Genomic DNA, 54,774 nt, shown 5'->3' on the forward strand with positions numbered 1-54,774 from the left:
TCGATCTCTCCCCACGCCCGGTGACCTACATCGATCACCTTGGCACACGAGGAGAGACCGACACGAGATAGATCAAAAAACACCAGCTACCTAGAACGGCACCGGCGAACGTGGCCCGAACTGCATTTCTGGGAAACGATCACACTCCGGCCGGGAAGCGATCTTTCGTCGCTCCCTGTCGTTCCAGGTCAGCCATACTCGTGAACGCCCCACCCGATTCGCATTCAACGGCGGTGTCCATCAGGGCGCCGCCGTTTTTGCGCCGGGCATTTCGGTGCTATGGTGTCGATCATCGATGTCGGATACGGGATGAGAGAGGGAGGTGAGGTTTGATGACCGCGGTGAAGACCGCTGCCCTGCGCAGCGCCCGGACAATCCTCACGTCCCGGGCCCCGGTCTGACCCACTTCTGCCCTCCTGTCATGAGCCGCCCGGCTCACGGGGTGGGTGACGCCTGAGTCCTGCCGGGGTCCCTTCCCGCAAGGTGTCTCACGTTGAAATCTTCCTTCACGGATTCCTCCGTTCCCGCCGGCCTGTCCCGGTACGGCTGGACGCCGGCACTCGACGGCGTCTTCGCCGGCCACCGCACGGCCGGCCTGGTACCCGCCCGGATCATGCGCGTGCATCGAGGCTCGTGTGACGCGATCACCGAGCACGGCCCCGTCCGGGCCGCCATTCCGGCGCCGCATGACGCCGACCCCCTGGCCGCGCCGTGCACCGGCGACTGGGCGGCGCTGCGCCCCGGCCGGGACCCCGAACTGGTGGCGCTGCTCCCGCGGCGCAGCGCGATCGTGCGCTCTTCGGCGTCACGTACCTCTCACGGGCAGGTGCTGGCCGCCAACGTCGACACCGTCGTCGTCGCGCTCTCCCTGGCCGCCCCGCTGAACGCCGCACGGCTGGAGCGCTTCCTCGCCCTGGCCTGGAGCAGCGGCGCGCAGCCGCTGATCGCCCTGACCAAGGCCGATCTGGTGGCCGACGCCATGGCCGCGCACGACGAGGTCGGCGCGCTCGCACCCGGCGTCGGTATCGTGGTCACCAGCGCGGCCGACGGCCACAACGTCGACGTGCTGACCGCGCTGCTGGGCGACGGCACCACGGTCCTGCTCGGGCCCTCCGGGGCGGGCAAGTCCACGCTCGGCAACGCCCTGCTGGGCGAGGAACTGCTGGCCACCGGCACGGTACGGGAACAGGACGGCAAGGGCCGGCACACCACCGTCCGCCGCGAACTGGTCCCGCTGCCCGGCGGCGGCGTGCTCATCGACACTCCGGGCCTGCGCGCGATCAGTCTCCATGACGCCGCCGACGGCCTGGAGCAGGTCTTCGCCGAGATCGAACGGCTCGCGGAGAGCTGCCGCTTCGGCGACTGCGCCCACGAGAGCGAGCCCGGCTGCGCGGTACAGGCCGCCATCCAGGCAGGTGACCTGGTCGAGCGCCGCCTGGCCAGCTACCGCAAACTCCAGCGCGAGACCGCCTGGCAGGCCTCACGCACCGACGCCCGGCTGCGCGACGAGCGCGTCGGCCGGCAGAAATCCATCAGCAGCCATCTCCGCGCCACCTACAAGTTCCGGGACCGGCAGCTGTGAACGCGCCCAGCCGCCCGAGCCCCGACCCCTCCCCGATGACCGCAGAAAAGGACTCCATCATGACCACTGCTTGGATCACCCGTCCCGAGACCGACGCCGACCGCGACCAGATCCGGGAGGTCAACCTCGCCGCCTTCCCCACCGCGCACGAGGCCGACCTGGTCGAGGCGCTGCGCTCCGACCCTGCGGCCTGGCTGCCCGGCCTGTCGTGGATCGCGCAGCAGCCCGACGGCGGCGCCATCGACGGGTTCGCGCTGCTCACGCGCTGCCACGTCGACGGCTCCCCCGCCCTCGCCCTGGGCCCGTGCGCCGTACGGCCCGAGCAGCAGGGTCGCGGCGCCGGTTCGGCGGCCATCCGCGCCGCCCTTGACGCCGCCCGGCAGCAGGGCGAGAACCTGGTCCTCGTGCTCGGCCACGCCGAGTACTACCCGCGCTTCGGCTTCGCCCCGGCCTCGCGCCTGGCCATCCGGCCACCCTTCGACGTCGAGGACAAGTACATGATGGCGCTCGTCTTCGACCCCTCCCGGCCCGTGCCGTCCGGCACCATCCGTTACGCGGACGCGTTCGGAGTCTGATCCCATACGGCGGTGTCCTCCGGGGCACCGCCGTTTCCGCCTGGGGAAGTCAGGGGGCTCAGAGGGTGAAGTCGAAGGTGTAGGAGTGGCCGCCGTCGGGGCCGATGATGATGTTCATCTCGCCCCTGAGCCCCCGCAACTCCCCGGTGGCCGAGTCGGGGACGACCGTGACGGTCAGCGACTGCTGCCCGCGGTCGCTGACCGCGTTGTGCTGCACGACGAAGGCCCCCGAGCGGCCGTCCAGGGTGCCCTCGATGCGCTCCATGGCCACGTACGCGCGCGAGTCCTCGACCTCCGTCGAGGCGACCAGCAGATACACGACACTGGTGCCGGTCAGGTCTCCGTGGAAGGTCTTGGACATGGTCACGAGCCCGAACGAGACGCCGTCGCGCTCCTCGAAGGGCGGCTTGGCGTCCCAGCCGGCGGTGTCGAAGGTTCCCTTGGCAAACATGTGCACCATCATGCCGGGCATACCTGTCGATTCCGGTCAGGTACCGGTGAGCCGCTCCACCACCGGGGCGAACTCGTCGAGATACTGGGCGTTCACCGACACGTAGGAGACGCCCAGCCTGTCCCTGCGCTTGCGGAGCGTGTCGGCCATCTCGTCGACCGTGCCCGTCAGGACCCCGGTGCCGTCCGCCGGGACGGACAGCCAGGAGGGCGGCTCCGCGCCGGCGGCCGCGAGGTTCATGCTGAGCTCCAGGTCGTGGAAGCGGTCGCCGGCCAGCTCGTACAGCTCGTCCAGCTTCGCCGCCACCTGGTCCTCCGTGTAGTGCGGCGGCACGCCCAGCGCCACCGTGCCGGCCTTCTGGGCGGCCAGCCTGAGCAGCCTGGTCCCGGACGCGGCGACCAGCACGCGCACGTCCTTGACGGCGTCGATGGTCCGGGAGAGCCGTTCGATGCGCTGGCTCGGTGTGCCGAACGTGACGCCGAGCGCCGCGGCGTCCCGCTCCGCGTCCGGGCGCCCGGCGCCCAGGCCCAGCTCGAAGCGGCCGCCGGTCAGCGTGTGCAGGGTGGCGGTCTCCCACGCCACGATCTCGGGCGTGCGGTTGGCGGCGCTCAGCACGAACGTGCCGACGCGCAGGGTCGTGGTGGCCGCCGCGGCGACGGCGGCGGCGATGAAGGGCGACAGCGTGCCGAGCGTGTCGGGCACCAGCAGCGTCGAGTAGCCGAGGCGCTCCGCCCGGCGGGCCAGTCCGGTCCACGCGTCGGCGTCAGTGGCGTGTCCGGCGACCGCGCCGAACCTGAACGGGTGATCGGTCATGCCACCAACGATCGCCGAAGCGCAGGCCAGGCACATCGTCCGCCGGGCCGGTGACGCGCTACATCCCGGGGCGCAAGCCCGCGCGGGAGGCTACTCCCCCAGCAGTATCCGCGTGAAGTCGTTGGCGAACTTGCCGTCGGGGTCGAGCCGCCGTGCGAGGGAGCGGAAGCGGTCGGGGCACTCGGGCCAGCGGGTGAACAGCTTGCCCCAGTGCGGTCTGGGCCCGAACGGCGCCAGCGTCTCCTCCACCAGCTCCAGCACCGGCAGCACCCCGGCGACGTCCTTCACCCAGGTGAAGTGGATGCCCACGCTGTCGCGGCCGTGGAACGGGCTGAGCCACAGGTCGTCGGCCGCGATCGAGCGCACTTCGGAGATGTGCAGGACGGGCCGGATCCGGTCGCCGATCGCGTACAGCTCGCGCAGCGCCTTGACCGCGTGCTCCCTGGGCAGGATGAGCTCCGACTGCAGCTCGTTGCCCGCGCCGCTCGGCTCGGCGTCGTGCCGGAAGTGCGGCAGCCGCTCGTACCACGGACCGGGCACGCCGAGCTGGACCGTGCAGCTCTCGGCCGGCATGCCGGGCAGGGGGTGGCGGGGGCCGTCGGCGGCGGTGGTGCCGTACCAGTCGGGGCTGGTCAGCTCCTCCGTGCGCTTGAGCCAGACGCGGGTGTCGCGCCAGTCGGTGAAGAGGCTGACGCTGTAGCCGCCGGCCATGATCGCGTCGAAGTCGGCGAGCGCGTCCACGGTCAGGCCCTCGCGTACGTACTGGCGCACCTCGAAGGCCGGCACCAGGTCGAGGGTCACCGACGTGACGATGCCGAGCGCGCCGAGCGCCACCACCGCGCCGGGGAAGTCGGCGTCGCCGCGGGAGAGCGTCAGCAGCGTGCCGTCGGCGGTGACGAGGTCGAGCGACGACACGGCGGCGGCCAGGCTGGGCACGGCGTCGCCGGAGCCGTGCGTGCCGGTCGCGACCGAGCCCGCCACGGAGATGTGCGGCAGCGAGGCCATGTTCGCCAGCGCGAACCCGGCCTGGTGCACCAGCGGCGCGAGCCGCGCGTACGTCATGCGCGCGGGCACCCGCACCTTGGCCGCCGCGCTGTCGATCTCCACCGCGTCCGGCATCCGGTCGAGCACCACGAGGTCGCCGGTGGTGTCCGCGACGTCGTTGAACGAGTGGCCGCTCCCCAGCGCCCGCACGCGGGAACTGGCCGCGACGAGCCGCTGGAGCTCGTCGAGCGAGGCCGGATGATGCACAGCTTGCGCCCGAAATGCGGTGTTTCCCGCCCAGTTGGTCAGCGTCACGGCCATACCTTCCCACAGCCCGCCTTGTCAGCCCCGGCCGGGTGCCGTTAGTTTCGAGTGCCGCTGACGGAGGTGTGCCGTGCTCTACTTGTCCGAGGCCATCGGGCTTGTCACGCTTGTGCTCTGGCTCTACTGCCTCTTCGACGTCATCACCACGCCCGACGTGCTCTGCAGAAACCTGCCGAAGCTCGCCTGGGTGCTCATCGTGCTGCTCTTCCCGCTGATCGGCTCCATCGCCTGGCTCGTGGCGGGGCGCCCGGCGCGGTCGCAGGCGGTCACGCAGCCGAGCGCGTTCCCCGAGTACGACCGTCCCGGCCGCTTCGCCGCCACCAACCCCGATGACGACGAGGAGTTCCTGCGCCGCTGCCGCGAGCGTGCCGAGGAGCAGCGCAGGAACGCCCCGAAGAAACCCTCCGACGACGACTAGAAGCCCTGGGCCAGGCGGTAGTACGCCTGGTTCCAGCGCAGCTCCTTGGCGAAGCGCTCGGTCGTCGTGTCGGCGTCGATGATCACCAGCTCCACGCCGAGCATGTCGGCCAGGTCGGTCAGCTCCTCGCGGCCGACGACCGTGGACAGCACCGTGTGGTGCGGCGCGCCCGCCGTGAGCCACGACTCGGTGGACGTGCGGAAGTTGGGGCGGGGAGTCCAGACCGCGCGGGCGACCGGCAGCTTGGGCAGCGGCTGGGGCGGCGCCACGAGGTCGATCTCGTTGGCCACCAGCCGGAACCTGTCGCCCATGTCGGCCAGGCCCACGACGATGCCGGGCCCCGGCTCGGCGTCGAACACGAGCCGGACCGGGTCCTCCCTGCCGCCGATGCCCAGCGGGTGGATCTCGCACGACGGCGTGCCGGAGGCGATCGAGGGGCAGACCTCCAGCATGTGCGCGCCGAGGATGAGCTCCTGGCCGGGCGTCAGGTCGTAGGTGTAGTCCTCCATGAACGACGTGCCGCCCGGCGCCCCCTTGTCAGACATGGCCTTCAGGGTGCGCAGCAGCACCGAGGTCTTCCAGTCGCCCTCGCCGCCGAAGCCGTACCCGTCGGCCATGAGCCGCTGCACGGCCAGGCCGGGAAGCTGGCGCAGGCCGCCGAGGTCCTCGAAGTTCGTGGTGAACGCCCTGAAGCCGCCCGCCTCGAGGAAGCCGCGCAGGCCCAGCTCGATCCTGGCGGCGTAACGCAGCGACTCGTTGCGCTCGCCGAGCAGCTCGGGCGCGACGGTGTACTGCTCCGCGTACTCCTTGACCAGCGCCGTCACGTCCGCGTCGGACGCCGCGTCCACGGCCTCGACCAGGTCGTTGACGCCGTAGGTGTTCACCGAGACGCCGAAGCGCAGCTGGGCCTCGACCTTGTCGCCCTCGGTGACCGCCACGTCGCGCATGTTGTCGCCGAAGCGGGCCAGCTTCAGCGTGCGGACCTCAGCCAGGCCCTTGGCCGCGTGCACCCAGGACTGGATGCGCTCGCCCACCGACGGGTCGCTGACGTGCCCGGCCACGGTCTTGCGCGGCACGCCCAGGCGGGTCTGCACGAACCCGAACTCGCGGTCGCCGTGCGCGGCCTGGTTGAGGTTCATGAAGTCCATGTCGATGGTGCTCCACGGGAGCTCCACGTTGGCCTGCGTGTGCAGGTGCAGCAGCGGCTTGCGCAGCGCGTCGAGCCCCGCGATCCACATCTTGGCCGGGGAGAACGTGTGCATCCACGCGATCACGCCGGCGCACTCGTCGTCGGCGTTGGCCTCCAGCATGACCCGCCTGATCGCCGCGGCGTCGGTGAGCACGGGCTTCCAGTCCACGGGCACGGGAAGCTGCTCGGCGATCCGCTGGGACTGCTCGGCCACCTGGCGCAACGTGTCCTCGCCGTACAGCCCCTGGCTGCCGGTCAGAAACCAGATCTTCAACGCGGGCTCCTCTGTCCGTAGACGTTCTGATAGCGGTCGTACAGGCGGTCGATGTCGTCCTGCGGGATGGGCAGCGGCTGGCCGAGCTGCCTGGCCATGTGGACGGTACGGGCCACGTCCTCGCACATCACGGCGGCCTTCACCGCGGCCTTGGCATCCTTGCCGATGCTGAACACGCCGTGGTTCTGCATGAGGACGGCCTTGGACCGGTGGCCCTTGAGCGTCTCGACGATGCCCTGGCCGATCGAGTCGTCGCCGATCAGCGCGAACGGGCCGACCGGGATCTCGCCGCCGAACTCGTCGGCCATCGCGGTCAGCACGCAGGGGATGGCCTCGCCCCGGGCGGCCCACGCCGAGGCGTAGGTGGAGTGGGTGTGCACGACGCCGCCGACGTCGGGCATGTTGCGGTAGACGTACGCGTGCGCGGCGGTGTCGCTGGACGGCGAGTGCTCACCCTCCACGAGGTTGCCGTCGAGGTCGCACACGACCATGTTCTCCGGCGTCAGCTCGTCGTAGGAGACCCCGGACGGCTTGATCACGAACAGGTCCTCGCCGGGGATCCGGCCCGAGACGTTTCCGGCCGTCCAGACCACCAGGTTGTAGCGCACGAGCTCGGCGTGCAGATCGGCGACGATCTTCCTGATGGTCATGCCTGGGCCTCGTTCCTGATCGCGCGGAGGGTGTGCAGCATCTTTCCGTCTCCGAAGAAGTCGTGGAGCCCGCGGTACTCGGCGTAGAGGCGGTCGTAGGCGTCCGCCCTGGCCTCGTCGGGCACGTACGCGGCCTCGGTGCGCTTGCCCATGGCCGCGGCGGCCTCCTCGATGCCCGGGTAGGCGCCGGCGGCGACGGCCGCGTGGATGGCCGAGCCGAGCGCGGGCCCCTGGTCGGAGCCGATGACCGACAGCGGGCGGCGCAGCACGTCGGCGTACACCTGCATGAGGAAGCGGTTCTTCAGCAGGCCGCCGGCGACCACGAACTCCTCGACCGGCACGCCCGACTTCTCGAACGTCTCCACGATCATGCGGGCGCCGAACGCCGTGGACTCGATGAGCGCCCGGTAGACGTCCTCGGGCTTGGTGGCCAGGGTCTGGCCGATGATCACCCCGGAGAGGTTGTGGTCCACGAGCACCGAGCGGTTGCCGCCGAACCAGTCGAGCGCGACCAGCCCGTGCTCGCCGACGGCCTGCTTCTCGGCCAGCGCGGTGAGGCGTTCGTGGTCCAGGTCGCCGCCGAAGTTGTCCACGAACCAGGCGAAGATGTCGCCGACCGCCGACTGGCCGGCCTCGTAGCCCCACAGGCCCGGGACGATGCCGTCGCGTACGACGCCGCACATGCCGGGCACCTCGGCGAGCCGGTCGCTGGGCATGATGTGGCAGGTGGAGGTGCCCATGATGGCCACCATCTGGCCGGGCCTGACGGCGTCGGCGGCGGCCGCGGTGACGTGGGCGTCCACGTTGCCGACCGCCACGGCGGCGCCCTCGGGGATGCCGGTCCACTCGGCCGCCTGCGCGGTCAGGCGTCCGGCGAGGCCGCCGAGCGGGGCCAGCGTCGTGCCGTTGACCTGCTCGCCGACCTGTCCGGTTGCGAGCTTGCCCACGAAGCCGGCGAAACCGGGGTTGAGCTCGGCGAGGTACTCCTCCGACGGGTAGCCGCCGTCCTGGAATATCCCCTTGTAGCCGACAGTGCAGATGTTGCGGCTCTCCACGCCGGTGAGCTGCCAGATGATCCAGTCGGCGGCCTCGATCCAGCGCTCGGCCCTGGCGTACACCTCGGGGGCCTCCTCCAGGACCTGCAGGCCCTTGGCGAACTCCCACTCCGAGGAGATCTTGCCGCCGTAGCGCGGCAGCCAGCTCTCGCCCCGGCGCGCGGCCAGCTCGTTGATCCGGTCCGCGTGCGGCTGCGCGGCGTGGTGCTTCCACAGCTTCGGCCAGGCGTGCGGCTCGTCCGGGGTCTGGAAGCACAGCGGCGTGCCGTCGGCCGTGGTGGGCAGCACGGTGCAGGCGGTGAAGTCGGTGCCGACGCCGATGACCTCTTCGGGTGCGACACCGGCGGCGGCGATCGCCTGGGGCACGGCGATCTTCAGCACGTCGATCCAGTCCTGCGGCGACTGCAGCGCCCAGTCCGGCCCCAGCCTCTTGCCGGAGCCGGGCAGGCTGTGCTCGATCACGCGGTGGGCGTACTCATGGACGGCGCTGCCCAGCTCGGCGCCGTCGCTGACGCGGACGACGACGGCACGCCCTGAGAGCGTGCCGAAGTCCACTCCGACCACGTAACTGTTAGCGTTCACATTTTACTCCCGGGGGTTATTTCCATGCCAATCATCGCCTACCGAACCGGCGCCGTGCTCGACCGTACGACGAAGCTGGGCGGCACGACCAGGCGCTCGAACGCGGTCGGCCCCACGTCGATCTGCCGCAGCAGCACCTCGATGCAGTGCCGGCCCACCACGTCGAAGTCCTGCCTGACCGTGGTGAGCGGCGGCGAGAAGAACTCCGACTCTGGGATGTCGTCGAAGCCCACCACGCTGATCTGGTCGGGGACCCGCACGCCCGCCTCGCTGAGCGCCCGCAGCACGCCGAGCGCCATCTGGTCGTTGCCCGCGAACACGGCCGTGACGCCCTCCATCGCGGCCAGGCTCTTGCCCGCCTCGTAGCCGGCGCGGGGGCTCCAGTCGCCGGCCAGCGGCTCGGGCACCGGCCGGCCCGCCTCTCTCAGGGCGGCGCGCCAGCCCTCCATCCGGCCCTCGGTCTCCAGCCAGTCGGGCGGGCCGCTGACGTGCCACACGGTCTCGTGGCCCAGCTCCAGCAGGTGGCGGGTGGCGAGCCTGGCGCCCTGGACCTGGTCGATGCAGACCACCGACACGTCGGCGGCGTGCGTGCCCTCGACCGCCACCGCCGGCATGCCGGGCGGCAGGTTCTCCAGGGCCCGCCCGGCCGAGCGCTGCGGCGCGACCACCACGACCCCGTCCACGCCCTGCTCGGCGAGGTAGTCGATGGCGTCGCGCACGCTCGCCGCGTCGATCGACTTCAGGCTGACGATGCTGACGAAATAGCCCGCGGTCCTGGCCGCCTGCTCGATGCCGTAGATCGTGCTGGCCGGGCCGTACAGGGTGGTGTCGAAGCTCACCACGCCGAGCGTCCGCGACCGCTTGGTGACCAGGGCACGGGCGACCAGGTTGCGTCGGTAACCCAGCCGGGTGATCGCCTCCTCCACCCGGGCCCGGGTGTCGGGCCGGACGTTCGGGTGGTCGTTGAGCACCCGGGAGACCGTCTGGTGCGACACGCCCGCCTCCTTGGCCACGTCGGCCATGACCGGCAGGCGGCGCTTGGGGGTCGTCACGGTCTCTCCTTTCGCTGGGCTCAGGGGATCTTACTAACGCGAGGCACCCGCCCTACGCTTTGTCCACACATCGAACGCGACGGCCGCCAGGAGGACGGCGCCCTTGACGAGCATGACCCGCTCGCTGGGCGAGCCGATCAGGGACATGCCGTTGTTGATGACCGCCATGATCAGGCCGCCGGTGATCGCGCCGACCACCTTGCCGACGCCGCCCTGCACGGCCGCGCCGCCGATGAAGGCCGCCGCGATGGCGTCCAGCTCGAAGCTGTCGCCCGCGGTGGGACCCGCCTGGTTGAGCCGCCCGGCGAAGATGATGCCGGCGATGGCCGACAGCACGCCCATGTTGACGAAGATCCAGAAGACCACCGACTTGACCTTCACGCCGGACATGACCGCCGCCTGAAGGTTGCCGCCGATGGCGTAGATCTGCCGGCCGAAGACCGTGCGGTTGGCCATCAGCGAGTACCCCAGCACGAGCACCGCCAGCAGCACCAGAACCCACGGGAGGTTCTTGAAGCGGGCGAGCTGCACGACCAGGAAGAGGATCAGCGCGGCCCCGGCAGCCAGCTTCAGCACGAACAGCGCCATCGGCTCCACCGCCTGGCCGTAGCCGCGGCGGGCGTTGCGGGTGCGCCACTGGCTGGCCGCCATGCCGGCGATGGCGACGATGCCGATCAGCAGGCTGAACAGGTCGGCGCCGCCGAGCGGGCCGAGGCCGATGTTGCCGAGGTAGCCGTTGGTGAAGCCGTTGGCCAGCGTGCGGACCTGGTCGGGGAACGGGCCGATGCCCTGGTTGCCCAGCACGGTCAGGGTCAGCGCCCTGAACAGCAGCATGCCCGCCAGCGTCACGATGAACGCCGGGATGCCGAAGTACGCGATCCAGTATCCCTGCCAGGCCCCGATGAGCGCCCCGGCCACCAGCGTGACCAGCAGGGCCAGCGGCCACGGCCAGCCCATGTTCACCATGAGCACGGCGGCCAATGCTCCCGTGACCGCCACCACCGAGCCGACCGACAGGTCGATGTGCCCGGCGATGATGATCAGGATCATGCCGATCGCGAGGATCAGGACGTAGGAGTTCTGGACGATGATGTTGGAGATGTTCTGCGGCTGGAGCATCGCGCCGTCGGTCAGCACCGAGAACAGCACGACGATCAGCGCGAAGGCGATGTAGATGCCGCTGGATCGCAGGTTGAGCGACACTCCGCCGAGCGACACCCTGCCCGGCTGCCGTGGCGCTCCTCCGTCGCCCTTGGCGCCGACCTCCACGTCGGTGGGCGTGATGCTACTCATTTTTCCTGTCCCTTGGTCATCAAGTACATGAGGTGCTCCTGGGTGGCCTCCTGGCGCGGCACCTCGCCGGTGATGCGGCCCTCGGAGAGGGTGTAGATGCGGTCGCACAGGCCCAGCAGCTCGGGCAGCTCGGACGAGATCACGAGCACGGCCCTGCCCTGGTCGGCCAGGCGGTTGATGATCGTGTAGATCTCGTACTTGGCGCCGACGTCGATGCCCCTGGTGGGCTCGTCGAGGATGAGCACGTCAGGCTCGGTCAGGATCCACTTGGAGAGCACGACCTTCTGCTGGTTGCCGCCGCTCAGCTTGCCGACGACGCTGTTGACGCTGGGCGCCTTGATGTTCATGCTCTTGTGGAACTGCTCGGCGACCCGGTACTCCTCGTTCTCGTTGACCCAGCCGCGCTTGGACAGCCCGGTGAGCCCGGCCGCCGAGACGTTGCGCTTGATGTCCTCGATGAGGTTGAGTCCGTACCTCTTGCGGTCCTCGGTGGCGTAGGCGATGCCGTGCCCGATCGCGTCCTGCACGTTGCGGATCTCGATCGGCTTGCCGTCCTTGAAGATCTTGCCCGAGATGTGCACCCCGTACGTGCGCCCGAAGACGCTCATCGCCAGTTCGGTGCGCCCGGCGCCCATCAGCCCCGCGAGGCCGACGATCTCGCCCCGGCGCAGCGTCAGCGCGGCGCCGTCGACGACCTTCCTGCCGGGCTGGCTGGGACTGTAGACCGTCCAGTCCTCGATGCGCAGCACCTCCTCGCCGATCGTCGGCTCGTGCGGCGGGAAGCGGTTGTCGAGCGCGCGGCCGACCATGCCCGAGATGATGCGGTCCTCGGTGACCTGGCCGGAGGCCATCTCCAGCGTCTCGATCGTCTGCCCGTCGCGGATGATCGTGACGGCGTCGGCGATGGAGATGACCTCGTTCAGCTTGTGGGAGATGATCACGCAGGTGATGCCCTCGTCCCGCAGGCCGCGAAGGAGGTCGAGCAGATGGGCCGAGTCGTCGTCGTTGAGCGCGGCGGTCGGCTCGTCGAGGATGAGCAGCTTCACCTCTTTGGAGAGCGCCTTGGCGATCTCGACGAGCTGCTGCTTGCCCACGCCGATGTCGGAGATCGGGGTCGTCGGGTTCTCACGCAGGCCGACCCGCTTCATCAGCTCGCCGGCCTCGTAGTTGGTGCGGTTCCAGTCGATGAAGCCGCGCTTGGCTCGCTCGTTGCCGAGGAAGATGTTCTCCGCGATCGACAGCTGCGGGCTGAGGGCCAGCTCCTGGTGGATGATGACGATTCCGGCGTGCTCGCTGTCGCGGATGCCGCCGAACTCGACCGTCTTCCCCTCGAAAGTGATCTCGCCCTCGTACTCGCCGTGCGGGTAGACCCCGGAGAGCACCTTCATCAACGTCGACTTGCCTGCGCCGTTCTCGCCGCAGATGGCGTGGATCTCGCCCCGCCGGACGGAGAGGTTGACGTTCTGCAGCGCCTTGACGCCGGGGAACGTCTTGGTGATCCCGCTCATCCGCAAGATGTGCTCGGTCATGATGCCCCTCGCTCAGGGAAAGCCCGGGGACCTCGCGGTCCCCGGGCTCAGGCCCTTACTTGAGCTGGTCCTCGGTGTAGTAGTTACCGCCGATGATGATTTCCTTGTAGTTGCTCTTGTCCACGATCACCGGGTCGAGCAGGTACGACGGGACGACCTTGTTGCCGTTGTCGTAGTCCTTCTCGTTGTTCACCTCGGGCTTCTGGCCCTTGAGCACGGAGTCGGCCATCTTCACGGTCTGCTCGGCGAGCTTGCGGGTGTCCTTGAAGATGGTGGAGTACTGCTCGTCGGCGATGATCGACTTGACCGACTGGAGCTCGGCGTCCTGGCCGGTCACGATCGGGTACGGCTTGCTGTAGCCGGAGCTCTTCAGCGCCGACAGGATGCCGATGGACAGGCCGTCGTACGGGGAGAGCACGCCGTCGACCTTCTTGCCGCCGGTGTAGGTCTTGGTGAGGATGTCCTCCATGCGCTTCTGCGCCGTGGCCGGGTCCCACCGCAGGATGGCGGCCTGCTTGAAGTCGGTCTGGCCGCTCGCGACCTTCAGGGTGCCGTCGTCGATCTTCGGCTTGAGCACCGACATGGCGCCGTTCCAGAAGAACGTGGCGTTGTTGTCGTCGGGCGAGCCGCCGAACAGCTCGACGTTGAACGGGCCCTTCTTGCCGTCCTCGACGCCGAGGCCCTTGAGCAGCGAGGTCGCCTGCTGCACGCCGACCTTGAAGTTGTCGAACGTGGCGTAGTAGTCGACGTTCGGGCTGTTGCGGATGAGGCGGTCATAGGCGATGACCGGGATCTTGTTGTCGGCGGCCTGCTGCAGCTGCGAGGTGATCGCGGTGCCGTCGATCGAGGCGATGATCAGGAGCTTGGCGCCCTTGGTGATCTGGTTCTCGATCTGGTTGGCCTGAGTGGGGATGTCGTTCTCGGCGTACTGGAGGTCGACCTTGTAGCCCAGCTTCTCCAGCTGCTGCTTGACGTTGTCGCCGTCGTGGATCCAGCGCTCCGACGACTTCGTCGGCATCGTGACGCCGATCAGGGCGCCGGCGTTACCGGCGGCGGCCGAGGCGGAGGCCTGAACGTCCACGGTCTTCGTGCTCGAGCCGCAGGCCGTCATCGTCGCGGCGAGCGCGATGACGGACACCACGCCCCCGATTCGTCCCAATCTCATGTCATCTCCTTGCGATGGGGGTCGCGGCAGCGCTGGACGCGGGGCTGCCGATAGAGCGAGAGATTCAGTCACAGAGCGTGACGAATCAGAACAACATTCTCATTCGCTTTCCGCTGATTGTTATCGCTAACAACGACGATGTCAACGGCCGGGCATAACCTACCGGAAACTTTCGGGTAACTTTCCCGCAGGTCAGCGGCGGGATCGGGCGGAGAACAGGCGCTGCAGCAAGATGAAGACGAAGAGCAACATTCCAATGAAAATCTTCGTCCACCAGGACGACAGGGTGCCCTCGAAACTGATGATCGTCTGGATCAGGCCCAGCACGAGCACGCCCAGCATGGTGCCGAACAGGAAGCCGCTACCGCCGGTGAGCAGCGTACCGCCGATGACCACTGCCGCGATCGCGTCCAGCTCCATGCCCACGGCGTGCAGCCCGTAGCCGGAGAGCATGTAGAACGACAGCAGCACGCCGCCGAGGGCCGAGCAGAACCCGCTGATCGTGTAGACCGCGATCTTCGTCCGTCCCACGGGCAGCCCCATCAGCAGCGCCGACTGCTCGCTTCCGCCCGTGGCGTACACCGCGCGACCGAGCCGGGTGTAGTGCAGCACGTACGCGGCCACCAGCACGACCACCACGGCGACGATCACGCTCGGTGAGATCCACATGTCGGCGAACAGGTCGATCCTTGCCTGCGCGAACGCCGTGAACGTGGGGTCCTCGATCGGGATCGAGTCCGTGCCGATCGTGTAACACAGCCCTCTGGCCAGAAACATGCCCGCCAGCGTCACGATGAACGGCTGGATGTCGAAGGCGTGCACGATGTAGCCCATCACCAGCCCCAGCCCCGCCCCGATGACCAGCACCAGCGGGATCACCAGGTACGGCGGCCACCCCGGCCCCTGCATGAGGCTGGCCGAGATCATCGTGGACAGCGCCACCACGGACCCCACCGACAGGTCGATGCCCCCGGTCAGGATCACGAACGTCATCCCGACCGCCACCACCAGCAGGAAGGCGTTGTCGATGAAGACGTTGAGTATCACCTGGCCGCTGGCGAACCCCTCGTAGCGGATCCCCCCTGCCACGAACATGGCCAGGAACAGAAACCCGGTCACCAGGACCGGCAGGTACTTGGCGGGCACGCTCGCCCGCCCGATCGTCAGCGTCGTCATGTGGTGACTCGCACCTTCTCCTCGGCCACACGACTGGGGGGTGCGGCACGGCCACGTCTGCGGAACGCCTTCTCGCGGAAGGACGGGGACTGGATGAGGCAGACCGCCGTCACGACCAGCGCCTTGAACAGCAGCGTGGTCTCCGGCGGAACGCCGATCGAGTAGATCGTGGTGGTCAGGGTCTGGATGATCAGCGCGCCCAGCACGGTGCCGCCGAGCGAGAAGCGGCCGCCGGACAACGACGTGCCGCCGATCACGACGGCCAGGATGGCGTCCAGCTCGATCCACAGACCGGCGTTGTTGCCGTCGGCGCTTGAGACGTTCGAGCTGATCATCAGCCCGGCCACGCCCGCGCACAGGGCGGCGAAGGCGTACACCATGATGATGATCCCGCGCGCCCTGATGCCCGCGAGCCTGCTGGCCTCGGCGTTGCCGCCGACCGACTCGATCAGCATGCCCAGCGCCAGCCGCCGGGTGAGGAACGCGGTGATGGCCAGCACACCGATCACGATGAGGATGCCGAACGGCACGGTCAGCCAGTAGCCGCCGCCGATCAGCTTGTACGCGGGGCTGTTGACGGTGATGATCTGGCCGTCGGTGATGAGCTGGGCCAGGCCGCGCCCGGCCACCATGAGGATCAGCGTGGCGATGATCGGCTGGATGCCGACGCTCGCGACCAGGAACCCGTTCCAGGCCCCGAGCACCAGGCAGAGCCCGAGGGCCGTCGCCACGGCGGTGAACACGCTCGCGTCCTGGCTGATCTGCAGGCAGGCCAGCGCTCCCGAGATCGCCACCACCGAGCCGACCGACAGGTCGATCCCGCCGGTGGCGATGACCAGCGTCATCCCCAGCGACACCAGGATCAGCGGCGCGCCGAAGCGCAGGATGTCGATCAGGCTGCCGTACAGGTGGCCCTCTCTGACCTGGATCGAGAAGAAGCTCGGCGTGAAGAGCACGTTCAGCGCCAGCAGCAGTACGAGGACCACCGCCGGCCACAGCAGCCGCCTCATGAGGTCCGGCCTCCGCTCGCGATCGTTTCCATGAGCACGTCCGTCGTCAGCTCGTCGTCGTTGGGCAGCTCGGCCACCAGCCGCCGGTCGCGCAGCACCTCGACCTTGTGGCTGAGCCGCAGCACCTCCTCCAGCTCGGCCGAGATGAACAGCACCGCCATGCCGCCGCCGGACAGCTCAGCGACCAGGCGCTGGATCTCGGTCTTCGCGCCGACGTCGATGCCCCGGGTGGGCTCGTCCAGGATGAGCAGACGGGGCTCGAGGATGAGCCACCTGGCCAGCACGACCTTCTGCTGGTTGCCGCCGCTGAGGTTCCGTACGAGGTGCTCGGGGTTGGGCGGGCTGATCTTCAGCGCCTTGATGTACCTGCCGACCAGCTCCTCCTGCTGCTCGCGCGGCACCGGCCTGGTCCATCCCCTGGTGGCCTGGATGGCGAGGATGATGTTCTCGCGCACGGTGAGGTCGGGGATGAGCCCGTCGGCCTTGCGGTTCTCGGAGCAGAACGCGATCTTGTGGCTCATGGCCGCGCGCGGCGTGCGCAACGACGCCGGCGACCCGCCGATCGCGATCTCACCCGTGCCCGCGTGGTCCGCGCCGAACAGCAGCCTCGCGATCTCCGTACGGCCGGAGCCGAGCAGCCCCGCCAGACCCACGACCTCGCCCTCGTGGATGGTGAGCGTGAACGGCTCGATGGCGCCCGGCCTGCCCAGCTCGCGCGCCTCGACCAGCGGCCGGTCGAAGACCTTGGCCTCGCCGTGCAGCCGCTCCAGCGCGGCCAGCTCCTGGCCGATCATCTTGGCGACCAGCTCGACCTGCGGGAGCTGACTGGTGAGGTACTCGCCGACGAGCCGCCCGTTCCTGAGGATCGTCATGCGGTCAGATATCTCGTAGATCTGGTCGAGGAAGTGTGAGACGAAGAGGATGGCGATGCCCTCCTCCTTCAGCCTCCTCATCACCCTGAAGAGCTGCTCGACCTCGTCCGCGTCCAGGCTGGACGTGGGCTCGTCCAGGATCAGCACCCTCGCCTCGATGTCGATCGCCCGCGCGATGGCCACCATCTGCTGGATGGCCAGCGAGTACGTCGACAGCGGCGCCGACACGTCCAGGCTCAGCTCCAGCCGGGCCAGCAGCTCGCCGGCCCTGGCCCGCATCCGCTTCCAGTCGATGCGGCCTCTGCGGCGGGGCTCGCGGCCGATGAAGATGTTCTCGGCCACCGAGAGGTTCGTGCAGAGGTTGACCTCCTGGTAGACCGTGCTGATGCCGGCCTGCTGCGCCTCCAGCGGGCTGCCGAACGCCACGGGGGCGCCGCCCAGCTCGATGGTGCCCGCGTCGGCGGGGTGGACGCCGGTGAGCACCTTGATCAGGGTGGACTTGCCCGCGCCGTTCTCTCCCATGAGCGCGTGCACCTCCCCGGGCAGCAGTCTCAGGTCGACGCCGTCCAGGGCCTTCACGCCAGGGAACTGCTTGCCGATCCCGCTCATCGTCAGGACCGGCGCGGGTGCGGCCATTTCGCGCCTTTCTCTGTTGGGTGGGTTCCGCGCCCCGCACTCCGGCCGGTGAGGGCATCGCCCTTCCAAGGCCCCGGCCGAAGTGCGGGGGGCGACCCGGCCGGCGGATCAGTACTGACGGGAGGGCAGGGCCTGCTTGGCCTGCTCCTGCGTGAACGTGGTCTCCTCGGTCACCACGCGGGCAGGCACCTGCTCACCCTTGACGACCTTCTTGGCGAGGTCCATGAGCTGCGGGCCGAGCAGCGGCGAGCACTCGACGATGAAGCTGATCTTCCCGTCGGCCAGCGCCTGCATGCCGTCCTTGACCGCGTCCACGGTGATGATCTTGATGTCCTTGCCGGGCACCTTGCCCGCACCCTCGATGGCCTCGATCGCGCCCAGCCCCATGTCGTCGTTGTGCGCGTAGAGCACGTCGATGTCCGGGTTGGACTTCAGGAAGGCCTCCATGACCTCCTTGCCCTTGGCCCTGGTGAAGTCGCCGGTCTGCGAAGCGATGATCTTGAACTTCGGATCCGCCCCGATGACCTCCTGGAACCCGGACTTGCGGTCGTTGGCCGGCGCGGAGCCCGTCGTGCCCTGCAGCTCGACGATGTTCACCGGGTCCTTGCTGTCCTTGTACTCGTCGACCAGCCACTGGCCGGCCTTCTTGCCCTCCTCCACGAAGTCGGAGCCGAGGAAGGTCTTGTACAGGGAGGTGTCCTTGGAGTCGACGGCGCGGTCGGTCAGGATGACCGGGATCTTCGCGTTCTTGGCCTCCTTGAGCACGGTGTCCCAGCCCGACTCCACCACCGGCGAGAAGGCGATGATGTCCACCTTCTGCTGGATGTAGGAGCGGATGGCCTTGATCTGGTTCTCCTGCTTCTGCTGGGCGTCGGAGAACTTGAGCGTGATGCCCGCGCTCTTGGCCGAGTCCTGCACCGACTTGGTGTTCGCGGTCCGCCACCCGCTCTCCGCGCCGACCTGGGAGAAGCCCATGGTGATCGAGCCGCCGCCACCGCCGTCGCCACCGCTGCCGCCGCTGCCGCCGCATGCGCTCACCGACATCGCCGTGAGCCCGGCGAGCACCAGCGCCGAGATCCTCTTCAACACGTTGGGGGGTTCCCTTCTCATGTGAGCGCTAACATCACAAGAGCTACGCCAGCGCTTTTTTGCCTTCCTGTATTGCTTCCTGTACGGCTTGCGCCCCCGACCGCGCCGTGCCGAACGCTTCGAGAGCCCGCGTAACGGGGTCGCTCTGCCGACTGTGAACGCTAACAACGTGTTGCGTCAAGAGCTCCCGAGATTACGGTCGGGTCACACGGATCCGTGCCGACGGGGCGGACCCAGGCCGAGCCCGCCCCGCTTTCTCACTGGACGACGCGGTAGTGGGTGGTCACCCGGCCCTCATCGTCGAGGACGTGGAACGCGACCGACGGCGGCAGGTCGAAGTCCACGCAGTTGTCGAACGACGTGCCACCCTCCCACGGCAGCTTCAGCGTGGACACGACGCCCGGGGCGGCCAGCAGCGGACGCCCGGCGAAGGTGGTGGCGGCGGGCGTGTGGGCGTGGCCGACCAGCACGGCGGGCACGTTCGGGTGCCGCCCGAGCAGCTCGGCCAGCGGCTCGGGCGCGTGCAACCGGATCGAGTCCGCGGGCGGGCTGTGCAGGACGGCGGGCGGGTGGTGGAAGGCCACGAACACCGGCAGGTCCGCGCCGCCGAGCACGCTCTCCAGCCAGGCGAGCGTCCCGTCGTCCAGGTGGCCCGCGTCCTCGCCCGGGATGGAGGAGTCGCACATGGCGTAAACGGCCCCGGAGGTGCGGAGCACCTGGTTGATCGGCCCGTCGTCGTCCGGCCGCTGCTCGCCGAGCAGGACGCGGCGGAACTGCTCCCGTACGTCGTGGTTGCCGGGACCGACCAGGACCGGGTGGCGCGAGGTGAGCAGCTTGCGCGCCTCCTCGTACTCCTCGGCGAGCCCGTGGTCGGCGATGTCGCCGGTGACCAGCACGGCGTCGAGGTCGTAAGGGAGCGCGTCGAGGTAGCGCATGACGGAGGTGGCGCGCCCGATGCTCTGGGGTGTCGCGCCGATGTGGATGTCGCTCAGGTGAGCGATCACGATCATGTGAGGTGGTCCTTCCCTGTTCTGCCAGCTCACCCACCGTAGGCCGAGATACCGGACCAAACGTAAGATCCGGTCCTGTGCGGAAAAGTTGGGCCGGTTCCGGGGTGGACCTGCATCTCGAGGTCTCCGCCGCGGGCGGGCGGCGGCGCGGGCTGGAGGAGGCGCTGCGGCAGGCGGTCAGGGACGGGCGGCTGCCGCGCGGCACGCGGCTGCCCTCGACGCGAGTGCTGGCGGCCGAGCTCGGACTCTCGCGCGGCACGGTGAGCGCGGCGTACGACCAGCTCGTCGCCGAGGGTTACCTGATCACCCGGCCGGGCTCCGCCACCGAGGTCGCCGGCGTGACGCCGAGCGCGGCGACGCTTCCGCGGTCGTCCGGGCCCTCCCCGGCGCCGCTGCACGATCTGCGGCCCGGGCAGCCCGACGTGTCGGCCTTCCCCGCGCGCGCCTGGTTGCGGGCCACCCGGCACGTGCTCTCCACCGCGCCCGCCGAGGTCTTCGGCCCGTGCGACCCGCGCGGCCGGATCGAGCTGCGGGCGGCCCTGGCCGGCTATCTCGGCAGGACGCGCGGGGTGATCACCACGCCGGACCTGATCGTCGTCACGACGGGGTTCGTCCAGGCGCTCAACCTGCTCGCCCGCGTGATCGACGGGCCTTTCGCCATGGAGGAGCCGGGGCACGACTTCTACCGCGAGGTGGTGCGCCGGGCCGGGCGCGACACCGTGCCACTGCCCGTGGACGAGCTCGGCGCGCAGGTGGACACGCTCACCCCGGCCACCGCGGCCGCGATCGTCACGCCCGCGCACCAGTACCCCATGGGCGTGCCCCTGCACCCGGCCCGCCGCCGGGCGCTGCGCGAGTGGGGCGGGGTGGTCGTCGAGGACGACTACGACGGGGAGTTCCGCTACGATCGGCAGCCGGTGGGCGCCTTCCAGGGCACCGCGCCCGAGCACGTCGTGTACGTCGGCACCACCTCCGAGTCCCTCTCCCCCGCGCTCCGCCTGGCCTGGATGGCGGTGCCGTCCTCGCTGATCGGCCCGGTGACCGAGGCCAAGCTGTACGCCGACGCCCACACCGAGGTGCTCGGCCAGCTCGTCCTGGCCAGGATGATCGAGACCCACGACTACGACCGCCACATCCGCGCCGCCCGCCTGCGCTACCGCCGCCGCCGCGAGCTCCTGCGCGCCCGGCTCGGCCCGGGCCCGGACCAGCCGCTCCCCGGTGTCACCCTGCCCGGGGTGGCCGCGGGGTTGCGTGCCCTGCTCCTGCTCCCCGAGGGCGGCCCCACGGAGGAGGAGCTCCTCGCCGCGTGCGAGCAGCGCGGCATCGCGCTGCGCGGCGCCTCCCCGCTCTGGCGGGGCGCCGGCCGCGAGGGCCTGCTCATCGGGTACGCCGCCCCGCCGGAACGCGCCTACCCCCACGCCCTGGAAGCCCTGGTGCAGACGCTCGCCGGAACTGGGAGGCCGCGCCGGCCGTTGTCAAGGTGAGAGAAGGAGGGACATGGGCTGGCATTACCGAAAGACCATCAAAGTCGGACCGTTCCGGATCAACCTATCGCGACACGGCGTCAGTCACAGTTTCGGCAACCGGCGCTTCCACGTCACCACCACTCCCGACGGCCGCCGTCACGTCTCCGTACGCCTGCCCGGCGGCTTCCACGTCGGCAAGTCGTTCGGCGGCCGGCACTATCCGAGGCACTAGGCCGGTCACTGACCGTCTGACATAGCGCGGGCCGGACGGCGAGAGCCTCCGGCCCGCGCCTTTTCCTGGTCGCGGTAGCGCTCGACGAGCTCGGACCCGATCCTGGCCAGCTGGGACCGCACCTCATCCGGCTCCACGACCTCGACCCGCGAGCCCCACCCGGCCAGCTGCTCGGCGATCGTCAACGCCATCGGCGCCGCCACCCGCACCCTGACCCGCCCGTCCCGCTCGGTCTCCACGACCTCGCAGTGGCGGCCGAAGTGCGAGCGCAGCACCGGCAGGAACCGCTCGGCGATGAGCACGGTCGCGGTGACCAACGAGCGCCGCCGCTCCATCTCGTCCACGACCTTCCCCCACGCCTGCGACAGCTCGAACCCCTCCGGCCGTTCGAAGGTCAGCTCCGTCACGGCTGCCCCGGCGATCCGGTCCACCCGGAACGTGCGCTGCCCGGCCTCCGTGCCGGCCACCAGGTACCAGACGTCGTCCTTGTCCACCAGGCCCCAGGGATCGACCAGGCGGTGGGTGCGTTCGCGGGAGCGGCCCTCGTACACGAGCCTGACCTTGCGGCGCCGTACGGTGGCGCTCTGCAGGACCTCCACCAGCTCGGGGCGGTCACGATCGCGCTCACCCCAGGGGGCGGGGTCGACCACCACGGCGTCCGCGGCGGCCTCGGCGTCGGCCCTGAACGTCTGGGGCAGGGCGCGCAGCAGCTTGCGCAGCGCGGACTTGACCTCGGGCGCGGCGGACGCGGCCGGCCCCGCCAGCAGGAACAGCGCCTGGGCCTCGTTCGCGGTGAGGCCGCTGAGGTCGGTCCTGGCGCCGCCCAGCAGCGACCAGCCGCCCCCGCGCCCGGCCTGCGGATAGACCGGGATGCCGGCGGCGGACAGCGCTTCGAGGTCGCGGCGCGCGGTGGCCACGGACACTTCCAGCTCCGTGGCCAGCTCGGCCGCGGTCACCCGGCCACGGGCCTGCATGAGCAGCAGGACGGCGACAAGTCGATCGGCTCGCATGGTCAGAAATTCTCCCCGGAAAAGTGCTCATTTGATGAGCACTTTGGCAGGAAGAATCAATGACATCACCGGCAAGAAAGGACCAGACAGATGCTCCGCGGATTCGCCACCCTCAACTTCTACGCAGCCGACCTCGAGGCGGCCAAGGCCTGGTACACCGAGCTGCTCGGGCTCGAGCCGTACTACCAGGTCCCGGGCGGCTACATCGAGTGGCGCCTCGGCGACTACCAGCACGAGCTGGGCATCATCGACAGCCGCTACGCCCCGGCGGGCGCCACGGAGCGGCCCGGGGGCGCGATCATGCACTGGCACGTGGACGACGTCGAGGCCGCTTTCGAGCGCCTGCTCGCCATGGGCGCCAAGGAGTACGAGCCGATCACGAAGCGGGGCGAGGGGTTCGTCACCGCGTCCGTGACCGATCCGTTCGGCAACGTCCTCGGCATCATGTACAACCAGCACTACCTGGACATGCTCGGGAAGTGACAGTCTGCGATCCTGGACCTGTGTCCAGGCCGCACATCCTGCTCACCGCCCCGCCCCGCGCGGGCAAGACCACCGTCATCCGCCGCCTCGCCTCGCTGCTCGGGGCGGCGGGGGTGCCGGTGCGCGGGTTCCTCAGCGACGAGGTACGCGAGCACGGGCACCGGGTGGGTTTCGTGGTGGCGGAGTTCGGCGGGGACCAGGCGGTGATGGCGCACGTCTCCTGGGCGTCGGGGCCCAGGATCGGGCGGTACGCCGTCAACGTGCCCGAGTTCGAGCGCGTCGCGCTGCCGGCCCTGGACCGGGCGCTGGCCGCGCGCGGCGCGGTAGCGCTCGTCGACGAGATCGGCCCCATGGAGCTGCTGTCGCCCGCGTTCCTGCCGCGCTGCGCGGCGCTCTTCAAGGCCGACCTCGCGGTCGTGGCCACGGTCCACCAGCGCACCCGGCCCTCGCTGAAGGACTTCGCCGGGGCAGAGCTGATCACAGTGACGCCGGAGAACCGCGACTCACTCCCGGAAACCCTCAGCCGCCTGCTGGCTCAGGGATTGTGAACCCTCGTCCCGAAGGCGGACAGCCCCTGCTCGTGGTGCTCGATCAGGCCCATCCGCCGGTAGAAGGCGTGGTTGGCGGGCCCTTCAGTCGTGGATTCGTGGTCGGTGGTCAGCACGAAGTACCGGCAATGCGCGTACCGCTCCATCAGGTGCTCCATGAGCCGCCGCCCGATCCCCTGGCCGTGGTGCTCCTTGTCGACCAGCACCTCCTGCACGTAGCAGACGATCTCGTCATCGGACACCGTGCGCGCCAGGCCGAGCAGCTGCCCTGCCTCGTCCCTGGCGGCGATGACCAGGTGCGAGTTCGCCAGGCTCCGGCGCACCTTGGCGATGTCCTGCGTCCAGGGCTTCCAGCCCACAGAGTCGTACAGCCGGTAAAGCTCGGCCTCGTCGAACGTGGTCTCCTGAGAGATGATCACCAATTATGGGACTCCTCGGCATAGGTTGCTGCAATTGAGCTTATTGGGCCACGGGATTCGGGGGCGGACATGGGTGCGGGCCGGTTGATCCTGCTGTGCGGTCTGCCCGGCTCGGGCAAGACGACGCACGCCAAGCGCCTGGCCGCCGAGCTCCCGGCGGTCCGGCTGTGCCCCGACGAGTGGCTCGCGGGCCTCGGCATCGACCCCCACGACTCGGAGGCACGCGCCCGGCTGGAGCGACTGCTCTGGGAGCACGCGCGGGAGCTGCTGAGGCTCGGCCAGACCGTCATCCTGGAGTACGGCTTCTGGTCGCGCGCCGAACGCGACGAGCTGCGACTGGCCGCCCGCGCCCTGGGCGCCGCCGTCGAGCTGCGCTATCTCGGTGCCCCGCTGGAGGAGCTGCATCGCCGGCTGGAAGCACGCAACGCGAGCGGCGGCTGGGGCACGGTGCCGGTGAGCCGGGCCATGCTCGAGGAGTGGGCCACCATCTTCGAGCCGCCCGATCGCGCCGAGACAGCTCTGTACGACTCCGAGCGCTGACCCGAAACAGAAAGCCCGGGCACCAGGCCCGGGCGTTCATGTGGGGTGGAGCTATGGGGATTCGAACCCCAGACCTCCTCCATGCCATGGAGGCGCGCTACCAACTGCGCTATAGCCCCTTGCGATCACCAAGTGTATAGGAGTTCCGGAGCCCTCGTGTCACGCCGAGGCGCTGTGGTAGGTCTATGGGTTTATGCCGACCTTTGAGGAGCACCGGAGCCTGCTGACCGGCGTCGCGTACCGGATCCTCGGCAGCGTCGCCGACGCCGAGGACGTCGTGCAGGAGACGTGGTTGCGCTGGTCGGGAGTGGACCAGGAGGCCGTCGACGATCCGAAGGCGTACCTGGTCAGGGTGACCTCGCGGCTGGCCATCGACCGGTTGCGGTGGGCGAAGTCGCGGCGGGAGTCGTACGTCGGGCCGTGGCTGCCCGAGCCGATCAGCACCGCGCCCGACGGGGCCGAGCGGGCCGAGCTGGCCGAGTCGGTGGAGCTGGCGCTGCTCCTGGTGCTGGAGACGCTCTCGCCGCTCGAGCGGGCCGTGTTCGTGTTGCGGGAGGCGTTCGACCTGCCGTTCTCCGAGATCGCGGAGATCATCGGGCGGGCCGAGCCGGCGACCAGGCAGCTGGCGCGGCGGGCGCGGGACCACGTTCGGGAGCGGCGGCCCCGGTTCGACGTGGACAGGGACGAGCGCAGGCGGATCACCGAGCGGTTCATCGACGCCGCCGCCGGCGGCGACATCGACGGGCTGATCAAGCTGTTCGCGAGCGAGGTCACGATGGTCAGCGACGGCGGCGGCAAGGCACGGGCCGCGCTCCGGGTCATCACCGGCGTCGACAACGTCAGCCGGTGGCTGGTGTCGATCAACTCTCCCGCCAACATCGCGAGCTTCATGGCCTCGATCGGCATGGCGGGCATTTCGGACCTCTCCTTCGGGGTGGCGACCATGAACAACGCCCCTGCGATGGTCATCTCCGCGGGGGGACGGGTGATCACGGTCGCCTCGCTGCTGATCTCCGACGAGAAGATCGACACGATCTACCTCATCGCGAATCCGGAGAAGATCTCCCACCTGCAGCCCGTCTGAGGCATGCGGGGACGCGGGTCAGGCGGTGCGCCTGGCAGGCATGCGGGCTTCGCGTACCAGCGCGGAGAGGTCCACCCCCGCGTCCCTGAGGATCGCGGCGGCACCGTTCGTGTGGTCGGCGAGCAGGCCCCACAGCAGGCACTGCCCCGTGACGGGCCCGGGCCGCCACATGGCCACCTCGATCGCCTTCCTGGCGTGCATGGCCAGCGGGATCTCGCCCAGCGGCCCGTACAGGGTCACCCGCAACGGCCGCACCCGTGACCGCCGCAGGGCCCACAACCCGGGCGCGTCCAGGCCCGCCCTGGTGCGGCGGTGCACGGCGTCGAGGTCGATCCCGAGCGTGGCCAGCAGCGAACGTGCGTCGCCCACGTCCACCCGCGCCCGCACGTCGGCGGCGGAGACGGTGAAGGACCGCAGGGAGAACGGCCGCACCTCGGCCACCCCCAGCAGCATCAGATCGGCGTCGAGCGCGGAGCGCCCCGCGTCGAGCGCGAGCATCCCCGCCTTGACCACGGCCCTGCGGGCATCCTCGGTGAACCTGGCGAACACGCGGCTACCTCCCCGTCCTGCGAGCATGCTTGCGATGAGCCGACTGCCGCCGGACCCCCAGCGCGTCGGCGATCTGCTCCCAGGACCACCCCTGGGCGCGGGCGTTCGACACGTGCGTCGCCTCGAGCTCCTCCAGCAGGGTCCTGAGCGCGGCCACGGCCGCCAGCCCCACCCCTGGATCGCGATCGGCGGCCGCCTCGGCCAGCTCGGTGACTTCCATGACGTCAGCATGCGCTGACAAGCACCCGCTTGTCAACATATGCTGACGGAACCGATCAGATCCGCCGGTCCGGCAGGCCGCAGGTGGTGCGCATGGTCAGAGTCGCCTCGTCCAGCGTGAGCGCGACCTCGACCCGGCCCAGCTCGGCCGTGCTCGTGACGTGGGTGCCACCGCACGCCATGGACGCCTCGCCGTCCGGCAGCGAGCAGTGCCACGTACGGCGATCGGTCAGCTCCGGCCCCTGAATGTCCAGCCAGACCGGCGCGTCGGCGGCCACCCATGCCGCGAGCTGCTCGTTCGCCTGCCGGGCGACCTTCTCGAAGTCCACCCCGTCGGCGGAGAAGCCCTTCTTGCGCAGGGACTTGCCCAGGCGATAGACGTCCACGCTCCCGTGCGGGGCGATCCGCGACGAGACGATCGCCGCGTGGTCGAAGTCGGGGCGGCCGAGCGGGTCCGGCGCCGTCTCCTTGCGCCAGCGGTCGGCCAGGGCGGAGTTCAGGGCGAGGGCGGCCAGGTGGCAGACGGTGTGACCGGCCGAGACCGCCGCCCGGAAATCGGCGTCCACCTCGAGCTCCACTTCCGCCCCCACGGGCAGCGGCTCCTCGGTGACGTGGACCACGAGCCACTGCCGGCCCTCGGTGCCGCGCCGCACCGGAATGGACTCGCCGACGAGGACCTCGCCGGTGCTCGACTGGGCCCCTGTCACACAGTCGATCACCGGCAGGCCCCCGATCGTGCCCCGGTCGGCGGGCTGGTCGGGCCAGGCGTGGTTGAGGGGGTGGAACGGCGTCTCGGCGACGACGAGACCGTGCCGGTCCCCCACCGGCACGGTCCCGACGATCTGGGAACGGCCTCTGGTCCGGCCGTCGGGGAAGGTGACGAGCGTGGTTTTCACCCGTGCATCCTCGCAGGGGCCGCGTGCTCGTCCTCCAGGTAGCGGTTGCGGCCCGCGTACAGGCCGGTGAGGAGCTGGGCGAGCAGCACCACGAAGAGCAGCGTGAACGGCAGCGCCCACCCGCCGGTCACGTCGTGCAGCACGCCGACGAGGAGCGGACCGGCGCCGGCGATCAGGTAGCCCGCGCTCTGTCCGAACGCCGACAGCGCGGCCGTGGCCTCGGGCGTACGGGTGCGCAGGGCCAACATCACCAGCGCCAGCGGGAACGACCCCATGCCCACGGCGATGAGCACCACCCACACCAGCGCCAGGTCGGCGGGCCCGAGCCACAGCCCGAGGAACCCGGCCGCGTAGAACGCCACCAGCCCTACCACGACCGGGCGCTGGTCGCCGAAGCGGGAAGCGATCATGGGGACGGCGATCGAGACGGGGATGTTCAGCGCGGTGAACACGCCGAGGATCACCCCGGCCTGCGAGGTGGTGAACCCGCTGTCGGTGAGGATGGTGGCGAGCCAGCCGAACATGACGTACGCGATCAGCGACTGCGTGCCGAAGTAGATCGCGACCATCCACGCCAGCCTGCTCCGCAGGAGGCTGCGGATGCCCGCGTCCCGGCCGCCCGTGTCCCGCTCCGGCTCACTGCGCAGAAGCGCAAGCCACGGAATGGCGGCGACGGCGGCCAGGGCCGCCCACACGCCGAGCGCGATGTGCCAGTCGCCTGACGCGCGCTCGATGGGCACGGTCGCGGCGGCGGCCAGCATGGTGCCCGCCGCCAGGGCCGTGGTGTAGACGGTGGTCATGATCCCGGTACGGGCCGGAAAGTGGCGCTTGATCAGCGTCGGGATGAGCACGTTTCCGACCGCGCCACCGGAGAGCGCGACGGCGCTGCTCACCAGGAACACCGGGGCCGAGTCCACCAGCGACCTGACCAGCATGCCGGCGCCCAGAGTGACGAGGGCGAGCAGCAGCAGGCGGTGCTCGCCGACGCGCCTGGCCAGGGTGGGCGTGATCGCGCCGACGCTGGCGAAGGCGAGCACGGGCAGGGTGGTGAGCAGTCCGGTGCCGACACTCGACATGCCCAGCGCGCCCGTCAGCTGGTCGAGCAGAGGTCCTACGCTGGTTACGGCGGTGCGGAGGTTGAGTGCGGCGAGGACGATCCCCAGCACGAGGAGCCAGGCGAGAGGTCCGGTGTTGCTGCGGCGAGCCTCCTGGGCGAGCACGCTCATGTGGGGCTGGTCCTCCACTCATCAAGTCATAGGACGAATCGCCATGTTAACAGGACCGTAATGGCCGTTTATTCCTGGCCGTCCGGTCTGCTGAGGGATTGATGTCCTATGGCGTGATTGAGGGGAAGTGGCGCGGCCGGGCTGGCGGGGGTGCCGTCCCGGCCGGCCGTCGGGTCAGGTCACAGGACCGGACCGGCGCCCCCCGGGGGCTCGGGGCGGGGCGGGACCGGGCCGGGCGGTGGGAGGGTGCCACCGGGCCGGTGGTTCCCGCCGCCCACGGTGCCGGGCGGCACGTCCTGGCCGCCGCCCGGCCCGCCGGGCGGAGTCGGCTGGGTGGAGTCGTCGTACGTCGAGCCGCGCTGGTGCGGGCCCGGGACGTCGCCGCGCCAGCCGCCGGTCTCGCGGCCGCGTGACTCGATGAACTGCTTGAAGCGTGTCACGTCGTTGACCACGCGCAGGCGGACGAGCTGCAGCCAGTCCCCCGCCGTCTCCACGAAGCCCTCCGGGTCGTACTCCATCTGCAGCGTGACGCGGGTCCTCGAGTCGTCGAGGCGGTGGAAGGTCACCACGCCCGCGTGATGCGGTTTGTCGAGGGAACGCCAGGCGACCCGCTCGTCCGGGTGCTGCTCCGTGATCTCGGCCTCGAACTCCCGCCTGACCCCGGCGATCTCCGCCACCCAGGCCGTACGCGTGTCCCCGATCTGCTTGACCGACTCCACGCCCTCCATGAATTCGGGGAAGCTCTCGAACTGGGTCCACTGGTTGTAGGCCACCCTGACGGGGACCTCGACGTCCACTGAATGTTCGATCGTACTCATGGCAGGTTCCACTGCCCGAGCACTCCGCGAGCTAACGCCTGCGCCGCAGGACCCAGTAGAGGCCCACTACAGGGAGCACGAGCGGGATGAAGACATAGCCCTTGCCGTACGCCGACCAGACCGTCTCGTCGGGGAAGGCGGCCGGGTCGAGCAGGCTCAGCGTGCCGATGACCAGCACGCCCACCAGCTCGATGCCCAGGGCCACCAGGGCGAAGCGGCGGGCCCCGCGCCAGAGCGCCACGGTGAGCGCGATGTAGACGGCGGCCGCGAAGGCCGACAGCGAGTACGCCACGGGCGCCTCGTCGAACTTGCTCACGATCTGGACGGCCGCACGGGCCCCGGCGGCCAGCGAGAACAGCCCGTAGACCGCGATCAGGGCACGCCCGGGACCGGTGCTGATGGAGGTGGTCACGCGCCCCCCTGCCAGATCTGCAGCAGCCGGCCCGTCATCACCGCGATCGCGAACCCGGCCACGACCAGGATCGCCGACCCCCACCTGCTCCGCTCGGCCAGCGCCAGGAACACCCCGGCGGGCGGGATCACCACCTGCCCGGCAATGTAGCCGAACAAGGTGACCTTCTCGTCGGGCCCTTCGCCCCCGGCCACCGCCGCGATCACGAAGCCCGCCTGGACGAGGATCGCCACCTCGAGCACGGCGAACCCGACCAGCAGGACCATGCCCATCGGCCGGTTGCGGATCGCGACCACCAGGCTCGCCAGCATGAGCAGCAGCGAGGCGACGATGACGATCGTGGAGACGACGGTGTTCATCGGGGCCAAGGCTATCCCCAGGGGGCGGCGGTCTACTTCCCGGGGAGCGCCCGCTCGATGCCGTCGAGGACCTCGGTCTGGTCGGTCGGGAGCGTCTCTGATCAGCTGGGCGATCCTGCGTCGGGCATAGTGACAGGGATCGTTTCCCACCGAAGAGGGGAGGCATGGACGTGGAGGTGGAAGCCTGCGCCCAATGCCGTGCCGCGTGGTTGATGTCCCCTGGTGGGTGTGCTGATCGTTGTCCCGTCCTGGTGCCGGTGCGCTGCGCGGGGCAGTCGGTGCCGGTCCGTTGGTGCGGGTCCCTCCGGGCGCTGGCCAGCAGGACCCCAAGGTCGTGCTGGGGAGGGTGGATCGGTGAGACGCTGGTGTACGCGTTCGGCGTCGCGATCGCGCTGGCGGCCGTCTCGCTGGTGCCGACAGCGCTCATAGGATCGAAAGCATGGAGAGGATCCTCGTCAGCGCCTGCCTGATGGGCCGCCGGGTGCGCTACGACGGCCGCGCCAAGACCAGCGCGGACGCCCGGCTGGCCACGTGGCGCGAGGAGGGCCGCCTGGTGCCGCACTGCCCGGAGGTGGCGGGCGGGCTGCCGATCCCGCGCCCGGCCGCGGAGATCGAGGGCGGCGCGGGCGGCGCGGCCGTCCTGTCCGGCGCCGCCCGCGTGCTGGCGAGCGACGGGTCGGACGTCACGGCCGAGTTCGTGGCGGGCGCCGAGTCGGCGCTCGCGGTGGCGCGGTCGTCCGGCGTCCGGCTGGCGGTGCTGAAGGAGGGCAGCCCGTCGTGCGGCGCGCTGTCGGTCTACGACGGCACGTTCACGGGCCGGCGCAGCCCGGGGCAGGGCGTCACGACGGCCCTGCTTGAGCTGAACGGCATCCGCGTCTTCACCGAGGACCACATCGACGAGGCCGCCGACTACCTGCGGACCCTGGAGACGTAGAAGGATCCCGCCAGCCCGGCGGCGAGCACGGCCGCCATCGCGCTGTGATACCAGCCGAGCAGCGCGCTCGCCGGGCCCGCCCCGAGCGCCAGCGCCAGGATCCCCAGCAGCACCCCGGCCAGCGCGGCCGCGTGACTGTAGATCAGCCCGTCCCACGCCCAGGTCCGCCCGGCCAGCACGCCGTACGCCCCGGCGAGCATGGCCCCCGCGCACAGCGTCTCCACGATCGCGGCCGGCACGATCACCGGCTCGGCCACCGGGCCGAACGCGATCCCGGCGTGCATCAGCGCGAAACAGAGGAAGATCAGCGCGTAGAGCAGCGACAGCCGGCCCAGAGCCCTGCGGAGTGCGTCCATGGGGTCCACCGTCGCATCGGGCGGTAGCCGCGTAATCGTCCCTGGGGAGGCGGCGCGGATACCGCGTCCGCAGTAGATCGCCCTGAATCGGGAAATCCAACTGGCCCCTTTTGGGGAAACTTTCTCGCGTTCTCGCGAGTCGTATAAGTGGGGCGCTTATGAACATACGGGGATTCACGAGAAACATTCCTCGTGCGGCGCGTCAGGGGGCCCGATTTCAACATCGAAACGGGGAAAGGGACTCGGCAATGCCTGTCGACCTGAACAACGCACAACCTCTGGCCTGGGACTCGGCCAAGCTCGACGCGGACACCAAGGCGATGCTCGACAATCTCCAGCCGAACATCCTGCGCGCACACGTGCGCGAGCACCTGTCCGTGCTGTTCGTCAGGTTCAACGACGTCAAGGAGGGGAGGGCGTTTCTGCGGCACGTCGCGACCACCAAGATGAAGTCGGCGCGCAAGCACCTGGAGGAGGTGCGCGACTTCGGCGCGAAGGGCCGCCGCGGCACGCCGTACGTGGGCATCGGCATCAGCAAGGCCGGATACCGCGACCTCGGCCACTCGGTCGAGGAGGTACGCAAGTTCGGGGACAAAGTCTTCCGTGACGGCATGAAGCGGCGCATCGCGGAGGTCAACGACCCGAAGGTGGAGGAGTGGGAGCGCACGTACCAGCGGGAGATCCACGCCGTCATCCTGATCGGCGACGCGGAGCCGGGGCCGGTGGCGGCGCTGCGCGAGGAGATCCTCGGCGCACTGCCGGAGAGCGCGCGGCTGCTCGGCGAGGAGACCGGGCAGGGCATGCGCAACCCCGCCGGCGACGGCATCGAGCACTTCGGGTACGTGGACGGCCGCAGCCAGCCGCTGTTCGTGAAGGACGAGGTGGACAAGGAGCCGAAGAAGCACTGGAACCCGGCGTTCCCGCTCAGCAACGTCCTCGTGCCCGACCCGTTCGCGCCGAACCCCAGCCGTCACCACGGCAGCTATCTGGTGTTCAGGAAGCTGGAGCAGAACGTGCGGGCGTTCAAGGAGGTCGAGCGGGACCTGGCGGACAGCCTCGGCCTGGTCGGCGCCGACCGCGACCGGGCGGGCGCGATGCTCGTCGGCCGGTTCAAGGACGGCACTCCCGTGACCAGCAAGCCGAAGGCGGCCGGCGGGCCGGTGAACAACGACTTCACGTTCGACGGCGACGACGAGGGAACCAAGTGCCCGTTCAGCGGGCACATCAGGAAGACCAACCCCCGCTCGTTCGGGCGCGAGGTGCTCATGGCACGGCGCGGGCAGACGTACGGGGAGCGCACCGACGAGCCGTGGGACGACTCGCCGCCGGAGACCCGGCCGAGCGGTGAGGTGGGGCTGCTGTTCATGGCGTTCAACGGGAGCCTGCTCAGCCAGTTCGAGTTCACCCAGCAGTCGTGGGCGAACAACCCCGACTTCCTCAACCCGGCGACCGGCCACGATCCGGTCATCGGGCAGGGCGAGCGGGACATCAAGGTGACCTTCCCCAAGGTGTGGGGCAAGCCGGAGATGTCCACCCCGCAGACGCAGGTGGCTCAGACGGTGACGATGAAGGGCGGCGAGTACTTCTTCGCGCCGTCGCTGGCGTACCTCCGCAACCTGTAGGACCGCGCAGCTGAAAGGCCGGGCCCGTTCGTGGCCCGGCCTTTCGGTGAGTGACTAGTGCGGGAGCACACGGCGGTGTGCCGCCCGGCTGGCGGGCACCGCGGTCAGGCTGAGCACCACCGTGACGACGCCCACGATCCAGGACGTCCACGACGCGCCGCGCTCCTGGGTGTAGGTCATGACCCATGGGGCGACGAACATGAGCACGCCCCAGAGCGTGTTCAGCCACTCGGTCGCGACCAGACCTGGCCTGGCGAGCGACGCGAGCGAGGTGAGCGCGATGAGGACACCCAGCACGATCAGGGACATCCCGGCGCCCGAGGCGCTTGGGGTCCAGATCGGGGAGAGTGCCGCGTAGAGGCCGGCGACCAGGGTTACCCAGTCCTGCCAGCGTGACCATGCCTTCATGAGAACCTCCGCCAACGGCGTTTGCGAGGCTGGCCTGTTTGGTCAGTCAATCCCTTTTCATAACCCCAAACCACCTGCAAAGATTCCCGTCGTCCATGCCAGGGTGCGAAGAAGTGTGTACGCCGGGTTCAGCCCGGCGGAGGAGGCGGGCACCGGCCCGGAGGCAGCAAGATCGTGGCATGACGATCGGACTGCTGGTCACCCTCGCCGCCCTGGCGCTCGTCGACAGCACCAGCTTCGGCACTCTCGGCATCCCCATCTTCCTGCTGCTGACCCCTCGGACGGGCACAGAGCGAGCGGGGCTGCCGATCTACCTCGCCACCCTGGCGGTGTTCTACTTCCTGGTGGGGGTCGCGCTCATGCTGGGGCTGTCCACGGCGATGGAGCGCTTCGGCGACGTGCTGCGCAGCGGTCCCGCGTACTGGGTGCAGCTCGTGCTCGGGGTCGGGCTGTTCGCGCTGAGCTTCCGGTTCGATCCCAAGCGGTGCGCGAAGCTGGGCAAGCCGGAGCGGCGCTTCGAGCCGCGGGTGGGCGGTCCCCGGGTGATGGTGCTGCTGGGGCTGACCGCCGGGGCGCTGGAGGTGGCCACGATGGTGCCCTACCTCGCCGCCATCGGCATCATGACCACCTCGGAGCTGCCCGCCGGGCAATGGCTGCCGGTGCTGGCCGCGTACGTGCTGGTCATGATCCTGCCGCCGCTGGTGCTCATGGCGCTGCGCGGCGTCGCGGGAGCCTGGCTGGAGCCGAAGCTGGAGCGCCTGCGAGCCTGGATGAGCAAGCACGCGGCGTCGGCCCTGAGCTGGGGGCTTGCCATCGTCGGGTTCCTGCTTGCCCGGGATGCGGCGTTTTATCTGTTCTTCCGGAGCCCATAGGATCGGATGCCTCCGCTGGGTCTTCGGGGGGAGATCTGAGATGTTGCGGGCGTTCCTGAGGACCGAGGCAGGCAGCACGAGCGTGCTGCTGATCGCCACGGTCCTCGCCCTGCTCTGGGCCAACTCGCCGTGGGGCGGCACCTACGACGCGTTCTGGCACACGCAGATGGGGATCTCCTTCGGGGACGCCGAGTTCTCGCTGGACCTGCGGCACTGGGTCAACGACGGCCTCATGACCGTCTTCTTCTTCCTCATCGGGCTCGAGGTCTCGTACGAGGTGCGGCTCGGGCAGCTCAGGGACCGGCGGCTCATCGCCGTGCCCGCGGTCGCGGCGTTCGGCGGGATGCTGGTCCCAGCCGGCATCTACCTCCTGCTCAACGCCGGCGGTCCCGGCGCGGGCGGGTGGGGCGTGCCGATCGCCACCGACACCGCGTTCGTGCTGGGCGTGCTGGCCGTCGTCGGCGCCCGCTGCCCCGATCCGCTCCGGGCGTTCCTGCTGACGCTGGCCATCGTGGACGACGTGCTGGCGATCATGATCATCGCGATCTTCTACACGGCCAGCATCGCCGTCCCCGCGCTCATCACCGCCGCCCTGCTGCTCGCCGCCATCGTGACCCTGCGGTGGCTGAAGATCTGGCGGGCGCCCGCCTACATCGTGCTGGGGTTCTCGCTCTGGGTGGCCACCCTCGAAAGCGGGATCCACCCGACGCTGGTCGGCATCGCCCTTGGCATCCTGGTCTTCGTCTACGCGCCCACCGACCACAAGCTGCTGCTCGCCGGCGAGGCCGTGCAGGAGTTCACCAGCGAGCCGAGCGCGCAGGCGGCCAGGGAGGCCGCGCGGCGGGTCCAGCGCGCCGTCTCCGTCAACGAGCGGCTCCAGCTGCGGCTGCATCCGTGGAGCAGCTACGTGATCGTGCCGGTCTTCGCCCTGGCCAACGCCGGGGTGCCGCTCGACGGCGAGAGCCTGCGGGCCGCCGTCACCTCACCCGTCTCCATCGGCGTGGCGCTCGGCCTGGTGCTGGGCAAGTTCGCCGGGATCTCCCTCGGCACGTGGATACCGCTGCGGTTCAAGTGGGGGATCCTGCCGGGGAACCTGGTGTGGGGGCAGCTGCTGGGCGGCGCGGCCGTCTCCGGGATCGGGTTCACGGTGGCGCTGTTCATCGTGGACCTGGCCTTCGCCGACGATCCGGTCATCCGCACCCAGGCCAAGATCGGCATTCTGGCGGGCTCGCTGCTGTCCGCCGCGATGGGCTGGGTGATCTTCCGGCTGGCGTGGGACCGGGGCGGGGTGTGCGCGCCGCCCGAGGCCGAGCCCACCGAGGAGCTGCCCGACAGGCTCACCGTGCCGGTCGGGCCCAGGGATCATGTGCGGGGACCCGCGGACGCCGCGGTGACGATCGTGGAGTACGGGGACTTCGAGTGCCCGTACTGCGGGCGGCTGCACCCGATCCTGGAGGAGCTCCGTACCAAGAATCCCGATATACGGCTGGTTTTCCGGCATTACCCGCTGCCGACGCTGCACCCGCGGGCCACGGCCGCCGCGATCGTGTCCGAGGCGGCGGCAGACCGGGGGAGGTTCTGGGAGATGCACGACATCCTCTTCGACAACCAGCGCTTCCTCACCGACGCCGACCTCGAGCACTACGCCGCCGAGCTGGACGTCAGCCCCTGGGCGGACGTGTCGGACCACACCGCGCGGATCGCCCGCCACCAGGAGTCCGGACGGGACAGCGGGGTGCGCGGCACCCCCACACTCTTCCTGAACGGCGTGCGCTACCAGGGCCCGCTGGACCTGAATTCGATCAGCAGGGCAGTGGAAGACCTCCGCGAATCCCCGTAACGTCGTCGAGTCCGCTTTTCTACCCCCGATCGGAGTTCCTTGATGTTCCAGTCCGTGATCGGCGGCATTCTCAACTATGGCGTATGGGCCGTCCTGCTGCTCGCCGGCATCGCCGTGACCGCGATGGGCAGGCGCAACCACGGTTCCGCCGCCTTGATCGGCATGTTCGGGTGCATCCTGCTCCTGGTTGGAGTGGCGTTCAACGCCTTCACGGCCTACGTGGTGTACCCGTCGATGGACAGCCCCTTCGGAGCGACCATCTTCATCACGAACCTGATCTCCCTGGTCCTCCACGCGAGCGGCACGGGCCTGCTGATCTGGGCCGTGGTCGCCCGCCGGAAGCCGAGCCAGCCCGCCCAGCCGCCGCAGGGGCCTCAGGGACCCGGCTGGCAGCAGCACTCGCCGAACTGGCAGGAGCAGCAGCAGCAGCCGTTCCAGCAGCAGCAGCCCGGCTGGCAGAACCCGCCGCAGCAGCCCTACGGCGGGGGCCAGGGCTGAGGAGTCACGGGACGGGTCCGCCGGCCAAGTGTGACAATGGCTGGGCAAGCTCCGAAACTCCGCAGCCGTTCCTGAGGAGACCATGACTCGAGAGCAGCCTGACCCCCGGGGACAGGATCCCCTGGAGACGATCAGGCACCGCTACCCCCGCCCGACCCAGCCTCCCCGTCCGGGCACTCCGCCGCCGCAACGGCAGGGTCCCGCGCGGGGGCCGCAGGAGCCGCCGTCCACGCGGCGGCTCCCGTACACGCCGGACATGCTGCCCGACGTGCCCCTCTACGAGGCCAAGCCGCCGAGATCCGCCTGGTGGTGGGCGGTCGTGGCCGGCGCGCTCGTGCTGCTGATCGCGGCCATCGCCGTGGCGGCGGTCCTGTGGGGACGCGCCAGCGCCGACGCCGCCCCGCGCGCGCTCCAGACGGGGATCGCACTCACGCCCGGCTGAAGTCCATCGTCCAGTTCGTCTCCCACGTCTGCCCGCCGTCCGCCGAGAACGCCTGCTCCCAGCGGGCCGCGTCCGGTCCGTTCACCGTCCAGATGAACCGGCACCGCACCGGCCCGCCCTCATGGGTCTCCTCGCCGTAGAACTCGCCCCGGTTCCCCTCGAACGCCCCCACCATGGGCCTGGTGTCGAGCACGCCCCTCGAACTGCTGGCCCAGTAGATGGACCACTGCCGCGTCTCGCGGTTGAACACGCGTACGGTCAGCCCGCTGAACCCCTTGGTCGGGAACGTGACCTCGTCGAAGCTGGCCGCCCCGTCGAAGTGCCGGGTGGCCACCGAGTAACCGGGGAACTCGTCCCATTCGTCGCTGCCGGCGAGCACCTTCACGAGCTTGCGGTTGGCGACGTTCCAGTGGCCGGCGAAGAAGTCGAAATCGTTCATGCCGCCGAACCTAAGGCGTATTCACTGACAGGTAGTGTCAGTGAATATGCGTGCTTCCCGCCTGGTGTCGATCCTCCTGCTCCTGCAGACGCGCGGCCGGATGACCGCGCAGGAGCTGGCCGACCGGCTGGAGGTCTCCGTACGCACCATCTACCGCGACGTCGAGTCGCTCCACGCCGCCGGCATCCCCCTCTACGGCGACGCGGGCCCGAAGGGCGGCTACCAGCTGCTCGACGGCTACCGCACCAGGCTCACCGGACTGACCCCCGACGAGGCCGAGTCCCTGTTCCTGGCCGGCCTGCCCGGTCCCGCGGCCGAGCTGGGGCTGGGCGCGGTGGTGACGGCCGCGCAGCTCAAGCTGATGGCCGCGCTGCCCGTCGAGCTCCGCGACCGCGCGGGGCGCATCCAGGAGCGCTTCCACCTGGACGCGCCCACCTGGTACCGCGACCAGGAGCCGGTGACCTACCTGCCCGCCGTGGCCGACGCCGTCTGGAACGAGCGCCGCGTCCAGGTCAGGTACCGCCGCTGGAAGGCGCCCCAGGAGGTGGAGCGGCGGCTCGACCCGTACGGGCTGGTCGTCAAGGCCGGACGGTGGTATCTCGTCGCGCGGGCGGGCGAGGACGTGCGTACCTACCGCGTCTCCCAGATCCTCGACCTGCACCCGCTCCCCGAGCGCTTCACCCGGCCCGGCGGCTTCGACCTCGCGGCCTACTGGCAGGGGTACCTGGCCGAGTTCGAGGCCCGGCTGCGGTGGGGCGAGGCGGTGGTGCGGCTGTCGCCGCGCGGCCTGGAGCGCCTGGCCGACCTCATGACCCGCGGCGTGGTGGCGGCGGCCGGCGAGAGTGCGGAGCCGCCGGACGAGGAGGGGTGGACGCGGGTCACCGTGCCGATCGAGTCGATCGAGCACGCGCTCGCCGAGTTCCTCCGGCTGGGCACGGATGTCGAGGTGCTGGCCCCTGCCGAGCTGCGCGAGCGCATGGCGGCCACCGCCGCAGAACTCGCCGCCCGCTACCGTCCCGTCTGAGCCGCGCCGACGTGGGCCTGCCAGCAGTGCGTCCAGCGGCCCTCCCCCAGCTCGGTACGCCCGGGCGCCTCCTCCGAGCACACCGGCAGCGCCACCGGGCAGCGCGGATGGAACCGGCACCCGCCCGGCGGGGCGATCAGGCTGGGCGGCTCGCCGTGCCGCGTGGCCTCGGGCGGGGTCACCCGGTCGGGGTCCGGCGCCGACTCCAGGAGCAGCTGCGTGTACGGGTGCCGCGCCGACTGCGTGAGCGCCTCGCTCGGCCCGCTCTCGATCAGCCGCCCGGCGTACATGACCGTGATGTCCTGCGCGAAGTACCGGGCACTGGCGATGTCGTGCGTGATGTACAGCAGCGCCAGCCCGCTCTCCTCGGCCAGCCCTTCCAGCAGCCGCAGCACGCCGAGCCTGATCGACACGTCCAGCATGGACACGGGCTCGTCGGCGATCAGCGCGACGGGCCGCACCGCCAGCGCCCGTGCGATGGCCACCCGCTGCCGCTGGCCGCCGGACAGCTCGTGCGGCAGCTTGTCCATGAACTGCTCGACCGGCGTGAGGCTGACGCGTTCGAGCAGCTCGGCGACCTGTTCCTGTTCGTGCGCGGCCGAGCGGACGTGTCCGTGGATGCGCAGCGGCCTGGCCAGGTGGTAGCGCACCCGGTGGAAGGGGTTCAGCGAGGCGAACGGGTCCTGGAAGATGAGCTGCACCTGCCGCCGGTAGTCCCTGAACGCCGCCCCGCGATGGGCGCGCACCGGCTCGCCGCGCAGCAGCACCTCGCCCGACGTGGCCGGATACACCTGCGCGAGCAGCCGCGCCACCGTGCTCTTGCCGCAGCCGCTCTCCCCCACCAGCGCCGACACCGTCCCGGCGCGCAGCGCGATCGACACGTCCTCCACGGCCCGCACCGGCGGCCGTCTGCCGAGGCGGCCACGGGGGCCGCGGGCGGCGGTGAAGTGCTTGGTGAGGTTACGGCCCTCCAGAACGATCACGATGCATCCTCCAGACCACGGCCGCCGTTCAGCAGGCACGCGACATCGCCCTCGAACGCGGGCAGGACCGAGGAGCACTCCGCCACGGCCTGCCCGCAACGCGGATGGAACGCGCATCCCGGCGGCAGCGACCTCAGGTCGGGCGGGGTGCCGGGGATGCCCAGGAGCTGCTCGCGCGGCCCGTGCAGGCGCGGGAACGAGCGGAGCAGGCCCAGCGTGTACGGGTGGCGCGGCGACTTGTGCATGGCCTTGGCGCTGCCGGTCTCCACGACCCGGCCCGCGTACATGATGGCGATCCTGTCGGAGATCTCCATCAGCAACGACAGGTCGTGCGTGATGAACACCACCGCGAAGCCGTACTCCTCCCTGAGCGCCCTGATCTCGTGGAGGATGTCGCGCTGGACCACCACGTCGAGCGCGGTGGTCGGCTCGTCCATGACGATGATCTCGGGGTTGAGCGCGAGCGCGATGGCGATGGCCGCGCGCTGCCGCATGCCGCCGGACAGCTCGTGGGGGTACGAGCGGCGCCTGTCGGCGCTGATGCCGACGCGTTGCAGCAGCTCGACCGCCTTCTCGGTGCGGTGCTTGCGGGACAGTCCCGGAGCGTGGATGCGCAGGACGTCGTCGATCTGGGCGCCGACGGTGCTGACCGGGTTGAGCGAGTTCATGGCGCTCTGGAAGACGACGGCCAGCTCCTTCCAGCGGAAGGCCCGCAGCTCCCTTTTGCCGAGGCCGAGCACGTCCACGGACGAGCCGTCCTGGCGGCGGTAGACGACCGAGCCCGAGGTGATCGCGGCGGGCGGGCGCAGCAGCCGGGCGACGGCGTTGGCCAGCGTGGACTTGCCGCTGCCGCTCTCGCCCGCCAGACCGAGGATCTCGCCGCGCCGCAGGTCGAGCGAGACGCCGGCGACGGCGTGCACGGCGCCGCTGCCGGACAGGTAGTCGACACTCAGGTCGCGGATCTCCAGAACGTTCATGTGCGGGCCTTCACCTTGACCGTTTTGACCGTTCGCAGGCGGGGGTTGGCGATCTCGTCGATGCCGAAGTTCACCAGCGCGAGCCCGGTGCCGATGAGCGCGATGCACAGCCCGGGCGGGATGAACCACCACCATGCCCCGATGAGCAGCGCCTGCCCGTTCTGTGCGAAGTAGAGCATGCTGCCCCAGCTCACGGTGGACAGGTCGGCGAGGCCCAGGAACGACAGCCCGGCCTCGGCCAGGATCGCCGCGACCACGGTGGCCAGGAAGCTGGTGGCGATGACGGGCAGCAGCACGGGCAAAATCTCGAAGAAGATGATCCGGAACGCCCCCTCCCCGCTCGCCCGCGCGGCCTGGACGAAGTCGCGGCGCCGTACGGACAGGGTCTGGGCCCGCAGCACCCGCGCGCCCCAGGCCCAGCCGGTGACCGCGATCACCACGGCCACGGACGCGACGCCGCGCTGCGGCAGGTAGCCGGCCAGCACGATGATCAGGGGCAGGGCGGGCAGCACCAGGAAGATGTTGGTGAGCACGGACAACACTTCGTCCACGGCGCCGCCCAGGTAGCCGCCGACCAGGCCGACCGCGACCGCGAACACGTTGGCGATGACCGCCGACAGCAGGCCGACGCCCATCGAGACGCGGGCGCCGTACACGATCTGGGTGAGGATGTCCTGCCCGGTCTGCGTGGTGCCCAGCCAGTGCGCGGCCGACGGGCCCTGGAGCCCGTCGTCGCTGGTCGCTGCGGGGTCGGCGCCGATGAGCAGCGGGCCGAAGACGGCCATCAGCGTGAAGAAGACGAGGATCCCGGCACCGATCTTGATCTTCATTCGGACTCCTGCCTGGTACGCGGGTCGAGCACCACGTACGCCAGGTCGGCCAGGAAGTTGGCGACGAGCACGGCCAGCGAGATGACGAGGAAGATGCCCTGCATGAGCGGGAAGTCCTCGTTCTCGACACCTTTGAGGAGCATCGACCCGATCCCTGGGTACGAGAAGACGATCTCGGTCAGCACGGATCCGCCGACGACGAAGCCGAGCGACAGGGCGAAGCTGGTGATGTTGGGCAGGATCGCGTTGCGGGCCGCGTACGCCCACATGACCCTCCTGGAGGTCAGCCCCTTGGCCTCGGCCATCACCACGTAGTCCTCGCCGAGCGTGGTCACCATGACGTTGCGCATGCCGAGGATCCGGTCCGCCATGGACGCGACCACGATCGTCACCGCGGGCAGCGCCGCGTGGTAGACCACGCTGCCGGCGAACTCGCCGGTGAAGCCGGGCATCACCTCCAGCCCGTACGCCCTGGACACGGGGAACCACTGCAGCGTCACCCCGAAGACGAACACGAGCGCCAGCGCCACCCAGAAGTACGGCACCGCGTGCATGAACGTGGCGGCGGGCAGCACCCCGTCGAGCCAGGTGCCCCGCTTCCACGCCATGAGCACGCCCAGCGAGGTGCCCACCAGGTAGCTGATCAGCGTGGCGACGCCGACGAGCCCGACCGTCCACGGCAGGCTGTCGGCGATGACCGCGGACACCTCGGTGGGGAAGAAGGTGATCGAGCGGCCCAGCTCCCCTTGTGCGAGATTGCCCAGGTAGTCCAGGTACTGCTGCCACAGGTTGGCGTCGCTGATGCCGAACGCCCGCCGCATCGCGTCGATGGCAGCCGGGTCGACGTTGCCTTTCATGCGGGCCACCAGCAGCTCCACCGGGTCCCCCGGCATGAGCCGGGGGATCAGGAAGTTGAGCGTGATGGCGGCCCAGGCGGTCAGCAGGTAGAAGCCGAGCCGCCGGGCCAGGAACCTCACTTGGTGGCCGGCTTCAGGTGCAGCAGCACCACGGCCGCGTCGGGCGAGGTGTACGGCGACGGCATCGCGTACGGGTCCTGCTCGGACGGCCAGCCGACGTACTTGTTGGTCCGGTACTGCGCCCACGACGGGCTGTAGAACAGCGGCAGCGCAGGCTGCTTCTCGACCATGATCTTGGCGAGCCCCTGCGTGGCCTGCCGCTGCTCGGCCAGGTCCTCGGTGGCGGCGTACGCGTCGATCAGCCGGTCGGTCTCGGCGTCCTTCCACCGCTCGTAGTTGCCGGTCGCGGCCTCACCGACGGGCTTGGCCAGGCCGCCGAAGAGCATCTGGCGCATCTGGAAGTACGGGGTCGGGCCCGAGGGGGTGGCCCTGATCGACAGGTCGTAGTTCCCCTTGCCGACCTTCGACACCCAGTCCTGGAAGGCCACGCCCCTGGTCTCGACCGTGATGCCGACCTTGGCCAGGTCCTCCCTGATGAGCTGGGCGGCGTTCACCCAGTCGGTGAACGGCGACGGCACCAGCAGCGTGAACTTCAGCTGGGCCGGATCGACGCCCTTGAGCAGCTCCTTGGCCTTCTCGACGTCCACCTTGAACGCGGCGTCCTTGTACTCCGGCGGCACGTACGCCTCGCCGCCCGGCATCGGCACGCCGGTCGGGTGCGCGACCTTGGTGTAGCCGCGCTCGGCCACCTTCACGATCTTGTCCCGGTCGACGGCGAGGCTGATGGCCTGCCGTACCTCCGGCTTGGCCAGGACGGGGTTGGTCAGGTTGGGCAGCAGCGTCACGACGCCCTCTGGCGGGAAGAAGAACTTGTTCTGCTCCGGCTTGCCCTGCACGAAGATCTTCTGGATGTCCGGCACGAACGCGCCCGCCCAGTCCACCTCGCCCTGCTGGAGCGCCGTCTGCAGGGCATTGGCCGTGTATGCGGGGAAGCGCAGCAGCGGCACCTCCGGCTTGCCCGGCTGCCAGTAGGACGGGTTCTTCTCCATCTCGTAGAGCTGCGCCGAGAACTTCGACAACTTGTACGGTCCGGTGCCGACCGGCTTGGAGTTGGTGAACGTCACCGGGTCCTGCTGCTTCTCCCACAGGTGCTTGGGCACGATGGGCGAGCCGCCGGCGATGTTGTAGAGCTTGGCGTACGAGGTGCTCTTGAAGTCGACGCGCACCTTGTCCGGAGCCAGCGCCCGCGCGTCCTTGATCTCCAGCGCGGACGTGTTGAGCTGCGCGTGGTCCTTCAGCATCTGGAACGTGAAGGCCACGTCGTCGGCGGTGAACGGCTGCCCGTCGGTCCACTTCACCCCCTGGCGGAGCGTGAACGTGAGCGACTTGCCCTTGTCAGCCCATTCGTACTTCAGAGCCAGCCATGGGGTGATCTCTCCGGGCTTGAGCTTGTTGAAGTACATGAGGGTCTCGTGGATCATCCCGCTCGTGCCGAAGTTCACGCCTTCGAGGTGGTACGGGTTGAAGTCCTCCTGGAAGATGCCGGCATCGATGGCGTGGATCACCAGCGGCGGCGCGCTCGTGCCGTTCTTGGCGGGAGAGCCGCCGCTCGAACAACCGGCGACGGCCAAGGCGGCGAGTACTGCGAGAATGCGTTTCATTGGGGGGTGGCCTTTCCGAAATACTTCGTCCGGAGGTCGCGCGAGCCCTTCGGGGCGGCGAAGGCCTGGGCACGGCCGAATCCGGCTGGTGCGCCGCGCACGATCGTCAGCGCGCGGTAGTAGTCGACGTACGGGAAGCCGTAGGTCTCGCCCCGGGCGTAGGCGTACCCGGTGATCGCCTGTGACCAGAGCTCGTACGCCTCCTCCGTCAGCTCGACGAACACGTCGGGGACGAACCCCTCCGCGTCCTCCCAGTTGTCGGCGTAGTAGAGCTCGCCCGCCCAGTGGGCGGGCAGCTCGCGTTCGAGCGTCTTGAGCCCGCCGTAGAAGCGGGCGTCCTCGACGATCCGGTGGGTACGGGCGTGATCCTTGTGGATGGACGCGCTCCAATGGGTCAGGATGACGTCCGGACGCAGCTCCCTGATGAGGTCGCCGACCCGCATCTTGACCTCTTCGTCCTCGGGCAGCAGGCCGTCCTCGTAGTCCAGGAAGCGCACGCCCGCTCCGATCCTGCCGGCGAACGTCTCAGCTTCCTCGCGCTTCTGCTTGGCGTAGTCGGCGACCGGCATGCGGGGGTGGCCGCGTTCGCCGAGGGTGAGGTGGAGGAGCGTGGCCTTGTCTCCGCGCAGGACGTGCTGGGCGAGCACCGCGCCCGCCGTCAGGTCGAGGTCGCCCGCGTGGGCGCCGATGGCCAGGACGTGCGTCATGCCGATCGCCTCATCACGTGGAACCGCCTGGTGACCGCGTAGCCGGCCTTGGTGTAGAGGCGACCGGCGGGGCTGGCCTCGCCGGTCCAGAGGAACCACGACGAGTGGAGCCCTTCGGCGCGCATCATGGTCATGGTGAGGTGGAGGAGGATCTTGCCGAGGCCGGTGCCGCGCTGGTCGGGGTCGACGCCGAAGGGGCCGAAGCGCTCGGGGATGCCGCGGTAGGCCGCGTACAGGGCGAACCCCACTATTCGATCTGTTTTCGCGATGACGATGCGCTTGGGGTCTCGGTGCCGGCGAATCGCCTCGCCCCAGTCGGGATTGAAGGCGTCGGCCGCGAAGCGGATCAGCTCGGGCAGCTCTCCGTCGGCGGGGCTGCGGAAGGCGTACCCCTCCTGCTCGCGCTTGGCACGCAGCTCGTGCACCTCGTCGGGGGTCACGTAGCCGACGAGCGTCCTGTCCATGGCGACCGGCGAGTAGAGCGTCCGGAAGCCGAGCCCGGTCAGCAGCCGGTAGCCGTCGGGGTAGAGCTCGGCGTCCGCGCCCGGGAGCACATAGTTCGGCGTGTACGACGAAAAATCCACCTTCGTCCGCCCGTGGCCCTCAAGGAATGCCAGCGCCTCTCCCAGCAGGCCCCTCCCCAGCCCACCGCCGCGATGCTCGGGGGCGACGAAGAAGAACGGGATCCACCCGGTGTCCGGCTCCAGGTCGGTCCCCGGGGCCAGGGGCGTCAGCCTGCGGACGCCGTACGCGCAGCCGACCACCCGCCCGTCGGAGACGGCCACCCGTAAGCCCTCGGGGTCGAAGTTCGGATCGAGCAGCACGCAGTCGCGGAACCAGCCGGGGGTCGTGGGGTCGGCTGGCATGCTGCGGTTCCAGGCCTCGACCAGGGAGGCCTCGTCACCGGACGCGAAGGCGCGGACTGTGACCATGAGGGTCCTTTCACCTTTGGCTCTCCTGCCACAGCTTTCCCATCGTCAACGGCCAAGGTCAAGAAGATTCGGGAATTAATTTTCTCTCTAGCCGCATCATCAGAAAATTTCTTTTGCGCTGGGACGAGTCGAAACTTTCATGGGATCGCCGTCCTGTCATTGCGCTCCACCGCAGGTCATCCCCCTCCTGCCAGAGGCATCGACCAGCCATGATTGCGTTGCTGAAAGTTTCGTCTCAGACTCGCAATGTTTCAGGCGAACGAGAGGAACCCGATGGACATCAGAGCTCGGATAGCGGGTGCCCTGATCACCGCCGTGACACTCGTCGTCGCGGGGCTGGCCATGGCGCCACCGGCTGCGTCGGCGCAGCTGACGGAGGTGACCGGTTTCGGTACGAACCCGACCAATCTGCGCATGCACCTGTACGTCCCGGACGGCGTCGGGTCCCGCCCGCCCCTCCTGGTGGCGGTGCACTACTGCACGGGATCGGGCCCGGCCTTCTACTCAGGCACGGAGTTCGCCTCGCTGGCCGACAGGTACAAGTTCATCGTGATCTATCCGTCGGCGACCAGGAGCGGCTCCTGCTTCGACGTCTCCTCGCCGCAGGCGCTGCGGCACGACGGCGGCAGCGACCCTGTGGGCATCGTCTCCATGGTCAGGTATGTGCAGCAACGCTACTCCACCGACCCCGACCGCACGTTCGTGACCGGTGCCTCGTCGGGCGCCATGATGACGAACGTCCTGCTGGGTGACTATCCCGACGTCTTCAAGGCCGGAGCCGCGTTCGCGGGCGTGCCGTTCGCCTGCTTCGCCACCACGGACGGGTCGATGTGGAACAGCGCCTGCGCCAACGGCCAGGTCGCCAAGACGCCGCAGCAGTGGGGCGACCTGGTACGCGGCGCGTACCCCGGCTACACCGGCGCCCGGCCGCGCATGCAGGTGTGGCACGGCACGGAGGACTCCACGCTGCGTTACCCGAACTTCCAGGAGCAGATCAAGCAGTGGACGAACGTCCACGGCCTGAGCCAGACGCCGAGCAGCACCGACCAGCCGCAGTCCGGCTGGACCAGGACCAGGTACGGCGGCACCGGCACGATGGCTCCGGTCGAGGCCATCAGCCTGCAGGGCGTCGGCCACAACCTCCCGATGAGCGGGATGGCCGCCCGCGTGATCGCGTTCTTCGGGCTTGACCAGGGCGGCGGGACTCCGACGACGCCGCCGCAGACCCCGACGCCGCCGCCCGGCGGGGCGTGCAGCGTCACGTACACGACGAACACCTGGAACACCGGCTTCACGGCCGCCGTCACGGTCAAGAACACCGGCACCACCCAGCTCTCCTCCTGGGCGCTGACCTTCACGCTCCCCGCGGGCCAGACGGTCACCTCCGTGTGGAACGCCACGATCTCCCCCGCGAGCGGCCAGGTCACCGCCAGGAACGTGAGCTACAACGGCACGGTCGCCCCGGGCGCGTCCGCCTCGTTCGGCTTCCAGGCCACCCACACCGGGAACACCGCCAAGCCGGCGGCCTTCACCCTCAACGGCGCCACCTGCTCGTGACCGACGGCTCGCTTCACCGGGCTCAGAACCGCTGAGCCCGGTGAGGTTCACCTTGAAGAACACGTTTTGATCATGTGATGGATACTTGGCCCTCTCGGAGAGTTGGGAGCGCTCCCGAAAGCGCTCCTGTTATGACCGAAAGGGCATCTCTTGTCCAAATTTCACACGCGGTTATCGGCGGTGTTATCGGGCTCGGCGCTCGTACTCACCGCCGTTGTCGTGCCGCCCCACCAGGCGGCGTCCGCGGCCACCGAGCCCGCTGAGATCCAGCCGGCACGTGTCACCCTCACCCTCGTCACCGGCGACGTCGTCGAGTACGCGCCGTCGCGGGGCGGCGTCCCCTCCGTGGCCATCAAGCCGGCGCCCAGGCCCGACGGCGCCGGAGTCACGTTCGCCACGCTGCCCAGCAGGGACGGCGGCTATCTCGTCCTGCCCTCCGACGCGGCTTCCATGGTCGCCGCGGGGACCCTGGACGAGGAGCTGTTCGACGTCGAGACGCTGGCACAGGACCAGCGCGCCGAGGCGATCCCGCTGCTCGTCACCTACCAGGGCGACCCGGCCCCGTCCGCGCTCGCGAGCGCGGCCCGGGCCCTGCCGGCCGGCGAGAACGTGCGGGTGCTCGACAGCGTCAACGGCGCCGCGGTCACGGTACGCGCCGAGCAGGCGGACGACTTCTGGGCCGGGCTCCGTACCGGCGACAAGCTGAGCGGCGGCGGGATCGCCAAGATCTGGCTGGACCGCAAGACCAAGGCCTCGCTCGACAAGAGCGTGCCGCTCATCGGCGCGCCGGCCGGATGGGAGCGCGGGTTCGACGGCAAGGGTGTCAAGGTCGCCGTTCTCGACACCGGGATCGACGCCGATCACCCGGACTTCGCCGGACGCGTCATCGCCACCGAGAACTTCTCCGACTCCGCCGGCATCGCCGACAAGGTGGGGCACGGCACGCATGTCGCCTCGACGATCGCGGGCGCGGGATCGACGTACAAGGGCGTGGCACCCGCCGCGTCGCTGCTGGTCGGCAAGGTGCTCGCGGACAACGGCCGGGGTGACTGGTCGTGGGCCATCGCCGGCATGGAGTGGGCCGCCGCGCAGGGCGCCGACGTGGTGAACATGAGCCTGGGCTCCTGCTGCGGCAACGGCACCGATCCGATGAGCCGGGCGCTGAACGAGCTCACCAAGAAGCACGGGACGCTGTTCGTGACGGCGGCGGGCAACGAGTCGGACCCGCTCACGGTGAGCGTGCCCGCCGCGGCCGACGAGGCGCTGGCCGTGGGCGCGGTGGACAAGGAGACGGGCACGACGCTGGCCGGCTTCTCCAGCAAGGGCCCGCGGCTGGACGACGCCGCGGTCAAGCCGAACATCGTCGCCCCCGGCGTGGACATCGTCGCCGCCCGCTCGGCCGCCTCCTCGCTGCCGGGCATTCCCGGCGACGACAAGTACACGGCGTTCAGCGGCACCTCCATGGCGACCCCGCACGTGGCGGGAGCGGCGGCGATCCTGGCCCAGCAGCACCCCGGCTGGCGAGCCGGTGAGCTCCGCGACGCGCTGACCTCGACGGCGCAGCGCAACGACGGGCACAACTGGTTCGAACAGGGCAGCGGCCGGGTGGACGTGGCCCGCGCGGTCACCCAGAGCGTGTTCGCCAGCTCCGTGGTCGACTTCCGGCTCCTCGGCAAGCCCGCCACGAGGCAGGTCACGTACCGGAACACCGGCACTCAGCCGGTCACGCTGGCCGTCTCGCTCGTCACGCGCGGCTGGAGCGGCAAGCCCGCCCCGGACAGCGCGATCAAGCTGGGCGCGCAGAGTGTCACCGTGCCCGCGAACGGCACCGCCGCCGTCTCCCTCACCGTCGATCCCGCTGCCGGCCCGATCGGCGCCTACGGCGGCTGGGTGACGGCGAGCTCCGGTGACGTGCGGCTGGTGACGCCGTTCAGCTATTACACCGGTCCAGCCACGCACCGGCTCGGGGTGTCGCTGGTCAACTCGTACGGGACCAAGGAGTTCTTCCCCGGTTACCAGGCCGAGCCGATCGTGTACGCGGTCCCGCTCAAGCGGGCGAACAGCCCTGAAGACCCGTTCAACCCGTACGGGTACTACTTCGTGCACACCGACTATTCGGGCAACGGCGAGTTCTACCTTCCCGCCGGTGACTACGAGGTGATCGGGGTCGCCAACGAGAGCCGGATCAGCAACCGGACGAGCTGGGTGATCGAGACGGTCCGGCTCGACGGGGACAAGACGGTCACCCTGGACGCGCGCAAAACGGCGCCGGTCCGGCCGCACACACCGAAGGCGCTGGACGGGGACGGGAGCGCGTACTACGTGCGCACTTTCACCGACCGCGCCAAGCCGGTCTCGCTGTGGGGCGGGGTGCTGGGCGGGCAGCAGCTGTTCGTCACGCCGGTGTCCTCGGTGAAGGCGGGCAAGATGCGGCTGTCGCACCAGTGGAATCTGGAGCCTCCGGTGCTCGCCTCGGCCACCGCGGGCTCTCTGGCCTTGCGTCCCGCGTACGACATGGAGGCGATGCGCCGGCTGACGAGCACAGCGACTTATCCCATTATTTCGGTTGGAAGAGGGAGACCTGAGGATTTTTCGGGTGTTGAGGTCTCCGGGAAGGTCGTCCTGGTCGGGATCCCGGTCGAGGGCCGCTACGTCAACGCGGGCGTCCAGATGGACGACGCCGGCCGTGAGGCTTTGATGCGCGGTGCGGCGGGCGTCATCGGCTTCCTCGACGTGGACGGCGGGCGGGCTCGGGTGCCACTGGGCCCGTCCGTGCGGCTGGGGTTGAGCGCCGCCGAGGGGCGTTCCCTGCGGTCGGCGCTGGCTGCGGGGCCGGTGTCGCTGCGGCTGGAGCCGTACACCGGGCCGGACTCGGTCTACCACCTCCGTTTCGACTGGCGCGGGCGGGTGCCTTCGCGGCCCGCGCGAGTCGGCATGAGGGACCTGGTACGGATCAACACCGCCTACCATGCCGACACACCGGGCACCAGCGGCTGGGAGTACGGCGAGTCGACGACCGGCGAGGAGCCGGGGCGCCTGACGTACGGCGGGTCGTTGCCGATGCCGGTCACCCGCACCGAGTACTTCGGGCCCGTCTCCGACGACGTGGTGTGGTCGCGCACGATCACGAACTCCGGGCTGATCCTGCACTCTGACGACCGGTTCACCGGGGACGACCGGCGGATTTCCGAGCAGTGGTTCAAGGCGCCGCTGGTCCCCGGGGCCGCCGACGTGCCCTCGGGGTATCCGGTGCCGGTGCCGTGCGCGTCATGCCGGGACTCGGATCGTTTCGTGCCGTTCGAGCAGTGGCTGGACTCCGATCCCCGGCACTACACCGACCTGAGCCCTGTCACGTCGAAGCCGCGGCTGCTCGCAGGAGGTCAGGAAGTGGCCGCGCAAGGGTGGCGGCCTCGGTACTTCCCGGTGCCCGGGACGGCCGGACCGTACCGGGTGGAGGCCGTGGACACTCCCGGGCGTTCCCTGTCCCGGACGGTGACGACGACCGCGCAGTTCGCCTCCTCCCCGCCGCCCTCCTCCGGGGCGCCTCGAGGGTATTCGTGCTCGTTCGGGGCGGGGTGCGCGTTCCAGCCCGCCATCCAGCTCAGGTACGACCTGCCCCTCGACCTGCTGAACCGGGCGCCGGCCGGGGAGTCGTTCGCGTTCGACCTGTGGGCGGGGGCGCACTCGGCGGTCCGGCGGGCGCCTGTCGTGGACCGGGTACGGGTGGAGTACTCGGTCGATGACGGGACGACCTGGCAGGCCGCGACTCGCGTCAAGAAGCGGGGCGACGGGCGGTTCCGGGTCGAGGTGGCGCATCCTGCGCTGGCACAGATCAGCGGGTTCGTGTCGCTGCGGGTCACGGCGTCGGACACGGCGGGCGGCTCGACCACCCAGACCATCGACAGGGCTTATGCCCTGAGATAGCAGCGGCGGCGGCCAAGGAGCTCATGCTCCTTGGCCGCCATCGCCTTCGGTTGTCCACAGGCAGAGCCGGCCACCGCCCCTCCATCCCCAGAACCCCATTCCAACCCTCCACACCCCCACCCCGCCAGGCATCCTCGTTCCCACATCGCCCAACCCACCCATCCACCCGCTCAGAAGGGAACCGCAGGATGCCCGGAGGCCCGCCCACACTCGGATTCAGCCTGGTCATCTACGCCACGGTCGGCCTGGTGACCCTGGTCGCGCTCAAGCTGGGGAGGCGCAGGTGACCCAGAAGACCCTCACGGTCATCGTCCCCGCACACGACGAGGAAGACGGCCTGCCCGCCACGCTCCGCTCCATCCAGGCCCAGTCGATCCCACCCGAAAAGATCATCGTGGTGGACGACGGCTCCACCGACCGCACCGGCGAGGTGGCCGCGGCGCATGGCGTAACGGTCCTGCGCCCACCCCGCAACCTCGGCAGCAAGGCCAAGGCCCAGAACCACGCGCTCCCCCACTGCGACACGGACCTGGTCCTGGCCGTCGACGCCGACACGGTGCTGGCCCCCGACTACATCGAGCGCGTCAAGCCCGTCTTCGACGACCCCGCCGTGGACGTGGCCGCCGGCAACGTGCAAACCCGCTTCGCCCGCACCCCATGGGAGCGTGGCAGATCGACCGAATACCTCTTCGGCTTCCACTGGCACCGCCCGATCCAGCAGCTGGCCAACAGCCCCATGGTCTGCTCGGGCTGCTGCTCGGTGTTCCGGCGCACGACCCTGACCGCGTTCGGCGGCTTCCCCGAACGCACGATCGTCGAAGACATGGACTTCACCTGGAGCCGACAGCTCGAAGGCCGCAAGGCGGTCTACGTATCCGACGCCATGGCCTGGGCCGCCGACCCCGAAACCCTCACCTACCTCCGCAAGCAGGTGTGGCGCTGGATGGCGGGCTTCATGCAGAACGTCCGCCTCCACCTCCCCCGCCTGCTCACCCGCAAGCCCATGCTGGCGACGTGGATCATCGTGGCCCTGCTGGAGATCCTCCTGGCCCCGTTGTGGTGGGCCGGCCCGCTGATCCTCACGCTCGGCATGCACGCACCGGTGACCGGCACGCTGGCGTGGTGGGCAGGCGGCGAGCTGCTCCTGACCGTCCCCGCCCTCCTGTACGCGGCCAGACGCCGCCGCCTACCTGTCCACCAGGTGCTCTTCAACCTCCCGTTCGTCTACCTGAACAAGGCGGTCAACCTGTACTACGCCTGGAAAGCCCTGGTGATCGAGCTCATCATGGTCCCGCTACACCTGTCACGTGGCCTGCTCGTCTACGAGAAGGGCCGCTAGCCAGCCGCATTCATCGACCCGCGAGGGAAGGCGAACCCCGAGCTCACACCCCACAGAGTGGCCACCAGGTCCGCTCCCCTCCACCAAGCGCACCCGCACCGAGCATCCTGCGAATTCAGTAGAGGGCAACCCGGTCACATTCCGATATGCAGTTTGTCGGCCACCAGGGCAGGCGAAGGCAGCCCCGCCATTTCGGCGGCCAGTTCCGTCGCGCGTTTCCGGAAACCGGGCTCTGACAGCAGCCGTACCGCGTGCGCGGCGACCACGTCAGGCGCGGCTTCCTCCGGAGTGAGACTCAGCGCGGCGCCCGAAGAGGCGAGGGTCTCGGCAGTGACGAACTGGTCGGTCGCCTGCGGAACGATGAGCTGCGGCACCCCTGACACCAGAGCGGCCATGGTGGTGCCCGAGCCGCCGTGGTGGATCACCAGGTCGCAGTGGGGCAGCGCGAGGTTGAGCGTCACCCAGCCGGCGTGCAGCACGTGCTCGGGCCACGGGCGCAGACTCGCCGCCAGCCCCTCGTCCAGCCCGAGCACCAGCTCGAAGCCCGCCTCGGTCAGGCTCTCCACCAGCTCGGTGACGAGTTTGCGGGGGTCGATGTGGGCGCGGTCGAGCAGCAGGCTCCCGAACGTGACCAGCGCCCTCGGCCTGCCCTGGCCCTTCCGGTGCCATCGCTGCAACCGCGCCGGGCCGTTGTACGGGACGTAGCGCATCGCGATGGCGTCGAGGTCTTCGGTGAGGCTCGGCGGGCAGGGGTGGATGATCGCCCTAGGCGCCGGCAGCGCCGCTCCAGCAGTGGCACCGTCGAGGGCGGTCCGGGCGGCGGCCGCGTAGGCGGGCAGACCGGGAAGTGCCCAGCTGTGCTCGATCCAGGGAATGTCGCGCTCGTACGCCGCCAGACGGCCCGCGTACTCGCATGGCTCGCTGATCACCAGGTCCGGCCGGAAGTCGTCGGCCAGTTCCCCCATCCCCGCCAAGATACGGCCCGACAAGGCGCCCCAGGCCCGGCCGCTTTCCTCGATGGCCGTCGCCAGCTGCTCGCCCGCGCCTTCCACGGCGCTGGCCTGGGCGTACTCGTCGGGGCCTATGCCCGCGTCGATGAGCCCGACGGGGAGTCCAGTGGAGGTGACGGCGGTGCTGAACCTCTCGGTGGGGCAGGCGACCAGGACGTCGTCGCCCCGGCTCCTCAATGCCCACGCCAGGGGGACCATAGGGAAGAGATGCCCGACCAGGGGCACGGAGGTGAACAATACGCGCATGCTTCCGCATCCTCTCAGCGGAATGGTGGTGTCGGGGAAGGCCACGCTCAGGCGGGGAAAGCGGAGTGGGTGACGTCGGGGGCGCTGTTCCCGGTGGCCCCCCCGAGCCGAGTACGCCGAGTACCCGGCTGCTGTCCATCTCGGGTCCTCCCGTTCGTCGTGTTGGTGTCACAGCACATCACGAAGCGCTCTCAGCGGGCGCTCAATGGGAGGGCTCGTCATGCCTGATCTGCTCGCCGCCACCTACGCTCTGCGTCCGCGCAACGAACTGGCCCGCTCCGCGCTGCCCGGCGCCCCGGTCGCGCCCGTCAAGCGGCGGTGGACCAGAACGCTCCGGCTGCTGCCTTTCGCCCGCGTGCGCGTCCGGCGTACAGTCGCGTCGGTCAGCCGGTCAACTAGCTCGGTCAACTAGCTCGGTCAAGGTGGAGGAACCGTGCGGTACGTCATGTTCGTCTGCGACAACGAATCCGTCGGGGTGCCCGAGGAGGACGCCGACCCCGCCTCCTGGGTGCGGGAGATGGACGGCCGGGGAGTACGGCTGCAAGGTGCGCGCCTGCGGCCGGGCAGTGACGCCACGACCGTCCGGGTGCGTGACGGGGAGGTGCTGCTGTCCGACGGGCCGTTCGCCGAGACGAAGGAGCAGATCGGCGGCTTCGACCTGATCGAGTGCGACAACCTCGACGAGGCGATCGAGGTCGCGTCCAGGCATCCGTCCGCCAGGTTCGGCTGGGTCGAGGTGCGGCCGCTTTGGGAGGATTGACCGCCGAGGTCGAGGCGGCGGTCGCCGAGGCGTTCCGCCAGGAATGGGGGCGCGTCGTCGCGACCCTGATCCGGGTGACCGGCGACTGGGATCTGGCCGAGGAGTGCGCGCAGGAGGCCTTCGCGCTGGCGCTGGAGCGCTGGCCGCGCGACGGCCTCCCGCGCCGCCCCGGCGCCTGGCTCACCACGGCGGCGCGCAACCGCGCGGTGGACCGGTTGCGCCGCCGTTCGACGGAGGCGGCCAAGCTGCGGGAGGTGGCCACGATGACCGCCAATGACCGGGAGGTGGCCGCGACGGCCGCCAATGACGACGCCTTCGACTCCGGCGACGACAGTGGTGTCCCCGACGACCGGCTACGGCTGATCTTCACCTGCTGCCACCCGGCGCTGCCGCTGGAGGCCCGGGTGGCGCTGACGCTGCGCACCCTGACCGGCATGACGACCGCCGAGATCGCCCGGGCCTTCCTGGTCACCGAGGCGACGATGGCCAAGCGCCTGGTCCGGGCC

Annotated in this window: 57 protein-coding genes and 1 tRNA gene (1 of these 58 only partly in view); 22 read left to right on the forward strand and 36 right to left on the reverse strand. The window is 69.9% G+C overall.

From position 1 onward, the window contains the following. Positions 1-493 precede the first annotated feature (493 nt). Together rsgA and ACIBVN_RS47155 are read left to right on the forward strand one after the other, a co-directional pair. Positions 494-1,582, forward strand: coding sequence for a ribosome small subunit-dependent GTPase A (rsgA, locus tag ACIBVN_RS47150; protein WP_397147073.1), 1,089 nt, complete (start codon positions 494-496; stop codon positions 1,580-1,582). A gap of 59 nt (positions 1,583-1,641) precedes the next feature. Further along, positions 1,642-2,157 (forward strand): GNAT family N-acetyltransferase, encoded by a 516-nt coding sequence (locus ACIBVN_RS47155; protein ID WP_397147075.1) that lies wholly within the window; start codon positions 1,642-1,644, stop codon positions 2,155-2,157. A 58-nt stretch (positions 2,158-2,215) separates the two neighbouring features. Here ACIBVN_RS47155 and ACIBVN_RS47160 read toward each other — a convergent pair whose 3' ends face one another. The 3 genes from ACIBVN_RS47160 to ACIBVN_RS47170 all read right to left on the reverse strand — a co-directional run bounded on the left by ACIBVN_RS47160 (position 2,216) and on the right by ACIBVN_RS47170 (position 4,726). Further along, complete coding sequence (locus tag ACIBVN_RS47160) at positions 2,216-2,608, reverse strand: DUF3224 domain-containing protein (RefSeq protein WP_397147077.1); 393 nt, start codon at positions 2,606-2,608, stop codon at positions 2,216-2,218. 36 nt (positions 2,609-2,644) lie between these two features. Then, positions 2,645-3,421: an LLM class flavin-dependent oxidoreductase gene (locus ACIBVN_RS47165; RefSeq protein ID WP_397147079.1), complete on the reverse strand. Its 777-nt coding sequence runs from the start codon at positions 3,419-3,421 to the stop codon at positions 2,645-2,647. Between the two features lie 90 nt (positions 3,422-3,511). After that, positions 3,512-4,726 (reverse strand): FAD-binding protein, encoded by a 1,215-nt coding sequence (locus ACIBVN_RS47170; protein WP_397147081.1) that lies wholly within the window; start codon positions 4,724-4,726, stop codon positions 3,512-3,514. Between the two features lie 73 nt (positions 4,727-4,799). Here ACIBVN_RS47170 and ACIBVN_RS47175 point away from each other — a divergent pair, with 73 nt between their 5' ends. Then, on the forward strand, positions 4,800-5,147 hold the full coding sequence (locus ACIBVN_RS47175; protein WP_397147083.1) for a PLD nuclease N-terminal domain-containing protein: 348 nt from the start codon (positions 4,800-4,802) through the stop codon (positions 5,145-5,147). Here ACIBVN_RS47175 and araA read toward each other — a convergent pair. The 12 genes from araA to ACIBVN_RS47235 form a co-directional block, all read right to left on the reverse strand. Then, positions 5,144-6,610 carry an L-arabinose isomerase gene (gene araA / locus ACIBVN_RS47180; RefSeq protein WP_397147084.1) on the reverse strand — a complete coding sequence of 489 codons (1,467 nt, stop codon included), beginning with the start codon at positions 6,608-6,610 and terminating at the stop codon, positions 5,144-5,146. The genes ACIBVN_RS47175 and araA overlap by 4 nt on opposite strands. After that, entirely contained in the window at positions 6,607-7,260 is a 654-nt protein-coding gene (locus ACIBVN_RS47185) for an L-ribulose-5-phosphate 4-epimerase (RefSeq protein WP_397147086.1), read from the reverse strand. Before ACIBVN_RS47185 ends, araA begins: the two co-directional genes overlap by 4 nt. Next, a complete protein-coding gene (gene araB, locus ACIBVN_RS47190; protein ID WP_397147221.1) occupies positions 7,257-8,879 on the reverse strand; it encodes a ribulokinase in 1,623 nt (540 codons plus the stop codon). The genes ACIBVN_RS47185 and araB overlap by 4 nt, the downstream gene beginning before the upstream one ends. Positions 8,880-8,935: 56 nt before the next feature. Further along, positions 8,936-9,949, reverse strand: a complete 1,014-nt coding sequence (locus ACIBVN_RS47195; RefSeq protein WP_397147088.1) for a LacI family DNA-binding transcriptional regulator — start codon at positions 9,947-9,949, stop codon at positions 8,936-8,938. 33 nt (positions 9,950-9,982) lie between these two features. Next, positions 9,983-11,242, reverse strand: a complete 1,260-nt coding sequence (gene mmsB, locus ACIBVN_RS47200) for a multiple monosaccharide ABC transporter permease (protein WP_397147090.1) — start codon at positions 11,240-11,242, stop codon at positions 9,983-9,985. Beyond that, entirely contained in the window at positions 11,239-12,771 is a 1,533-nt protein-coding gene (gene mmsA / locus ACIBVN_RS47205) for a multiple monosaccharide ABC transporter ATP-binding protein (protein WP_397147092.1), read from the reverse strand. Before mmsA ends, mmsB begins: the two co-directional genes overlap by 4 nt. Positions 12,772-12,826: 55 nt before the next feature. Continuing rightward, entirely contained in the window at positions 12,827-13,936 is a 1,110-nt protein-coding gene (gene chvE / locus ACIBVN_RS47210) for a multiple monosaccharide ABC transporter substrate-binding protein (protein ID WP_397147094.1), read from the reverse strand. 192 nt (positions 13,937-14,128) lie between these two features. Beyond that, on the reverse strand, positions 14,129-15,112 hold the full coding sequence (gene yjfF, locus ACIBVN_RS47215; protein WP_397147096.1) for a galactofuranose ABC transporter, permease protein YjfF: 984 nt from the start codon (positions 15,110-15,112) through the stop codon (positions 14,129-14,131). After that, the gene (locus ACIBVN_RS47220) at positions 15,109-16,122 is read right to left on the reverse strand and encodes an ABC transporter permease (RefSeq protein WP_397147098.1); all 1,014 of its coding nucleotides are present in this window, start codon (positions 16,120-16,122) and stop codon (positions 15,109-15,111) included. Before ACIBVN_RS47220 ends, yjfF begins: the two co-directional genes overlap by 4 nt. After that, entirely contained in the window at positions 16,119-17,630 is a 1,512-nt protein-coding gene (locus ACIBVN_RS47225; RefSeq protein WP_397147100.1) for a sugar ABC transporter ATP-binding protein, read from the reverse strand. The genes ACIBVN_RS47220 and ACIBVN_RS47225 overlap by 4 nt, the downstream gene beginning before the upstream one ends. A 108-nt stretch (positions 17,631-17,738) precedes the next feature. After that, positions 17,739-18,719, reverse strand: a complete 981-nt coding sequence (locus ACIBVN_RS47230) for an ABC transporter substrate-binding protein (RefSeq protein WP_397147102.1) — start codon at positions 18,717-18,719, stop codon at positions 17,739-17,741. A 257-nt stretch (positions 18,720-18,976) separates the two neighbouring features. After that, entirely contained in the window at positions 18,977-19,729 is a 753-nt protein-coding gene (locus ACIBVN_RS47235; RefSeq protein ID WP_397147104.1) for a metallophosphoesterase, read from the reverse strand. A gap of 77 nt (positions 19,730-19,806) precedes the next feature. Here ACIBVN_RS47235 and ACIBVN_RS47240 point away from each other — a divergent pair, with 77 nt between their 5' ends. Next, complete coding sequence (locus tag ACIBVN_RS47240; protein WP_397147106.1) at positions 19,807-21,213, forward strand: PLP-dependent aminotransferase family protein; 1,407 nt, start codon at positions 19,807-19,809, stop codon at positions 21,211-21,213. 13 nt (positions 21,214-21,226) lie between these two features. Beyond that, positions 21,227-21,427, forward strand: a complete 201-nt coding sequence (locus ACIBVN_RS47245) for a DUF4236 domain-containing protein (protein ID WP_397147108.1) — start codon at positions 21,227-21,229, stop codon at positions 21,425-21,427. A 5-nt stretch (positions 21,428-21,432) separates the two neighbouring features. Here the strand turns inward: ACIBVN_RS47245 and ACIBVN_RS47250 are convergent, their stop codons facing one another. Continuing rightward, positions 21,433-22,437 carry a helix-turn-helix transcriptional regulator gene (locus tag ACIBVN_RS47250; protein ID WP_397147110.1) on the reverse strand — a complete coding sequence of 335 codons (1,005 nt, stop codon included), beginning with the start codon at positions 22,435-22,437 and terminating at the stop codon, positions 21,433-21,435. Positions 22,438-22,527: 90 nt separating this feature from the next. Here ACIBVN_RS47250 and ACIBVN_RS47255 point away from each other — a divergent pair, with 90 nt between their 5' ends. After that, complete coding sequence (locus tag ACIBVN_RS47255) at positions 22,528-22,920, forward strand: VOC family protein (RefSeq protein WP_397147112.1); 393 nt, start codon at positions 22,528-22,530, stop codon at positions 22,918-22,920. 20 nt (positions 22,921-22,940) lie between these two features. Then, on the forward strand, positions 22,941-23,468 hold the full coding sequence (locus ACIBVN_RS47260; RefSeq protein ID WP_397147114.1) for a nucleoside-triphosphatase: 528 nt from the start codon (positions 22,941-22,943) through the stop codon (positions 23,466-23,468). Here the strand turns inward: ACIBVN_RS47260 and ACIBVN_RS47265 are convergent. Further along, positions 23,456-23,887: a GNAT family N-acetyltransferase gene (locus ACIBVN_RS47265; RefSeq protein WP_397147116.1), complete on the reverse strand. Its 432-nt coding sequence runs from the start codon at positions 23,885-23,887 to the stop codon at positions 23,456-23,458. The two genes, ACIBVN_RS47260 and ACIBVN_RS47265, sit on opposite strands and share 13 nt — an antisense overlap. Before the next feature lie 69 nt (positions 23,888-23,956). Here ACIBVN_RS47265 and ACIBVN_RS47270 point away from each other — a divergent pair, with 69 nt between their 5' ends. Next, positions 23,957-24,427 (forward strand): AAA family ATPase, encoded by a 471-nt coding sequence (locus ACIBVN_RS47270; RefSeq protein WP_397147118.1) that lies wholly within the window; start codon positions 23,957-23,959, stop codon positions 24,425-24,427. A gap of 46 nt (positions 24,428-24,473) precedes the next feature. Here ACIBVN_RS47270 and ACIBVN_RS47275 read toward each other — a convergent pair. Beyond that, positions 24,474-24,546, reverse strand: a tRNA-Ala gene (locus ACIBVN_RS47275). Between the two features lie 74 nt (positions 24,547-24,620). Between ACIBVN_RS47275 and ACIBVN_RS47280 the strand changes: the two genes are divergently transcribed. After that, complete coding sequence (locus ACIBVN_RS47280; RefSeq protein ID WP_397147120.1) at positions 24,621-25,511, forward strand: RNA polymerase sigma-70 factor; 891 nt, start codon at positions 24,621-24,623, stop codon at positions 25,509-25,511. 18 nt (positions 25,512-25,529) lie between these two features. Here the strand turns inward: ACIBVN_RS47280 and ACIBVN_RS47285 are convergent, their stop codons facing one another. The 7 genes from ACIBVN_RS47285 to ACIBVN_RS47315 form a co-directional block, all read right to left on the reverse strand. Beyond that, entirely contained in the window at positions 25,530-26,060 is a 531-nt protein-coding gene (locus ACIBVN_RS47285; protein ID WP_397147122.1) for a Clp protease N-terminal domain-containing protein, read from the reverse strand. 4 nt (positions 26,061-26,064) lie between these two features. Beyond that, entirely contained in the window at positions 26,065-26,280 is a 216-nt protein-coding gene (locus ACIBVN_RS47290) for a helix-turn-helix domain-containing protein (protein ID WP_349451864.1), read from the reverse strand. A gap of 55 nt (positions 26,281-26,335) precedes the next feature. Continuing rightward, positions 26,336-27,175, reverse strand: coding sequence for a metal-dependent hydrolase (locus ACIBVN_RS47295; RefSeq protein ID WP_397147124.1), 840 nt, complete (start codon positions 27,173-27,175; stop codon positions 26,336-26,338). After that, positions 27,172-28,419 (reverse strand): CynX/NimT family MFS transporter, encoded by a 1,248-nt coding sequence (locus tag ACIBVN_RS47300; protein WP_397147126.1) that lies wholly within the window; start codon positions 28,417-28,419, stop codon positions 27,172-27,174. Before ACIBVN_RS47300 ends, ACIBVN_RS47295 begins: the two co-directional genes overlap by 4 nt. 161 nt (positions 28,420-28,580) lie before the next feature. Continuing rightward, positions 28,581-29,219 carry an SRPBCC family protein gene (locus ACIBVN_RS47305; protein WP_397147128.1) on the reverse strand — a complete coding sequence of 213 codons (639 nt, stop codon included), beginning with the start codon at positions 29,217-29,219 and terminating at the stop codon, positions 28,581-28,583. 31 nt (positions 29,220-29,250) lie between these two features. Next, positions 29,251-29,631, reverse strand: a complete 381-nt coding sequence (locus ACIBVN_RS47310) for a hypothetical protein (protein WP_397147130.1) — start codon at positions 29,629-29,631, stop codon at positions 29,251-29,253. Beyond that, positions 29,628-29,990 (reverse strand): hypothetical protein, encoded by a 363-nt coding sequence (locus ACIBVN_RS47315; RefSeq protein WP_397147132.1) that lies wholly within the window; start codon positions 29,988-29,990, stop codon positions 29,628-29,630. The genes ACIBVN_RS47310 and ACIBVN_RS47315 overlap by 4 nt, the downstream gene beginning before the upstream one ends. A 439-nt stretch (positions 29,991-30,429) precedes the next feature. Between ACIBVN_RS47315 and ACIBVN_RS47320 the strand changes: the two genes are divergently transcribed. Further along, positions 30,430-30,924, forward strand: a complete 495-nt coding sequence (locus ACIBVN_RS47320) for a DUF523 domain-containing protein (RefSeq protein ID WP_397147134.1) — start codon at positions 30,430-30,432, stop codon at positions 30,922-30,924. On the opposite strand, the gene ACIBVN_RS47325 is transcribed toward ACIBVN_RS47320, so the two are convergent. Beyond that, positions 30,900-31,280, reverse strand: a complete 381-nt coding sequence (locus tag ACIBVN_RS47325; protein WP_397147136.1) for a hypothetical protein — start codon at positions 31,278-31,280, stop codon at positions 30,900-30,902. The genes ACIBVN_RS47320 and ACIBVN_RS47325 overlap by 25 nt on opposite strands. Positions 31,281-31,528: 248 nt before the next feature. Between ACIBVN_RS47325 and ACIBVN_RS47330 the strand changes: the two genes are divergently transcribed. Beyond that, positions 31,529-32,902, forward strand: coding sequence for a Dyp-type peroxidase (locus ACIBVN_RS47330; protein ID WP_397147138.1), 1,374 nt, complete (start codon positions 31,529-31,531; stop codon positions 32,900-32,902). Between the two features lie 54 nt (positions 32,903-32,956). Here ACIBVN_RS47330 and ACIBVN_RS47335 read toward each other — a convergent pair whose 3' ends face one another. Continuing rightward, positions 32,957-33,310 (reverse strand): SPW repeat protein, encoded by a 354-nt coding sequence (locus ACIBVN_RS47335; protein ID WP_397147140.1) that lies wholly within the window; start codon positions 33,308-33,310, stop codon positions 32,957-32,959. Between the two features lie 179 nt (positions 33,311-33,489). Here ACIBVN_RS47335 and ACIBVN_RS47340 point away from each other — a divergent pair, with 179 nt between their 5' ends. The 4 genes from ACIBVN_RS47340 to ACIBVN_RS47355 all read left to right on the forward strand — a co-directional run bounded on the left by ACIBVN_RS47340 (position 33,490) and on the right by ACIBVN_RS47355 (position 36,962). After that, positions 33,490-34,182, forward strand: coding sequence for a GAP family protein (locus tag ACIBVN_RS47340; RefSeq protein ID WP_397147142.1), 693 nt, complete (start codon positions 33,490-33,492; stop codon positions 34,180-34,182). A 40-nt stretch (positions 34,183-34,222) separates the two neighbouring features. After that, positions 34,223-36,022: a Na+/H+ antiporter NhaA gene (gene nhaA, locus ACIBVN_RS47345; RefSeq protein ID WP_397147144.1), complete on the forward strand. Its 1,800-nt coding sequence runs from the start codon at positions 34,223-34,225 to the stop codon at positions 36,020-36,022. A gap of 42 nt (positions 36,023-36,064) precedes the next feature. Continuing rightward, positions 36,065-36,520: a hypothetical protein gene (locus ACIBVN_RS47350; protein ID WP_397147146.1), complete on the forward strand. Its 456-nt coding sequence runs from the start codon at positions 36,065-36,067 to the stop codon at positions 36,518-36,520. Between the two features lie 82 nt (positions 36,521-36,602). Then, positions 36,603-36,962 carry a hypothetical protein gene (locus tag ACIBVN_RS47355; protein WP_397147148.1) on the forward strand — a complete coding sequence of 120 codons (360 nt, stop codon included), beginning with the start codon at positions 36,603-36,605 and terminating at the stop codon, positions 36,960-36,962. Here ACIBVN_RS47355 and ACIBVN_RS47360 read toward each other — a convergent pair. Beyond that, positions 36,949-37,401: a hypothetical protein gene (locus ACIBVN_RS47360; protein WP_397147150.1), complete on the reverse strand. Its 453-nt coding sequence runs from the start codon at positions 37,399-37,401 to the stop codon at positions 36,949-36,951. The two genes, ACIBVN_RS47355 and ACIBVN_RS47360, sit on opposite strands and share 14 nt — an antisense overlap. 46 nt (positions 37,402-37,447) lie before the next feature. Here ACIBVN_RS47360 and ACIBVN_RS47365 point away from each other — a divergent pair, with 46 nt between their 5' ends. Further along, the gene (locus ACIBVN_RS47365) at positions 37,448-38,425 is read left to right on the forward strand and encodes a helix-turn-helix transcriptional regulator (RefSeq protein ID WP_397147152.1); all 978 of its coding nucleotides are present in this window, start codon (positions 37,448-37,450) and stop codon (positions 38,423-38,425) included. Here the strand turns inward: ACIBVN_RS47365 and ACIBVN_RS47370 are convergent. The 7 genes from ACIBVN_RS47370 to ACIBVN_RS47400 are packed head-to-tail and all read right to left on the reverse strand — an operon-like array spanning position 38,410 to position 45,432. Continuing rightward, positions 38,410-39,408 carry an ABC transporter ATP-binding protein gene (locus ACIBVN_RS47370; protein WP_397147154.1) on the reverse strand — a complete coding sequence of 333 codons (999 nt, stop codon included), beginning with the start codon at positions 39,406-39,408 and terminating at the stop codon, positions 38,410-38,412. The genes ACIBVN_RS47365 and ACIBVN_RS47370 overlap by 16 nt on opposite strands. Continuing rightward, positions 39,405-40,385, reverse strand: coding sequence for an ABC transporter ATP-binding protein (locus ACIBVN_RS47375; RefSeq protein ID WP_397147156.1), 981 nt, complete (start codon positions 40,383-40,385; stop codon positions 39,405-39,407). The genes ACIBVN_RS47370 and ACIBVN_RS47375 overlap by 4 nt, the downstream gene beginning before the upstream one ends. Next, positions 40,382-41,215 (reverse strand): ABC transporter permease, encoded by an 834-nt coding sequence (locus tag ACIBVN_RS47380; protein ID WP_349451883.1) that lies wholly within the window; start codon positions 41,213-41,215, stop codon positions 40,382-40,384. The genes ACIBVN_RS47375 and ACIBVN_RS47380 overlap by 4 nt, the downstream gene beginning before the upstream one ends. Beyond that, complete coding sequence (locus tag ACIBVN_RS47385; RefSeq protein WP_397147158.1) at positions 41,212-42,192, reverse strand: ABC transporter permease; 981 nt, start codon at positions 42,190-42,192, stop codon at positions 41,212-41,214. Before ACIBVN_RS47385 ends, ACIBVN_RS47380 begins: the two co-directional genes overlap by 4 nt. Next, positions 42,189-43,793: an ABC transporter substrate-binding protein gene (locus tag ACIBVN_RS47390; protein WP_397147160.1), complete on the reverse strand. Its 1,605-nt coding sequence runs from the start codon at positions 43,791-43,793 to the stop codon at positions 42,189-42,191. Before ACIBVN_RS47390 ends, ACIBVN_RS47385 begins: the two co-directional genes overlap by 4 nt. Further along, on the reverse strand, positions 43,790-44,500 hold the full coding sequence (locus ACIBVN_RS47395) for a PIG-L deacetylase family protein (RefSeq protein WP_397147162.1): 711 nt from the start codon (positions 44,498-44,500) through the stop codon (positions 43,790-43,792). The genes ACIBVN_RS47390 and ACIBVN_RS47395 overlap by 4 nt, the downstream gene beginning before the upstream one ends. Continuing rightward, positions 44,497-45,432, reverse strand: coding sequence for a GNAT family N-acetyltransferase (locus tag ACIBVN_RS47400; RefSeq protein WP_397147164.1), 936 nt, complete (start codon positions 45,430-45,432; stop codon positions 44,497-44,499). The genes ACIBVN_RS47395 and ACIBVN_RS47400 overlap by 4 nt, the downstream gene beginning before the upstream one ends. 273 nt (positions 45,433-45,705) lie before the next feature. Here ACIBVN_RS47400 and ACIBVN_RS47405 point away from each other — a divergent pair, with 273 nt between their 5' ends. The 3 genes from ACIBVN_RS47405 to ACIBVN_RS47415 all read left to right on the forward strand — a co-directional run bounded on the left by ACIBVN_RS47405 (position 45,706) and on the right by ACIBVN_RS47415 (position 52,252). Beyond that, complete coding sequence (locus tag ACIBVN_RS47405) at positions 45,706-46,989, forward strand: PHB depolymerase family esterase (protein ID WP_397147166.1); 1,284 nt, start codon at positions 45,706-45,708, stop codon at positions 46,987-46,989. 150 nt (positions 46,990-47,139) lie between these two features. Continuing rightward, positions 47,140-50,913, forward strand: a complete 3,774-nt coding sequence (locus tag ACIBVN_RS47410; RefSeq protein WP_397147168.1) for a S8 family peptidase — start codon at positions 47,140-47,142, stop codon at positions 50,911-50,913. A 283-nt stretch (positions 50,914-51,196) separates the two neighbouring features. Then, positions 51,197-52,252, forward strand: coding sequence for a glycosyltransferase (locus tag ACIBVN_RS47415; RefSeq protein ID WP_397147170.1), 1,056 nt, complete (start codon positions 51,197-51,199; stop codon positions 52,250-52,252). A 134-nt stretch (positions 52,253-52,386) separates the two neighbouring features. Here ACIBVN_RS47415 and ACIBVN_RS47420 read toward each other — a convergent pair whose 3' ends face one another. Beyond that, positions 52,387-53,508 (reverse strand): glycosyltransferase, encoded by a 1,122-nt coding sequence (locus ACIBVN_RS47420; protein ID WP_397147172.1) that lies wholly within the window; start codon positions 53,506-53,508, stop codon positions 52,387-52,389. A gap of 220 nt (positions 53,509-53,728) precedes the next feature. Between ACIBVN_RS47420 and ACIBVN_RS47425 the strand changes: the two genes are divergently transcribed. The 3 genes in view from ACIBVN_RS47425 to ACIBVN_RS47435 are tightly spaced (at most 21 nt apart) and all read left to right on the forward strand, a layout consistent with a single transcriptional unit that may run on beyond the window. Further along, a complete protein-coding gene (locus ACIBVN_RS47425) occupies positions 53,729-53,920 on the forward strand; it encodes a hypothetical protein (protein ID WP_397147174.1) in 192 nt (63 codons plus the stop codon). Between the two features lie 21 nt (positions 53,921-53,941). Next, on the forward strand, positions 53,942-54,268 hold the full coding sequence (locus ACIBVN_RS47430; RefSeq protein WP_397147176.1) for a YciI family protein: 327 nt from the start codon (positions 53,942-53,944) through the stop codon (positions 54,266-54,268). Further along, on the forward strand, positions 54,256-54,774 hold the 5' portion of the coding sequence (locus tag ACIBVN_RS47435) for an RNA polymerase sigma factor (RefSeq protein WP_397147178.1). 774 nt of this gene lie beyond the right edge of the window; only the first 519 of its 1,293 coding nucleotides appear in the window; it begins with the start codon at positions 54,256-54,258; the stop codon falls past the right edge of the window. Before ACIBVN_RS47430 ends, ACIBVN_RS47435 begins: the two co-directional genes overlap by 13 nt.

It is taken from the genome of Nonomuraea sp. NPDC049400 (genome assembly GCF_044466425.1).
Lineage (GTDB): Bacteria > Actinomycetota > Actinomycetes > Streptosporangiales > Streptosporangiaceae > Nonomuraea.

Bases quoted from the DNA above. Each gene is read 5' to 3' on its own strand.
- ACIBVN_RS47225 (WP_397147100.1), bottom strand. From the start codon at position 17,630: ATGGCCGCACCCGCGCCGGTCCTGACGATGAGCGGGATCGGCAAGCAG.
- mmsB (WP_397147090.1), bottom strand. From the start codon at position 11,242: ATGAGTAGCATCACGCCCACCGACGTGGAGGTCGGCGCCAAGGGCGAC.
- ACIBVN_RS47350 (WP_397147146.1), top strand. From the start codon at position 36,065: ATGTTCCAGTCCGTGATCGGCGGCATTCTCAACTATGGCGTATGGGCC.
- ACIBVN_RS47245 (WP_397147108.1), top strand. From the start codon at position 21,227: ATGGGCTGGCATTACCGAAAGACCATCAAAGTCGGACCGTTCCGGATC.
- ACIBVN_RS47270 (WP_397147118.1), top strand. From the start codon at position 23,957: ATGGGTGCGGGCCGGTTGATCCTGCTGTGCGGTCTGCCCGGCTCGGGC.
- yjfF (WP_397147096.1), bottom strand. From the start codon at position 15,112: ATGACGACGCTGACGATCGGGCGGGCGAGCGTGCCCGCCAAGTACCTG.
- ACIBVN_RS47315 (WP_397147132.1), bottom strand. From the start codon at position 29,990: ATGAACACCGTCGTCTCCACGATCGTCATCGTCGCCTCGCTGCTGCTC.
- ACIBVN_RS47235 (WP_397147104.1), bottom strand. From the start codon at position 19,729: ATGATCGTGATCGCTCACCTGAGCGACATCCACATCGGCGCGACACCC.
- ACIBVN_RS47405 (WP_397147166.1), top strand. From the start codon at position 45,706: ATGGACATCAGAGCTCGGATAGCGGGTGCCCTGATCACCGCCGTGACA.
- ACIBVN_RS47305 (WP_397147128.1), bottom strand. From the start codon at position 29,219: ATGAGTACGATCGAACATTCAGTGGACGTCGAGGTCCCCGTCAGGGTG.
- ACIBVN_RS47380 (WP_349451883.1), bottom strand. From the start codon at position 41,215: ATGAAGATCAAGATCGGTGCCGGGATCCTCGTCTTCTTCACGCTGATG.
- ACIBVN_RS47340 (WP_397147142.1), top strand. From the start codon at position 33,490: ATGACGATCGGACTGCTGGTCACCCTCGCCGCCCTGGCGCTCGTCGAC.
- ACIBVN_RS47420 (WP_397147172.1), bottom strand. From the start codon at position 53,508: ATGCGCGTATTGTTCACCTCCGTGCCCCTGGTCGGGCATCTCTTCCCT.
- ACIBVN_RS47330 (WP_397147138.1), top strand. From the start codon at position 31,529: ATGCCTGTCGACCTGAACAACGCACAACCTCTGGCCTGGGACTCGGCC.
- ACIBVN_RS47280 (WP_397147120.1), top strand. From the start codon at position 24,621: ATGCCGACCTTTGAGGAGCACCGGAGCCTGCTGACCGGCGTCGCGTAC.
- ACIBVN_RS47165 (WP_397147079.1), bottom strand. From the start codon at position 3,421: ATGACCGATCACCCGTTCAGGTTCGGCGCGGTCGCCGGACACGCCACT.
- ACIBVN_RS47375 (WP_397147156.1), bottom strand. From the start codon at position 40,385: ATGAACGTTCTGGAGATCCGCGACCTGAGTGTCGACTACCTGTCCGGC.
- mmsA (WP_397147092.1), bottom strand. From the start codon at position 12,771: ATGACCGAGCACATCTTGCGGATGAGCGGGATCACCAAGACGTTCCCC.
- ACIBVN_RS47170 (WP_397147081.1), bottom strand. From the start codon at position 4,726: ATGGCCGTGACGCTGACCAACTGGGCGGGAAACACCGCATTTCGGGCG.
- nhaA (WP_397147144.1), top strand. From the start codon at position 34,223: ATGTTGCGGGCGTTCCTGAGGACCGAGGCAGGCAGCACGAGCGTGCTG.
- ACIBVN_RS47320 (WP_397147134.1), top strand. From the start codon at position 30,430: ATGGAGAGGATCCTCGTCAGCGCCTGCCTGATGGGCCGCCGGGTGCGC.
- ACIBVN_RS47290 (WP_349451864.1), bottom strand. From the start codon at position 26,280: ATGGAAGTCACCGAGCTGGCCGAGGCGGCCGCCGATCGCGATCCAGGG.
- ACIBVN_RS47360 (WP_397147150.1), bottom strand. From the start codon at position 37,401: ATGAACGATTTCGACTTCTTCGCCGGCCACTGGAACGTCGCCAACCGC.
- chvE (WP_397147094.1), bottom strand. From the start codon at position 13,936: ATGAGATTGGGACGAATCGGGGGCGTGGTGTCCGTCATCGCGCTCGCC.
- ACIBVN_RS47220 (WP_397147098.1), bottom strand. From the start codon at position 16,122: ATGAGGCGGCTGCTGTGGCCGGCGGTGGTCCTCGTACTGCTGCTGGCG.
- ACIBVN_RS47400 (WP_397147164.1), bottom strand. From the start codon at position 45,432: ATGGTCACAGTCCGCGCCTTCGCGTCCGGTGACGAGGCCTCCCTGGTC.
- ACIBVN_RS47185 (WP_397147086.1), bottom strand. From the start codon at position 7,260: ATGACCATCAGGAAGATCGTCGCCGATCTGCACGCCGAGCTCGTGCGC.
- ACIBVN_RS47395 (WP_397147162.1), bottom strand. From the start codon at position 44,500: ATGACGCACGTCCTGGCCATCGGCGCCCACGCGGGCGACCTCGACCTG.
- ACIBVN_RS47325 (WP_397147136.1), bottom strand. From the start codon at position 31,280: ATGGACGCACTCCGCAGGGCTCTGGGCCGGCTGTCGCTGCTCTACGCG.
- ACIBVN_RS47390 (WP_397147160.1), bottom strand. From the start codon at position 43,793: ATGAAACGCATTCTCGCAGTACTCGCCGCCTTGGCCGTCGCCGGTTGT.
- ACIBVN_RS47365 (WP_397147152.1), top strand. From the start codon at position 37,448: ATGCGTGCTTCCCGCCTGGTGTCGATCCTCCTGCTCCTGCAGACGCGC.
- ACIBVN_RS47250 (WP_397147110.1), bottom strand. From the start codon at position 22,437: ATGCGAGCCGATCGACTTGTCGCCGTCCTGCTGCTCATGCAGGCCCGT.
- ACIBVN_RS47355 (WP_397147148.1), top strand. From the start codon at position 36,603: ATGACTCGAGAGCAGCCTGACCCCCGGGGACAGGATCCCCTGGAGACG.
- ACIBVN_RS47335 (WP_397147140.1), bottom strand. From the start codon at position 33,310: ATGAAGGCATGGTCACGCTGGCAGGACTGGGTAACCCTGGTCGCCGGC.
- ACIBVN_RS47155 (WP_397147075.1), top strand. From the start codon at position 1,642: ATGACCACTGCTTGGATCACCCGTCCCGAGACCGACGCCGACCGCGAC.
- ACIBVN_RS47160 (WP_397147077.1), bottom strand. From the start codon at position 2,608: ATGTTTGCCAAGGGAACCTTCGACACCGCCGGCTGGGACGCCAAGCCG.
- ACIBVN_RS47425 (WP_397147174.1), top strand. From the start codon at position 53,729: ATGCCTGATCTGCTCGCCGCCACCTACGCTCTGCGTCCGCGCAACGAA.
- ACIBVN_RS47255 (WP_397147112.1), top strand. From the start codon at position 22,528: ATGCTCCGCGGATTCGCCACCCTCAACTTCTACGCAGCCGACCTCGAG.